Source organism: Bacteroides sp. (assembly GCA_036351255.1).
Classification (GTDB): Bacteria; Bacteroidota; Bacteroidia; order Bacteroidales; family UBA7960; genus UBA7960.
Genome location: JAZBOS010000073.1, coordinates 1 through 42,755, shown reverse-complemented (window position 1 = coordinate 42,755; position 42,755 = coordinate 1). Strand labels below are relative to the sequence as shown.

28 protein-coding genes and 1 tRNA gene are annotated in these 42,755 nt (G+C 49.6%); 9 read left to right on the top strand and 20 right to left on the bottom strand.

Features of this window, described 5'->3' with window-relative positions; translation table 11 throughout:
- Positions 1 to 29 precede the first annotated feature (29 nt).
- From V2I46_06775 to V2I46_06765, 3 genes are read right to left on the bottom strand one after another with little or no spacing between them, the layout of a single operon-like run.
- Positions 30 to 1,286 (bottom strand): arginine deiminase family protein, encoded by a 1,257-nt coding sequence (locus V2I46_06775; GenBank protein ID MEE4177198.1) that lies wholly within the window; start codon positions 1,284 to 1,286, stop codon positions 30 to 32.
- A gap of 57 nt (positions 1,287 to 1,343) precedes the next feature.
- Complete coding sequence (locus V2I46_06770; protein ID MEE4177197.1) at positions 1,344 to 7,745, bottom strand: PKD domain-containing protein; 6,402 nt, start codon at positions 7,743 to 7,745, stop codon at positions 1,344 to 1,346.
- 28 nt (positions 7,746 to 7,773) lie between these two features.
- Positions 7,774 to 13,293, bottom strand: a complete 5,520-nt coding sequence (locus tag V2I46_06765) for a T9SS type A sorting domain-containing protein (protein ID MEE4177196.1) — start codon at positions 13,291 to 13,293, stop codon at positions 7,774 to 7,776.
- 399 nt (positions 13,294 to 13,692) lie between these two features.
- Between V2I46_06765 and V2I46_06760 the strand changes: the two genes are divergently transcribed.
- The 7 genes from V2I46_06760 to V2I46_06730 all read left to right on the top strand — a co-directional run bounded on the left by V2I46_06760 (position 13,693) and on the right by V2I46_06730 (position 22,849).
- Complete coding sequence (locus tag V2I46_06760; GenBank protein MEE4177195.1) at positions 13,693 to 15,747, top strand: M3 family metallopeptidase; 2,055 nt, start codon at positions 13,693 to 13,695, stop codon at positions 15,745 to 15,747.
- 59 nt (positions 15,748 to 15,806) lie between these two features.
- Positions 15,807 to 17,087 (top strand): phosphoribosylamine--glycine ligase, encoded by a 1,281-nt coding sequence (purD, locus tag V2I46_06755; protein ID MEE4177194.1) that lies wholly within the window; start codon positions 15,807 to 15,809, stop codon positions 17,085 to 17,087.
- Positions 17,088 to 17,097: 10 nt separating this feature from the next.
- A complete protein-coding gene (locus tag V2I46_06750; GenBank protein MEE4177193.1) occupies positions 17,098 to 18,093 on the top strand; it encodes a DUF6427 family protein in 996 nt (331 codons plus the stop codon).
- A 112-nt stretch (positions 18,094 to 18,205) separates the two neighbouring features.
- A complete protein-coding gene (gene purQ / locus V2I46_06745) occupies positions 18,206 to 18,901 on the top strand; it encodes a phosphoribosylformylglycinamidine synthase subunit PurQ (GenBank protein MEE4177192.1) in 696 nt (231 codons plus the stop codon).
- A 30-nt stretch (positions 18,902 to 18,931) separates the two neighbouring features.
- A complete protein-coding gene (locus V2I46_06740; protein ID MEE4177191.1) occupies positions 18,932 to 20,020 on the top strand; it encodes a glycosyltransferase family 4 protein in 1,089 nt (362 codons plus the stop codon).
- Positions 20,008 to 20,634 carry a ribonuclease HII gene (locus V2I46_06735; GenBank protein ID MEE4177190.1) on the top strand — a complete coding sequence of 209 codons (627 nt, stop codon included), beginning with the start codon at positions 20,008 to 20,010 and terminating at the stop codon, positions 20,632 to 20,634. The genes V2I46_06740 and V2I46_06735 overlap by 13 nt, the downstream gene beginning before the upstream one ends.
- 73 nt (positions 20,635 to 20,707) lie before the next feature.
- Positions 20,708 to 22,849, top strand: a complete 2,142-nt coding sequence (locus V2I46_06730; GenBank protein MEE4177189.1) for a Tex family protein — start codon at positions 20,708 to 20,710, stop codon at positions 22,847 to 22,849.
- Positions 22,850 to 23,202: 353 nt separating this feature from the next.
- On the opposite strand, the gene V2I46_06725 is transcribed toward V2I46_06730, so the two are convergent.
- Together V2I46_06725 and V2I46_06720 are read right to left on the bottom strand one after the other, a co-directional pair.
- A complete protein-coding gene (locus V2I46_06725; GenBank protein ID MEE4177188.1) occupies positions 23,203 to 24,993 on the bottom strand; it encodes a long-chain fatty acid--CoA ligase in 1,791 nt (596 codons plus the stop codon).
- A gap of 194 nt (positions 24,994 to 25,187) precedes the next feature.
- Positions 25,188 to 26,558, bottom strand: a complete 1,371-nt coding sequence (locus tag V2I46_06720) for a dipeptidase (protein ID MEE4177187.1) — start codon at positions 26,556 to 26,558, stop codon at positions 25,188 to 25,190.
- Positions 26,559 to 26,805: 247 nt separating this feature from the next.
- Between V2I46_06720 and V2I46_06715 the strand changes: the two genes are divergently transcribed.
- The gene (locus V2I46_06715; protein ID MEE4177186.1) at positions 26,806 to 28,932 is read left to right on the top strand and encodes a PAS domain S-box protein; all 2,127 of its coding nucleotides are present in this window, start codon (positions 26,806 to 26,808) and stop codon (positions 28,930 to 28,932) included.
- Here V2I46_06715 and V2I46_06710 read toward each other — a convergent pair.
- The 3 genes from V2I46_06710 to era are packed head-to-tail and all read right to left on the bottom strand — an operon-like array spanning position 28,929 to position 31,562.
- A complete protein-coding gene (locus V2I46_06710) occupies positions 28,929 to 29,312 on the bottom strand; it encodes an RNA-binding S4 domain-containing protein (protein ID MEE4177185.1) in 384 nt (127 codons plus the stop codon). The two genes, V2I46_06715 and V2I46_06710, sit on opposite strands and share 4 nt — an antisense overlap.
- A gap of 9 nt (positions 29,313 to 29,321) precedes the next feature.
- Complete coding sequence (gene der / locus V2I46_06705; protein MEE4177184.1) at positions 29,322 to 30,629, bottom strand: ribosome biogenesis GTPase Der; 1,308 nt, start codon at positions 30,627 to 30,629, stop codon at positions 29,322 to 29,324.
- A gap of 54 nt (positions 30,630 to 30,683) precedes the next feature.
- Positions 30,684 to 31,562, bottom strand: a complete 879-nt coding sequence (gene era / locus V2I46_06700) for a GTPase Era (protein ID MEE4177183.1) — start codon at positions 31,560 to 31,562, stop codon at positions 30,684 to 30,686.
- Between the two features lie 180 nt (positions 31,563 to 31,742).
- On the opposite strand from era, the gene V2I46_06695 reads away from it, so the two are divergent.
- Positions 31,743 to 31,814 (top strand) — tRNA-Met (locus V2I46_06695).
- Positions 31,815 to 31,867: 53 nt separating this feature from the next.
- Here V2I46_06695 and V2I46_06690 read toward each other — a convergent pair.
- The 12 genes from V2I46_06690 to V2I46_06635 all read right to left on the bottom strand — a co-directional run.
- Positions 31,868 to 32,764 carry a TraB/GumN family protein gene (locus tag V2I46_06690; GenBank protein MEE4177182.1) on the bottom strand — a complete coding sequence of 299 codons (897 nt, stop codon included), beginning with the start codon at positions 32,762 to 32,764 and terminating at the stop codon, positions 31,868 to 31,870.
- 18 nt (positions 32,765 to 32,782) lie between these two features.
- Positions 32,783 to 32,983 carry a helix-turn-helix transcriptional regulator gene (locus V2I46_06685; protein MEE4177181.1) on the bottom strand — a complete coding sequence of 67 codons (201 nt, stop codon included), beginning with the start codon at positions 32,981 to 32,983 and terminating at the stop codon, positions 32,783 to 32,785.
- A gap of 8 nt (positions 32,984 to 32,991) precedes the next feature.
- The gene (locus V2I46_06680; protein ID MEE4177180.1) at positions 32,992 to 33,504 is read right to left on the bottom strand and encodes a hypothetical protein; all 513 of its coding nucleotides are present in this window, start codon (positions 33,502 to 33,504) and stop codon (positions 32,992 to 32,994) included.
- A 343-nt stretch (positions 33,505 to 33,847) separates the two neighbouring features.
- A complete protein-coding gene (locus V2I46_06675; protein MEE4177179.1) occupies positions 33,848 to 34,996 on the bottom strand; it encodes a hypothetical protein in 1,149 nt (382 codons plus the stop codon).
- 13 nt (positions 34,997 to 35,009) lie between these two features.
- On the bottom strand, positions 35,010 to 35,705 hold the full coding sequence (locus V2I46_06670; protein MEE4177178.1) for an ABC transporter ATP-binding protein: 696 nt from the start codon (positions 35,703 to 35,705) through the stop codon (positions 35,010 to 35,012).
- 21 nt (positions 35,706 to 35,726) lie between these two features.
- Entirely contained in the window at positions 35,727 to 37,151 is a 1,425-nt protein-coding gene (locus tag V2I46_06665) for an FtsX-like permease family protein (protein MEE4177177.1), read from the bottom strand.
- Positions 37,152 to 37,163: 12 nt separating this feature from the next.
- Positions 37,164 to 38,585: an FtsX-like permease family protein gene (locus V2I46_06660; GenBank protein MEE4177176.1), complete on the bottom strand. Its 1,422-nt coding sequence runs from the start codon at positions 38,583 to 38,585 to the stop codon at positions 37,164 to 37,166.
- Positions 38,586 to 38,603: 18 nt separating this feature from the next.
- The gene (locus V2I46_06655) at positions 38,604 to 39,365 is read right to left on the bottom strand and encodes an outer membrane lipoprotein-sorting protein (protein ID MEE4177175.1); all 762 of its coding nucleotides are present in this window, start codon (positions 39,363 to 39,365) and stop codon (positions 38,604 to 38,606) included.
- Between the two features lie 7 nt (positions 39,366 to 39,372).
- Positions 39,373 to 40,005, bottom strand: coding sequence for a helix-turn-helix domain-containing protein (locus tag V2I46_06650; protein MEE4177174.1), 633 nt, complete (start codon positions 40,003 to 40,005; stop codon positions 39,373 to 39,375).
- Positions 40,006 to 40,641: 636 nt separating this feature from the next.
- The gene (locus V2I46_06645) at positions 40,642 to 41,097 is read right to left on the bottom strand and encodes a DUF4168 domain-containing protein (protein ID MEE4177173.1); all 456 of its coding nucleotides are present in this window, start codon (positions 41,095 to 41,097) and stop codon (positions 40,642 to 40,644) included.
- A 117-nt stretch (positions 41,098 to 41,214) separates the two neighbouring features.
- Positions 41,215 to 42,153, bottom strand: a complete 939-nt coding sequence (locus tag V2I46_06640; protein ID MEE4177172.1) for a hypothetical protein — start codon at positions 42,151 to 42,153, stop codon at positions 41,215 to 41,217.
- A 288-nt stretch (positions 42,154 to 42,441) separates the two neighbouring features.
- The coding region (locus tag V2I46_06635; protein ID MEE4177171.1) for a hypothetical protein at positions 42,442 to 42,755 on the bottom strand (314 nt) is incomplete at its 5' end.

Sequence of the window (42,755 nt, the reverse complement as noted above, 5' to 3'; positions counted from 1 at the left end):
ATTCTTCATCTTTAATTTATTCTACGCAATTACCACTCAACAGGTTTCCTGCTTACGGGCATGGTCATACATCGGGCGCCGCCGCCTCCGCGGGGAAGCTCGGAGCCGTCGATGGTCACCACGTATTTCTTATAGTCGTCGACCTTTATCTTACACTTGACCAGGTCGTTGGCTTTCAATATTTCGTAGCCGCTGTTGTTGAGGGCTTCGAGGGTTTTGCTGTTGCGGGCGTAGCCGATAATTTTGCCCGGCCCGACAGCAAAGAAGTTGGCGCCGCTGTGCCACTGTTCGCGTTCCTGTTGCCAGCGATCCTCCGGACCACCGCACAGCACCGGCATGAGGTCCATCCCCAGCTTCTTCAGCGCCTGCAGCAGGTTCTCCTCCTCGCGGATGTATTTTACCTGCCCGCCTTCCACATAGATATGAACGGTCTGGTATTTGTTCATCTTCATGATCACCGGCTCATAGATCATGCACTGGTCGCGGTCGAGCAGGGTAAACACCATGTCGAGGTGAATGAACGACTCGGGGGTGAGCGGGATCTCCTGGACCAGGATATGCTGTTTTTCTTTTTTGTGCTTCAGTTGCTGGATGATGAAATCGATGCCCTGGCTGGAAGTGCGCGAGCCGATGCCACACAGCAGGATGTCGTCGCGTGCGATGAGCACGTCGCCGCCTTCGATGGCAATGCCTTTGATCCCGCTGTTATGCGGGTTGATGGTCTTGGTGCTGAAGGCGGGATGGAAGTCGAAAAGGGCTTCCATGATCAGCGATTCGCGCAGCCGTATGGGCGAGGCCATGCTGCCCACCAGCACATTGTCGTAAACGGAAATGGCGGCATCGCGGGTGAAGAAGAAGTTATGCAGGGGACGGAGTGAAAAACGCTCCTTGCTCAGGAAGTTGGTCAGGCTGTCGTTGATGAGGGGCACGCCCTCGATGAGGGCCGCCGCCAGGGCGGTTTCGTCCATAGCCATCAGATGGTCGCCAATGCAGCCGGCTTCTTCGTTGCGGCAGACCTTCTTCACCAGGCTATCCTTTACCTTCTCGTTGCGCAGGATCTCGCGCAACAGGTCTTTCACTTCAAACACTTGCGAATGAAGCTTCAGCACACTTTTAAACTGGTTGTACTCTTTGGTGGCCACGCCCAGGTTGAGGATGTCGCTGTAAAGCGCCCGTTCCGCGTTTTCCGGGGTCATGTTCTCAACTTCCGGACCGGGGGTGTGGATCACCACGCCTTCCAGTTCACCAATCTCGGAGTTGATCTGGGTGGGTAAATTTACCTGCATGACATTGGTTTTTGTTTAACGCATTGATTTAACGGGTGTAAAATTAGCAATTTAAACCTAGCGGACCAGGGTGACGTCGCCTACCATATTGAGGGGCTTGCCGTTACTGCATACGCCGGAGAATTTCCAGACATAGACGTCGGTGTTGCCGAGCTGGCCCCGGTAATAGCCATCCCATCCTACATAGGGGTCATCGCTGTAAAAGATCAGCTCGCCCCACCGGTTGAATATCTCGAGTTCATAGCGTTTCATCTCTCCCATATTGGGGTCCATTTTGGGATAGAACACTTCGAAGGTGGTATTGTCAAGGTCGTAGGGGTCGCAGGCACCGCCGTGGGGGCCTGATTCCTGCGGGGTGAAGGCGTTGGGGAATACCACGGTACAGGCAGTCTGCACCAGTAAGGCATTGTCCAGCTGCAGGGTGTCGAAGCATTGCGGCTGGGTATCGGTGGCCACCGCCAGCGTGATGGTATAGGTGTTCGGGTACTGGTACCAGTGCACGGGTTCAAATTCCACGCTGGTGTTGCCATCGCCAAAGTCCCAGTGATAGAAGTCGGCTCCCACCGAATGATTCAGGACCTCGAGGGGTTCATAGGGAATCTCGATGAGGGGCTTGACCAGCGAGAAGTCGGCCACGGGATTGGCGTGGACGGTGACATACTGGTAGGTGGTGTCGCTGCCTCCATCGCCATAGGCCACCAGCTGAATCTCGTAAAGGCCGGGATCCATGAACAGGTGGTGGGGCTCTTCATCGATGGAGAAGGAGCCGTCGCCAAAGGTCCACAGATAGCTGTGGGCATGCTGTGAGAGGTTGTAGAACTGCACATCAAAGGGTGCACAGCCCTGGGCTGAAGGCGAGAACTGCGCCAGTGGCACCGGTGAGGTGATGGTGATCTCCTGGCTGTAGCTGCTGGTGCAGCCCTGGTTCTCCACTTCCAGGTCGATGGTGAAGGTCCGGGTGCTCAGGTCGCTGATGTCCCACTCCCCATAAGTATAGTCGAAGGTGTCGGGCGAAGTGGTTTCCTGTCCGTTGCCGTCGCCAAAGCTCCAGTGGTAGTTCCAGTAACCGGGTTTGCTCAGGTTATCCAGCGAGATGGTTCGCGAGGGATAGACCTGGATTTTTGGGGTGGCATCGAATTTGGCTAGCGGGCTTGGAAAAACAGTGATGTCGAGCCAGGTGGTGTCCTTGCAGCCAAAGAGGCTGGTGCCTTCCATCTGCACGGTGAAGACCGCATTGTCGGGACCTTCGTTGGTGAAGGCGTGCCAGGGGTTGGCACCTGCCGTGCCGGTGCTGTCGCCAAAGTCCCAGACATATTCCTGGGTGAGTTCTGATTGGTTGACAAATTGCACTTCAAAGGGTGAACAGCCTTCCACCACACCATCGGAAGTGGTGAAATCAGCCTGAACCTCCGGGTAGACGGTGATGGACTGCATGCTTTGATCCACACAGCCGAATTCGTTTTCCACGTTCAGCCAGAGGGAATAATGGAGGGGCGCACCGGTGGTGTTGTGCCAGGTATGACTGAAGGCTGAATCGCTTCCGTCGTAGGTGGCATTACCCAGATCCCAGTCGTAATTGAGGGCCCCTTCGGCCAGGTTGTAGATCTCCGTGCTGAAGGGTGAACAGCCGCTGCGGCTCAGTAAGTCGAAGTTCGACAGGGGCAATGGCAGCACCGTTATGGTATCGGTGGTAAGGTCGGAACAGCCCCAGTCATTTTCTGAGTAGAGCGTTACCACAAAAGATTCCGGTTCGGTGTAGCTGTGATTCAGGAACAGGTGCGTGGGGTTGAGCTGCTGTGAATTGTTGCCCTCACCAAAGTTCCAGAGGGTATTGGTGGCGCCTACCGACAGGTTTTCAAAGTCAACATTCAGGGGATGGCAACCTTCGATTTCCGAAGCAAAGGCGGCTTCCACCTCCGGGTAAACGACAACGACCTGTTCATACGACCGGGTACAGCCCAGGTCATTGGTGCCCTCCAGATGAATGATGTACTGGGCCGGATCGTTGCCTGCCGGGTTCTGGTACCCGTAAGGGATCTGCAAGTCGTTGTTTGTCATGGCCGGACTGCCATCACCGAAATCCCACACATAGGAAGTCCCTCCCAGGGAAGCGTTATCAATGACAAAGTCGTGGGGGGAACAGCCGACAGGGTCTGAAATGTTGAAGGTGGTCAGGGGAGCCGGCTGGACAGTGATCTCCAGGGTTTGCACATCACTGCAGGCGTTGGCATTCATGGCCATGAGTTCCACGGTATAGGTCACCGGATCGGTATAGCTCTGGTTGAGGAAAGTGTGGCTGTGCTGTCCTTGCCCGGTAGTGCTTTCAAACCCATCGCCATAGTTCCAGAAGTAATTGGCATAAGCTGAAGCCCCTTCGGAAAGGTTGGTGAACTCCACGGTCAGCGGGTGGCAGCCGTCAAGAATGGAGGCCTCAAAAGCTGAGACGATCTGTGGATAGAGTGTCAGTTGATGTGTCAGTGAATCGGCGCATCCGTAATCGTTGCTTACCAGTAATTGAATATCAATGGTTTGCATATCGTTGCCCGGGGCCAGGGTATAGGTATGGCTGATGGTGCCTCCCCCCTCGGTGGAAAATTCTCCGTCGCCAAAAGTCCAGTAATGGCTGGTGGCGCCTTCCGACTGATTGGTGATCTCCAGGTCGAAGGGGGTACAGCCTGCCAGATCCGACAAGAGGAAGCTTGGGTCAGGGACCGGATGGACCGTAATGGTTTCTGTCGAAATGGCATGACATCCGTAAATGGATTCGGCCCGGAGGCTGACCTGGTAGTCAAGGTTCTCGGTATGACTGCTGTTGTTGAAGGTATAGGCGGGGTTGGCGATGGCAGAATAACCTTCTTCGCCAAATTCCCAGCTGAAATAATGCGCTGTGGCACTGGAATTGTTAGTAAAGTTTACGGAAAGGGGATGGCAACCCTCGGTTACGGAGGTGAAGGCAGACTGTACTTCCGGGTAAACGGTAATGGTCCGTTCCAGGGTATCCATACAACCAAATGGGCTTTCCACAACCAGCGTCAATTGATGGGTCACAGGCTGGTCGGTGGTATTGGTGAAAGTGTGGGTGAGGCTGGCGCCACCTTCTGTGGAAGGCGCACTGCCATCGCCAAAATCCCAGGCAAACAGGCTGGCACCTCTGGAGGCGTGGGCAATGTTGACGGTGAAAGGGCTGCAGCCTTTAGCGGTGTCAACAGTGAAGAGGGCCTCCACGGCGGGATACAGCTCAATCTCCATGGTACGGGTGTCGTTGCACATAAAGGACGACTCAGCATACAGGCTTACCGTATAGGTCTCCATGGTGCTGTAGTTCTGGTTCTCAAAAACGTGTCCCGGATTTTCTTGTGAAGAAGATCCTCCGTCACCGAACTCCCAGAGATAGGTATGCGCGTTGGCCGATTGATTGGAGAAGTCTATGGCCAGGGGCTGACATCCAGTGGTATCACTGGCGGTAAACATGGCCGTCACCTCAGGATTCACCGTTATGGGCAATTCCTTGCGGCTTATACAGCCCTGTTCATTGCCTACTTCCAGGATAAGGATATAGTCGATGGGGTCGGGACCAGGGTTCTGAAAAACATGATCCAGCTGGGATGTATTGCCCAAAGGAGTCGTTACACCATTTTCGTTCAGGGTCCAGCTCCAGCTGTTGATGTTCCCGGAAGAAGTGTTTGTGATGTTGGTTTGATGAGGTGCACAGACCACTGCCGGCATAAAGTCGAAACCGGCTTTTACTTCCGGGTGCACGACAATATCCACATAGGTGGTATCGTAACAGAAGTTGTCGTTTGAGGCCACCTGCATCACCGTATAGGTAATGGTCTGATCGGTTTGGTTTTCAAAGGTATGGACGGGGTTTTTCTCTTCAGAGGTACCTCCGTCATCAAAGTCATAGAAATAGTTGTATGCGGCGCCTCCGCTTTCATCGGTGAAGGTGACGGTCAGCGGGGCACAGCCTTCGTTGACGCTGGCCCTGAAGTCCGATTCCAGGAAAGGATAAACCTCTATTTCTACCTGCATGGTGTCAGCGCACCCCTGGGGGTTGGTCACGATCTGAGAGATGATGTAGGTCAGCGGATCCGCGGTGTTGTTGTTAAAGGTGTGCTGCAGGATCGTATCGCTTGAATTGAAGCCTGGGGTGCCATCCCCGTAATTCCAGGTCTCGGTGATATTGAGCCCCAGGGCATTGTTGAAGATCTCGGCCTCATAGGGGCTGCAAGCCGTCACGGGCATCAAGCCAAAGCCTGCTTCCAGGAACGGCCTGACAGTGACTTCGATGGTGTCGCGGCTCAGGCACATAAAATTGCCTGACATGGCCGAGAGGATTACCGTAAAGGTGATGTTCTGATCGGTATGGTTAGTAAAAATATGTTGAGGGTCGGTTTGCGTGGAAAAACTGCCGTCACCAAAATCCCAGAGGTAGAAGGCCACAGGGCCAGTGGTCTGGTTGGTGAACTTCACAGGGTAGGGGGCACATCCGATCAGATCCTGATCTATCACGTTGAACCTTGCTATGGTGGGCGGGATGACTTCAATGATACGCGTGCGGTTGTCGGTACAGCCATTATCGGTGTTGGTGGCCGTTAGGGTAACAGGTACCAGGCGAGTGACATCGGGAATGCTGAAATTGTATTGAAATGGATCAGCAGGGTTGGTCACCGTGGCTTCCGTGCCGATTTGCCATACGAAATCATTTGTATTCTCAGAGAGGTTCAGAAACGTCACCTCATTCATCTGGCAAAAATCCTGTTGGGCATAGAATTTGGCCAGCGGGCGTGGATAGACCTCAAGATATTGCGACTGTATGCTGCGGCAGTTGCCTTCCACCACGGTATAGCTGATGGTATGGAAGCCTTCGCCCAGTTCCAGGGGATTTACACTGGTGATGTTGTGGATATTCATTGTTGGCAAAGAGAAATAGCCGCCATCCGGTGAAGCGCCTGTCAGTTCGTAATAGGTCTCGTTTCCGCAGACCGGGTCAAAAGGCTCAAGAGTGACCACCGGCAGTGGAATGACCTCTACTGTAATGTAACGGGTGACAGGCCTCCCATTGGGGTTGGCGACATCGAGCACCTGCACCTGGTAGGTTGTGGTTACATCAGGGATATGCCAGAATGAAAGATCATCGGAAAGGTGTTGGGGGGGGACGGCGGTATAGTCATACCAGTCGATGATATAGCTCCCGGATCCTCCTGTCGGAAGGACAAACAGGTTCACCGAGTCCTGCTGACAGATTGTGGTTTCGCTTGCAACGGTATGTACTACGCTAAGTTGGCCCCCGCTGACGAACACAGCCATCTGGTCCGTGCTCTGGCAACCGGTATTGGGGTTGGTCACCGTGAGGGTAAACAATTGCGATTGAGTAAGGGCGATGGTGTTGGTATTGGGTTGATCCGGGTTTTGCACATAAGCCGAAGGGCTCCAGCTATACTGATAAAGGCTGGTGTTTGCTCCCACCGCATTTAGCGGGGCGCTGGTGCTTTGCGGGATGGTGATGTCACCTCCTGCATTGACGGGGGGCAGGGGGTCGATGTGTACCTGGGCCTGATCCTCGGCGGGGCAGCCTTCAGGGGTCGTATAGCGGTAAGTAATGTCATAGGAGCCCGGGCTGCTCAGGTCGGTATCGAAGAGGTTTGCGCTTACAAAGGTTCCGAAGTAATCACCCCCGGCTGGTTGCCCGCTGTGCAACGGAATCAGGCCCGATTCATCACAAAAGGTCATATCAGAAACGGTGACGGTGGGTGTTTGATTGACAGTAATCGTCTGGGTGGCCGTGGCAGCACAGGTGGCTCCCGGCCCACCATATACATAAGTCACTTCATAGGACCCTGGTCCTACTTCGCCCGGCTCGAGCCAAAAGGACTGGGCACCATCAATGTAGTAGCTTCCTCCGGAGGGATACCCTCCCGTCAGCAGGATCATGTCATCAGCGGTACAGGCGTGATCAAAGGGTTCAAGGGTAACGTTGGGGGTATAGTTTTGGGCATTCAGGTGGCCCAGGAAAGTAGCTGTGGTAGTTGCCGTGCGGCAAAAGGTTATGGTGTGAGGTCCTGGGCCGTCCAGGCAAATGGTTACCGGATCATTTTCATAAACCGGCCCGAAGTTCATGCAATCGACATAATAATTGACCTGCCCCCAGGAGCCTCCCTGCCGCAGCAGGTTGATGACAACGGCATTGGCACCGGGATGAAGCGTCACCTCATAGCTGAAACACTGGGTGCCGGCGGATACTCCGCAGCACTGTCCCGAAGGGGTAAAGTATTCGGGGTTAGACCAGCTGGCATTCACACTGGCGGAAAGGTCCACCGGGAAAGAGGTACACGACTGGGCATTGGCCTGGCTGGGGGTAATAAGCCACCCGGCCAGGAGAGTCAGTATTAAGGCTGACTTCCTGACCTTCAAGGGGAGGGGGTGGCAAATATTTTTTAATCCTAACAACAATTGCATAAGTATCCTCCGGTTTTCCCATTTAACCCTAGCGGCGATTCGTCACGATCAGTTTCCGGGTAATGACACCCTGTTTCCCGCTAAGCCTGATATAATAAAGCCCTGGCTGCAACCTGCCTGTTTGGATTTTCTCCTCCAGGAGTCCGGTCATCTCCAGTTCCCTTTCCAGGATCCGGCTTCCGGTCTGATTCAATAGCTCAAGGCGCAATGCTTCCATGTTCTCCTGCACAATGCGAACGGTGACTTCTTCCCGGGCGGGGTTGGGATACACCGTTACGTCCGTCCCGGGAATGCCTATCAAGGGCACGCCTGTGCTTTCACCCACATACAGCGTGTCACCATTTTGACAGCCATAATGATCGGTCACCATCACATAATGCCATCCATATTCGTATACGTTGTAGATTTGGTTGGTGTTACCATCCTGCCACAGATAACCTGAAAAACCAGGACCTGCATCCAGGAACACCGTATCGGGTAAGAGGGTATAGATGTCGTCTCCGAGCTCGACAAAGGGCAGGCCAGGAGCTTCCACCACGTTCAGGAAGTTGTTGTTTTCATCGCTAACATCCGGTTCGTCAATGAACACTTCCACATCAAAAGTTCCGGTGCCTTCCAGGTTAGCACCCTGCGAGAAGGCAAAGGTGCGGAACTGCCCGGGGCCAAGGCTTGAATTGAGTGTGAAGTCCTGGAAAGTTGCCGGGTTTTCATTCACGCTGTAGCCGATGCGGAATTTCCTTCCTGACTGGAAGGTGTCGGGGCCGTTGTTGCGCATCACAAATACAACCTGTTCGCTGGTGCTGAGCGTACAATTGCTGAGGGGCGACAGCAGATCGTAGACTTCCAGGTCCCAGGCCACCACCATCACTGAGTCGGTGTTTGCGCAGCCGTTGTTGTCGGTAACAGTAACGTGGTACCATTGTGAATAAGGGGAGGTGATGACATATTCCGTCCCGGTTGAACCATCGTTCCAGTAATAGGATTCGTAGGTCTCGGTGAGTTGAAGGACCTGTCCCACGGGTTCGGCATTAAAGATCGTATCTCCCAGCTCGGGTTGTGGCAAGGGATTGATGTTCACGATGCTTTCAAGGGCATCATTTCCGGCATTTTCATCGGCAGGATGTTCCAGCCAGAGATCAAAGCGGGCTTGAGTAATTTCAGCCAGCGTCAGGGTCCCGGCAAAGGTGAATGAGTGGGTTTCACCGGGTTGAAGCGTCTGGGTCGTTGTAAACTGTTCTGAAGCCATGGGCTCATCATCGACATTGTAATGAATGGTGAGCTCTTCACCCTGCGGCACAACGACATTCCCAGCATTTACAATTTGTACTATTACCGGGGCATCAATAAATTCGTTTGCACAGCCATCCGTTGGGGTTACCAGTGCTTCCATGCCAAGGTCCATTAATTCAGGAGTCACCTGGATGCTTCCGGTGGTTTCGCAACCAAAGTCGTTGAATACTGTTATTTGGTAAGTCCCCCAGCTGGTAATGGAGATGGTTTGGGAAGTAGCTCCCGTACTCCATTCATAGCTGCTGTGACCGGGGCCAGCATCCAGAATGACCGTATCAGGTTGATTGGTTACAACCATTTCAGGGATATCCAGGATAGGATATCCATGGATCACCAGGGATTTCTGAAAATCATCATTGGCTGGATTTGCGTCCCGGGTGGTAATTTCTGCTGCCAGGGAATAGGTGCCCTGATCCTGAATGCTCAGCGTATGTTGCAGGGTGTGATTCAGGGTTTGTCCTGCTGCCCAGTCAGATTCCAGCGTGAGGATCTCTTCGGCTTCCAGGAGTCCATCGACATAAAGGGTTATGCCAAAGGTTTTTCCTGCTTCAAAGGGATCCACTCCGTGATTGTGGAGCGCCAGGGTCACAGGCTCGCTTTCGTCGAGGGCACAGGCATCTCCCGGGGAGACGATCTGGGTAATACCTGCATCAAAGGTAGCTACTACCACTTCAGCTGTGGCGCTGCAATCCTGGCTGTCGAATACGGTAACCCAATAAGTTTGGGTGTTGGGGCTGGTGACCTGGAAGGTTTGGTTGGTCGAGCCATCCTGCCAGATATAGTTGGCATAGCCTGGTCCCGGATCGAGCAGCACCGTGTCGGGCATCAGAGTGTAAATGCTGTCGCCCAGGCTTACGGTGGGATAACCCAGTGAACTGACCAGGGAGTGAATGCTGTCATTGGCGGAGTTGGCATCGTGCAGCTGGTGAGAAACATCTACCTGGTAGTCGCCATCGGCAGAGAGGTTCACGACACTGTTAAAGGTAGCCACGGTAGATTGACCCGGATTCAGGTTTTGGCTTAGCTGCCAGGTTTTGTCTTCCAGCCACTGGTTTTGGAAATAGAGGCGAAGGGGAATCTCCGTCCCGGTTTCAAAGGCATCGGGGCCTTCATTGGTGATCTCTACCTTGACCTGTTCGCCCTCGGGGGCCTGGCACCCATTGAGTGGGGCTACAATGGCTGTCAGTCCCAGGTCATACGTAACGACGCGGATGCTGTCGGTGGCTGTACAAGCGTTGGTATCTCCCACCGTAACCCAGTAAATCTGGGTGTTGGGGCTGGTCACCTGGAAGGTCTGGTTGGTTGAGCCATCCTGCCAGAGGTAGGAAGCATGGCCTGCTCCAGCATCCAGCACCACGCTCAGCGGCTGGGTGGTATAGATGTCTTCTCCAAGGTCGACCACCGGCGTTCCAAATACTTCCACTGTTACTGAAAGGGTATCGTTGAAGATGCCTGGGCTGAAAAAGTCATCATCACCCTCCAGCAAGGTATAGGCAGTCAGGTTGTACATCCCTATTGCCGACATGTCGAAAGCCTGCGAAAAAGTAAATAAAGCATTCTCTCCTGGAGAGAGCGCTTCTTCCACAGTTAATGTCTCCAGAAGGCTAATGTTTTCAGTATGGTAATCGAGCCCCACGGGAATTTGTGTGCCAGCCGGGATGGTGTTGATCCCCAGGTTTTCAACAGCAACGGTAACATTCTGAACATCGCTGAGGCTGCAGCTGGTGAGGGGTTCCATGAATGCGGTTACACCCACATCATGCTGCGCCCCATAAACGCTGACCATGTCAAAAGCCACGCCTTCAAAATCGAGGGCGACTTCCTGGGAAGCGAAGATCAGCCTGAACCTAACAGAGCTCTGGTTGCCAACCTCTTCGGGCAATACAATGCGCGGGTTCAGCCAGCCATTGCTAAGGCCGCTCCAACCCCTTCCGTTGCCAGTCTTGCTGGCCAGGGCCGAAATATTGTTGTGGTTATACCAGTACCAGGCCAGGTCGGGGCTGCGGGGCTCCAGGCGAGACCAGGTTTGACCACCATCAATTGAATAATCGATGGCAGCGCCGTCAAGGCCATTGGGGAGATGGTAATTCAGGAAGAAATCAAGCACGGGGTTGGGCATCCCGCTGAAGTCGAAGCAGGGGCTTTCCACCCAGGATAGTTCGTTGGGTTGGTAATTTCCGAAAGGGTTGGTAACCCACGAGAAGCTGCCTGAGGCTGCCTCATCGATTACTCCTCCCATAGGGGTTCCCAGGATCAGTGAGCTGTTGTCACCATAGGAAGCCCAGTAATGGTCGCTCTCCTGAAAGTCTTCGGAATAGGCAGGAATGAAAACAGGCAAGGAGAATACACTGGTTTGCAGCAGGTCGTTGGTGTCATCCTGATCGCCTGCCAGTTCGGTTTTGAGCAAGATGTTATCATAAATTCCCGGGACAGAAAAGTCAGCGCGGGGGCCAAAGGTGAAGTTATGGCTTTCCCCGACGGGGATGGAAGTCCTGAGGGTATCGCGTTGCCAGCTTTGCCCGTTATCAATGGAATAGGCCACCGGAATCACGGAAGGGGTGGCGCTGGCGCCAAAATTGGTGATGGTAACCGTGACTTCTTCCTGGCTGGTAAGGTTGCACGTATTGAAGGGGGCGATGAGGGCGCTGATGCCCACATCGGTGGTAACATAGGTTCCTGTCACCACCAGGTTGTCAAGGTGCCATCCGCTCTGCAGGTTGGTACCGCCAGTCTCACCCAGGGTGAAACGGAAGCGAACGGAGGGCTGACGGTTTGCCCGGGGAACTACGTAAGAGATCTGGTTCCAGGTCGAGGTATTTTGAACCTGCTGGTTGTCCCAGATTGTAGTCCAGGTGACACCATTATCTGTACTGATATCGATGCTCGCATTGTCAAACAGGTGCACATTCAGCCAACGTTGAAAACTAAGTCTTACATCTGCATAAAAATCCGTGCTGATCTCAGGTGTGGTAGCTACATAAGCCAAGGGGGGGAGCATGGGCTCGTAGTTCCCTGGATAGGTCCCAAGACCAGTTATGTCTGTTCCGATGACTTTGGTGCCGCTGACGGCAAAGTCGGGACCAGCGGGTCCTGAAGTGTTCGACTGGGTTTCCTGTTGGCCTCCCAGTCCCTGAGGCTCTGCACGCTGCCACTCGCCGGTAAGCGACCAGCCTTTGTCCAGTTCGAAATCATCGTAGAAAATGGTTTCGTAAATCTTCCTTGTTCCTGTAGGATCCTGTTCTGCTGAAGGATGGGCTTGCCCGTTTACGGTAATGCCATTGGCGGGCAATTTGACATCTATATAATTCCCGGGCTGGGCATTCGTGCCAACATCGCAGGTCACCCATAAATAGGAATAGCCCGTGGGAAGGGTGTGGTTCAACTGGTTGAAAATAACCTGTCCGTTTGAGAAGCTTTGAGCGGTGCCCAATTGATGGGGGTTGGTGAAGTTCTCATTGGTGGTATACCATAATTTCACTCCCTGCGGGGGAATGTCAGCATCGCTGGTATTCAGGGACACCACCTTAAAACTTTCAAGGGTCAGGGTGCCGGTATTCCCGATGACCCTCAGTTCTGTCTTCAGTACTTCATTGTTTTGCGATCCGGTATGAACCAGGAAGGTGGTGGGCTGATAGCTGTTGACTGCCGAAAGTTCCCGGGGCAAGGTTCCGGTTTCAACAATGGTTACTTCATCCACACATACACTTCCTCCCAAACCCTGGCCGGAGTGTCCTTCAAATGCCAGATAAAGGGTATTGGTGCTTCCGGGGAGAGATAAAACCCTTTCAATCCATTGGTTTACGGGATTCTGGTAACTGGCAATGAGGGTCCAGGGGCCTGTAGGGCTGGTGGCAATGTAAACCCCCAGTTTGGCATTGGAGCCATCACGAGGCACCTGGGCATGCCAGAAGGTCAGTTCAGGGTTAACGGCAAATTCAAGGTCAATGGCAGGGGTGATCAGACGGCTGATATAGGGATTAAAGGAAGGTACCCTGAAAAAGGCGTTCCGTTCTCCAAAGGCTGCCGTGTCGGGCAATCCAACCTGGCCCTCTGGAAAAGGTCCTGCTCCTTCCCCAATTAGCCAGCTTTCGTTACCCACCACCATGGCGTTGACCCAGCCTGTTGGAAGGTTCTCACCGTTGTCCTCAAATCCTTCGTAAAAAAAGGTGGTGTTTTGCGCTGATGCGCCAATATGAAGAATCAGCACAAGAAATAATGCTGAAACGCTTCCGTGAAGAAATCGTAAAATTCGCCCCATGTTGGAATACTTTGCTGACGTTTTTCCTGCTTGTCACGACACAACTTGCCGGAAGACATCAATTTTTTGTAAAATTATTTGTTGTAATCGCCTATTAAGTCAGCGTTTTGTGTATTTTCCCTAAGACAAAAACAGGCAATTCTAACCGGTGGAAAACTACGGGTATTTTATCCGCTGGCATGTGGCAGGAAAATGTCAGGAAAATAATTGCTAAACTTGCACCTTTTCAGCCTGGCTTGTTTTTTGCATGGGGAGTTCAGGAATGTCATTCAGTTTATCTGAGACACAAACTTTTTATGACTTTCCGGGTTTCGTTTTAGTGAAGCAAAAGGTCAGCTCAAGATGGCCCTGGTTATGTGGGTATCAAAATTATATATCGGTTAAATTCTTATTATCGAAATGGCACAAAAAATCAATTCAACTGAAAATAATCCTCTGTTTAAAGAATTTTGTACGTCTTTTGGCACGCCCCCCTTTGGTGAGATTAGAACAGAACATTATGTTCCGGCTTTCAGGGCAGGCATCGAGCTGGGTTTAAAGGAGGTTGAAGGCATTGTAAGCAATGCAGCAGCCCCTGATTTTGATAACACCATTGCAGCCCTTTCGCATAGCGGCAGGATGCTGGACTGGGTGAGCAATGTTTTTTATCCCCTGAATGATGCCGAGACCAGCCCGGAGATGCAGGCCATCGCAAGGGAAGTAGCCCCCCTTCTCGCCGATTACCACAACGACATACTGTTTAACCAGGCACTTTTTGAACGGGTGCAGCTTGTTTATGCAAAGCGGCAGGGATTGGGAATCAATGCGGAAGAAATGACCCTGCTGGAGAAAACCTATAAAATGTTCGTCAGGAACGGTGCCGGGCTGGATGACACCAGGAAGGCCAGGTTGCGGGAGATCTCCAGGCAGCTGAGTGAATTGTCACTGAAATTTGATGACAATGTTTTGGCGGAAACCAATGACTGGTTCCTTCAGCTTGAAGATCCTTCAGACCTTTCAGGATTGCCCGAATCGCAGCTGGAAGCAGCTGCAGAAGAAGCAAAAAAGCGGAATTTATCGGGTTGGGTGATTACCCTGAAAGCCCCAAGCATGTGGCCTTTCCTGCAATATGCCGACCGCCGGGAATTGCGCGAAAAGGTATTCAGGGCAGCCAACCAAAGGGGATACCGTGGAAACCAATACGACAACCGGGAGGTGGTGAGGCAGATCGCCAACCTCAGGCTTGAAAGGGCACGCATCCTGGGATATGAGACCCATGCTCATTTTGTGCTGGAAGAACGCATGGCCGGTACCCCGAAAGCTGTTAACGATTTTCTTAAAGAATTGCTGGAAGCGGCTAAACCTAAAGCCTTGAAAGACCTGGATGAGGTGCAGCAACTGGCCCTTACACTGGGGGCAGATCATCTGATCGAATACTGGGACTGGTATTATTATGCAGAGAAAATGCGTAAGGCAAGGTTTGACTTTGATCAGGAGTTGCTGAGGCCTTATTTTGAACTGGAACAGGTGAAAAAAGGGGTATTTGAATTGGCCGGAAAGCTGTGGGGCCTGCGCTTTGTTCCCAACCAGGATATCCCGGTTTATCACCCTGAGGTAACCGCCTATGAAGTATACGATGAACAGGACACATTCCTGGCTATTTTATTCCTGGATTTCTTCCCACGCGAAGGAAAAAGCGCCGGGGCCTGGATGACTGGCTTCCGTGAACAGGAACGGATTGATGGTGTCGATAATAGACCCCATATTTCCCTTGTTTGCAACTTTACACGCCCATCGGCAACCAAGCCTTCCCTGTTGACCCACGGGGAGTTTAACACCTTCCTGCATGAATTTGGCCATGCCCTTCACGGGATGTTTTCGCAGGTGACTTATGCCGACTTGTCGGGGACCAGCGTTTTCCGCGATTTTGTGGAGCTGCCCTCCCAGATTATGGAAAACTGGGCCGTGGAAAAGGAATATCTCGACCTTTTTGCCAGGCATTATCTTACCGGTGAAAAAATCCCAGCCGAAATGCTGGAGAAGATTGTGGCCACCCAGAACTTTCACGCAGCCTTTGCGGCAATGAGGCAACTGGGCTTTGGCCTTAACGACATGGCCTGGCATAGCATTACAGAACCCGTTGAGGGGCCTGTAAAGGCATTTGAGGCAGCAGCCATGGAACCCGCCAGGCTGTTCCCGCCCGTTAGCGATACGCTGATCAGCGCCTCCTTTGCCCATATTTTTGCCGGAGGATACGCTGCCGGTTATTATGGTTATAAATGGGCTGAGGTCCTGGATGCCGATGCCTTTAAACTGTTTAAGGAGCGGGGGATTTTTGACCGGGAAACGGCAGGATCATTCCGCGAGCACATCCTCTCAAAAGGCGGAAGTGAGCATCCCATGCTGTTGTATAAACGTTTCAGGGGAAGTGAACCCACCATTGAAGCCCTATTGGAAAGGGAAGGACTCAGCTAGTATTTTTGTTGTAATTTTGAAGCCTATTCATTGATGAAATCAAAACCTCTTCACCTATGATGCAGATTCTGATTTTGGGTTCAGGCGGACGGGAGCATGCCCTGGCCTGGAAAATTGCCCAAAGCCCCCGTTGCAGCAGATTGTTTATTGCACCAGGAAATGCCGGAACCTCACTGGTGGGCGAAAACATTGAACTCGCAATCAATGACTTTGAAGCTGTGGGGCAGTTCGTGCAGAAACACGGTATCGATATGGTTGTGGTGGGTCCTGAAGAGCCCCTGGTACGCGGAATCGCCGATTATTTTGCTGATAATCCCGATTTGAACCACGTTCTGATGGTGGGTCCCCGAAAAGCTGGTGCGGCACTTGAGGGAAGCAAAGCCTTTGCAAAAGAATTTATGGTGCGGCACGGAATCCCGACAGCCCGTTACCGTTCTTTTACAAAAGAAACGCTGGATGAAGGGAAAGCTTTCCTTGAAACCTTTGCGGCGCCTTATGTGCTGAAAGCAGATGGCCTGGCTGCCGGGAAAGGAGTGATTATTTGTGAAACCCTTGCAGAGGCCACGCAGACCCTGGAAGAGATGCTGCTGGAAGAACCCTTCGGGGAAGCTTCAGCTACGGTGGTGGTGGAGGAGTTCCTTCAAGGAATCGAATTGTCAGTGTTTGCCCTGACCGATGGACATAACTACCGCTTGCTTCCTTCGGCTAAAGACTACAAGCGGGTGGGTGAAAAGGATTCCGGACCCAATACCGGGGGTATGGGGGCGGTTTCCCCTGTGCCTTTTGCGGGGAAAGACTTTATGGATAAGGTTGAGAAGCGGATCGTAATCCCTACCATTGAAGGGCTGAAAAAGGAGAATATCCCCTATTGCGGATTCCTGTTCTTCGGGCTTATGAATGTGGAAGGCGATCCCTATGTAATTGAATACAATGCCCGCTTGGGTGATCCTGAAACAGAGGCGATCTTGCCTCGCATTCTATCCGATCTGGTGAGCCTGTTTGAAGCTGCGGCGAAAGGGACGCTCCACACCCAAACTGTTGAAATAATGCCCGATTATGCTGCGACCGTGGTGCTGGTTTCGGGTGGTTATCCCGGACCTTATGAAAAAGGCTTCATGGTTACCGGTCTTGAAAATGTCCATGATAGCCTGCTCTTTTATGCAGGCCTGAAAGGGGAGGGGCAGCAACCGCTTACCAGCGGGGGGCGGGTCATTGCCATTACTTCACTCGCAACGGAGCTGCCTGAAGCCTTGAAAATTTCTTACCACAATGCCAGCCTGGTGGATTATATGGGAAAATATTATCGCAGGGATATTGGAAAAGACCTTTTAGCAAAATAAAGATTAAAGTATGGTCATCCGGATTTTTAAGCGGAATGCACCAGCGATCCCCATCATGATTTTGGTTATGGGAATGCTGCTATGGGCTGATGGTTTCATTTTTTATAAAAAAGCTGTACCTGCAATTTTTGATCAGGGGCCCTTTTATAATTTGATAGGGGGGGTTAATCAGATCCATCCATTCTTCAGCAGGATGCTTGCTTTTCTTTTGCTTGTTTTGCAGGTATTTTTGCTGAATAATATGGTTCAGGCAAACAACCTGCTGGGCAAGCCCTCATGGTTGCCAGGCTTTATATACCTGCTTATGATGAGCAGTCATCCTGAATTGCTCCAGTTGCATCCTGTATTGTTTGCCAACTTTTTTTTGATGATCGCACTGGCCCGAACACTGGTAGCCTATTCCGAGGGGGCGGTGATGGTTGAAGTCTTTAATGTCGGTTTTTTGGTTGCATTGGCAGGTCTTTTCTATTATCCGGCACTTTTGTTTTTTACCTGGCTGATTTTAGCCATGCTGGTTTATTTTTTAATGAATATCCGCGGTATTGCAGCGGCATTGATGGGGTTTCTCAGCCCTTTCTTTTTCCTTTTTACTTATTATTACCTGACCGATCAACTCAGGGTTAGGATTGATGAAATGATCAATCATTTCTCCCCCTTTCAGATTTTTGAACATCCCCTCCCGGTCTTTTCCATTGTTCTGGCCATTGCCCTGGCTGCCATTGCCCTGTTTGCCTTCCTGAAAGTTTATCTCACTTATGTCAACGATAAACCAGTCAGACTAAGAAAGCGCTTCAAGGTGCTGGGGTATTTTTTTCTTGTTTCCTTGACGACCTTCCTGGTATTCAATAATAATTTCGAAGTGCATCTGGCCATGGTGATGATCCCGCTCAGTGTGGTTTTCTCACTATTCCTGCTTGAATTAAGAAAGAAATGGCTTGCCGAGCTATGGTTTTATGGATTTCTTTTCCTGATCATTGCCGGGAAAGTCCTTTACTGGGGTTATTGAAGCCTTTAAATGATTGGCTTTTGTATCATTCTCAGGGTTCTGAATCTCTCCCATTTCTCCGCTATCCTGTTTTTAATTTTTGCCTACCTTTGACGGATAAAAACTGGAACATATGAAATTCGGCGTGGTAGTATTTCCCGGGTCAAACTGTGATCATGACATGATCTATGTGCTAAAAAAGCTATTGAAGCAAGAAGTGGTGGACCTTTGGCATAAGGATCATGACCTGCAGGGATGTGACTTCATCATTCTGCCCGGGGGCTTTTCCTATGGTGACTATCTCCGCTCAGGGGCCATTGCCCGGTTTTCGCCCATTATGGAACAGGTGATTGCCTTTGCAAAAAATGGCGGCTATGTTATGGGGATCTGCAACGGTTTCCAGATTCTTTGTGAGGCCCAGCTGTTGCCCGGCGCACTCCTGCACAATACCAGCCACCAGTTTATCTGCCGGAATGCATTTATCCGGACGGAAACAAACCATTCTCTGGTGACTTCCGGGGTGTCAGAGGGCCAGGTCCTTAAAATCCCCATTGCCCATGGGGAAGGCAGATTTTTTGCTTCCGAAGAAACCCTTAAGCAACTTAACAATAACGATCAGGTCCTTTTCCGTTATTGCAATGAAAAGGGTGAAGTAACAGAAGAAGCCAATCCCAATGGCTCCTTGCAAAACATTGCCGGTATTTGCAACGAAACCCGCAATGTATTTGGCATGATGCCCCACCCTGAACGGGCTGCAGATGAAGAGTTGGGTAATATTGATGGGCGCTTGCTCTTCGATTCCATTTTAAATGCCCTCGCAAAAGCCTGATGGTTTCACCAGGCGGTTAATCTTCTGCTTATGGCTGAGAAAAAGATTTTGTTTCTGGTGGCTCATCGTCCCGGGCGCTCACCGGGACAGCGCTTCCGCTTTGAGCAGTATCTTAGTCACCTGGAAGCAAATGGCTTCAGATACCAAATCTCTTATCTGATCAGCGAAAAGGACGACGCTGCTTTTTATGCGCCCGGTAAGTTTCTGGCCAAAACACGGATTGTGCTGAAAAGCATCAGGCAAAGGCTTCGCGATATTAAAACCGCACACGATTTTGATCTTGTTTTTATTTACAGGGAAGCCCATATGCTCTGGTTCACCTGGTTTGAGACGCAGCTAAAAAGATTGGGCGCCAAAATAATCCTTGATTTTGATGACAGCATCTGGTTGAACGACACCTCTGATGGAAACCGGCAACTGGCCTGGCTTAAGCGCCCATCCAAGACCAGCGAAATCCTCCGCTTATGCGATATGGCCCTTGTCGGGAATGCTTTTCTGGCTGACTATGCCTCCCGATTTAATCGTAATGTCCATATTGTGCCGACCACCATCGATACTTCCTACTACCTCCCGGACAAAAAATTAAAGGGTGAGGCTGTTTGTATCGGGTGGACAGGCTCTTCCACTACGCTGAAACATCTGCAGGAGGCCCTGCCAGTGCTGCAGGAGTTGCGCAGGAAATATGGAGAAAAGGTCACCTTCAGGGTGATTTCCAACAAACCCTTTAAAGCTGACCTGCCGGGCCTTGAAAACCTTAGCTGGAATCGGGAAACCGAAGTGAGCGACCTCTATCCTGTCGATATTGGCATTATGCCTCTGCCTGACGACGAGTGGGCACGGGGTAAGTGCGGTTTTAAGGGGCTTCAGTATATGGCCCTCGAGATTCCTGCCGTCATGTCGCCAGTCGGGGTGAATACCGAGATCATCACCGATGGCGTCAATGGCTTTCTTGCCAGCAATAATCAGGAATGGATCGACAAGCTTTCCTTACTCATTGAATCGGCTGAATTACGGCAGAGGCTGGGAAAGGCAGGCAGACAGACCGTGGTCGAACGCTACTCCTTTGATTCGCAGAAAGACCGTTATCTGCAATTATTCAATAGCCTATGCGAACGCTGAACCGAGAACCCCTGCTGGAGAAATTCTCAAGGGAAAAGTTGGAAGCCGGCTGCGATGAAGCGGGGCGCGGCTGTCTTGCCGGACCGGTATTTGCTGCGGCTGTGATCCTGCCCGATAAGCCTTCGGAAGATTTATTGAACTTACTTGATGATTCAAAAAAAACAGGCATTGCCCTGCGCAATAAGCTGCGGCGAATGATTGAACAGGAAGCCCTGGCTTTTGCGGTATCTATGGTGAGTCCAGCAGAGGTTGACCGGATCAATATACTGAATGCAAGTATCCTGGCCATGCACCGGGCCCTGGAAAAACTGAGCCTGAAACCTGGTTTTATTGTTGTGGATGGCAATCGTTTCAAGCCTTTCGGCGATATTCCTCATCAATGTGTAATAAAAGGAGATGGAAAATATCTTTCGGTAGCGGCTGCCTCCATCCTGGCAAAGACCTGGCGCGATGAGCATATGCTTGGACTGCATTCCGAATTCCCGTCTTATCACTGGGATCAAAACAAGGGGTATCCAACAGCTTCCCATCTCAAGGCCTTGCAGACAGAGGGCCCCTGCAAATATCACCGCCTCTCCTACGGGCCTGTCCGGCAGCTGAAACTTGCCTTCTAGAACCAGGAAATTTTTAACTTTGCACCCCCTGCTTTTCCAGGGGAAATGCTTGCTTGAATTCAAATCCATTGCCATGATTCCTGAACATCATATTAGTCAGATTGCCAACGAGTTAAGTCTTTCAACCAGGCAGGTAAGCCGCACGGCCGAATTGCTGAAAGAGGGCGCTACGGTGCCTTTTATCTCGCGCTACCGCAAGGAGCTGACCGGTTCCCTTGACGAGGTCCAGGTAAGCCAGATTCGCGACAGGGTGAATCAGCTCGAGGAACTCGACAAGCGGCGCGAGGCCATATTGTCGTCCATCCGTGAGCAGGAGAAGCTGACCCCTGAGCTGGAGAAAGCCATACTGGCTGCTGCCACGATGACTGAACTTGAGGACCTTTACCTGCCCTATAGGCCCAAACGAAAGACCAGGGCCACCATGGCAATTGCCAAAGGCCTGGAGCCCCTGGCTAAAATGCTTTTCTCTCAGGGGAACTTTGATCCGGAAGAGAAAGCACTCCCGTTTATCGATGATGAGAAAGGGGTGGAGTCGGTGGAGGATGCCCTGGCAGGTGCCCGCGATATCATTGCTGAGTGGGTCAATGAAGATGCTTCAGCCCGTGCCCGCATGCGCCGCCTGTATGAACGCGAAGCTGCCATCAGCAGCAGGGTTGCAAAAGGCAAGGAAGCTGATGGACAGAAATATGAAGCCTGGTTTGAATGGACTGAAAACATCAGGAAGGCACCATCGCACCGCATCCTGGCGATGTTTCGCGGCGAGAATGAGGGTTTCCTGAAACTGGACATTGCGCCCGATAAGGAGATGGCCCTCGAGCTGCTGAACCGGCACTTCGTCAGGGGCCGCACCCCCGCAAGCGAACAGGTGGAAATGGCTGTTGAAGACGCTTACAAACGCCTGCTGGGTCCTTCAATGGAAACCGAGATCCGCAACATGCTCAAGGAAAAGGCCGATCAGGAAGCGATCCGGGTGTTTGCCGACAACCTGCGGCAACTCCTGCTGGCCCCGCCCCTGGGACAAAAGCGCATCCTGGCCATCGATCCCGGGTTTCGCACGGGCTGTAAGTTGGTGTGCCTTGACCGCGAAGGGAAGCTGCTGCATAACGAAACCATATATCCACACCCCCCTCAAAAGGAGTGGAAACAGGCAGCGGCCAAAATCTTTAGCCTTGTCAACGCCTACCAGGTGGAAGCCATTGCAGTGGGAAACGGAACCGCAGGACGCGAAACAGAACAACTGGTCCGTGGCATTCGTTTCGACAGGCCTGTGCTGGCCGTGATGGTCAATGAAAGCGGTGCCTCCGTGTATTCTGCATCATCCGTGGCTCGTGAAGAATTTCCCGATTATGATGTGACCGTAAGGGGTGCGGTAAGCATTGGCCGACGGCTCGCCGATCCCCTGGCAGAGCTGGTGAAGATCGACCCCAAAAGCATCGGCGTAGGGCAGTATCAGCACGATGTGGATCAAAAGCTGCTTAAGAATAGCCTCGATGATGTGGTGGTGAGTGCAGTGAATGGGGTGGGCGTTGAACTCAACACCGCCAGCAAGGAACTGCTTACCTATGTGTCGGGCGTGGGCCCTTCACTGGCAGCTGCCATCGTGAAACACCGCAATGAAAACGGGCCTTTTGATTCAAGACAAGCCCTGAAAAAAGTGGCCCGCTTTGGCGAGAAAGCTTTTGAACAATCGGCTGGTTTTATCAGGGTTAACCAGTCAGTTAACCCTCTGGATCGTACCGCGGTTCATCCTGAAAGCTATCCGGTGGTCAATAAAATGGCCAAAAAACTGGGCGTGGATATCCAGACCCTGATGCAGGATACCTCCCTGCAAAAACAAATACGCCTGGAGGATTTCGTCGATGAAAAAACAGGCCTTCCGACCCTGAAGGACATCATGCAGGAGCTGGCCCGCCCGGGCCGTGATCCCCGCCAGAAATTTGATGTCTTTGAGTTCGACAGCAGTGTCAACAGCATTGGAGACCTGCGCGAAGGAATGATCCTGCCGGGAATCGTGACCAATATTACCGCCTTCGGGGCTTTTGTGGATATTGGCGTTCACCAGGACGGCCTGGTGCATATCAGCCAGCTTGCCAACGCCTTTGTCAGCAACCCGCACGATGTGGTCAAGCTCAACCAGAAAGTCAGGGTCAAGGTCCTCCAGGTCGATGCCGAACGCAAACGCATCACCCTATCGATGAAGGAAGCCACTGATTAACGAATAATTCTGAACCGAACAGACAATCTTCTTTCAGTAAATTGATATTCAAGTCCTTTTGAGGTTTAATAGGCAACTTCTACAGGAGAAAAATAGATCTTTGTTCTTCTTTCTCTCGTACCACCGTCGTAGTTAATACGGAGTTTGTTCGGTTTAAACCGAACAAACTCCGTATTAACTACGTATTAACTATGAGCATGGTAACAGGAAATAAGGGGAAAGGGAATGTCAATGGCTGTAAAAGAGTTCAAAAAAACAAAGGCTTGGGGTAATGTACCGGAAGCCATAACAAAAAAGCCGTTGCCAGGTTATTCCCTGCAACGGCTTCAGTTAATCATTTGGTTAATTGTGCCTTAATGCTTGTCGCCGTTAGCGCCAAAGATCTTGTTGATCAGGCCAGCATAAACTTCGGTGAGATGTCCGCGGCGGACCTTCAGGGTAGCGCTCAGGTGACCGCCTTCCACGGTCCATTCGTGGTCGATCAGCTCAAACTTCACAATTTTTTCCCAGTCGCCAAAGGATTCATTGTAATGTTTCACTTCCTTTTCAAAGCGCTTGCGGATGCGAGGCATGGCGATCATCTCGGCATTGGTGGTATAGGGGATGCCCTTGATCTGGCACCAGGATTTCAGGTGAGCAAAGTCGGGAACGATCAGTGCGCCTGCAAACCTCTGGTTCTCGCCGATCACCATGATCTGATCAATAAAGGATGACTCCTTAAATTTGTTCTCGATCACCTGGGGGGCGATGTATTTGCCAAACGAGGTTTTAAAGATCATTTTCTTGCGGTCGGTGATACGCAATTGGCCTTCGGGTTCAATGCGGCCAATGTCGCCGGTGTGGAACCAACCTTCTTCGTCGATCACTTCAGCGGTCATTTCAGGGTCTTTGTAATATCCCATCATCACGTTGGGTCCTTTCACCAGGATCTCGCCGTCTTCTGCAATTTTTACCGTGACATTCTTTATGGGGGGGCCAACAGTCCCGAATTTCAAACCTCCTGGTTGGAAATTACCAACAGCCACCACGGGAGAAGTCTCAGTCAGTCCATAACCTTCAATAACGCGAACACCCAATGACCAGAAAACGCGGGCCAGGCGCGGCTGCAGGGCTGCGCCTCCCGAAACCACGATGTCCAGGTTGTTTCCAAGGGCGGCTTTCCACTTGCTTAATACAAGTTTGTTGGCAATTTTAAGCTTGATGCCATAAATGGGGTTCTTTTTTGCCTTGTCAAAGTCGAAGGCAAGGGCAACATTGTTAGCCCAGAAGAAAATAGACTTTTTAATGCCGGTCAGGGTTCTTCCTTTTGCTATGATTTTATCATAGACTTTTTCGAGCAGACGCGGAACCGCGGAAAATACATGCGGGTGGATCTCTCTGATGCTGTCACCAATCAGGGCCATATTCCCCAGATAATACATGCTGATTCCTTTGTAAAGGAAGGTGTAGTTCAGTGTGCGCTCGTAGATATGGCAAATGGGCAGGAAGCTCAGGGCGCGGTGTTCGGGGCCGAAAGGGGGAATGTCGCGTACACCGATCACATTGCTGAGGATGTTATCATGCGAAAGCATCACCCCTTTGGGAACACCGGTGGTTCCAGAGGTGTAAATGATGGTTACCATTTCGCTGGGCCTGATGGCGTCTTTGATGGCCTGAAGCGCATCGGACTTCTGGTTGTTTTTTCCCAGTTCTATCAATTCGTTGAGGTGCGGAACATCGGCAATATGCCTGAAGGTGTAAATCCCCTTGATGGCAGGGCTTTTCTCGACGATATGCTTGATTCGATGCAGGAGATCTTCGCCTGCAACGAAAACATAACTCACTTCAGCGTGCTCAAGAATGAACGCATAGTCGCTGTCGCTGATGGTGGGGTAAATGGGAATGTGGATGGCGCCAATTTGCTGTACTCCCATGTCAAGGAAGTTCCACTCGGGCCGGTTCGGGGTGATGGAGGCGATCTTGTCACCTTTCTTAACCCCCAGCTTCATCAAGCCGTAGCTGACGTAATTGCTGTTGTTAATGTATTCTTCAGTGGTGTATGTTTTCCATCCTCCCTTGTCTTCCCGGCCTGCGAGGGCATCGGGTTTTCCCGGGCAAAGTTGTGCAAACCTGGCCGGGATGTCAAATAGTCGGGTTACTTCCATTTTCTTGTTTTAATTAATTCCCTGATTTTCTTGTCTTTTTAGCTGTTGTTTGCTCCTGATCTTATACGTGCGTTTAACAACAGGGTGCGAAAATAATTAAAATTTTGTTATTGAATAGCATACACAAGAAAAAAGCAGGCAGGCAAAGGTTTAAAAACCAATGGCCTGCCTGCTTTAAATAATGGTTAAGCAGATTACTTCTTCATTTCCACGTAATATTTGTAGAAATAGGGGATTGTTTCAATACCCTTGAAAAACTGCTCAAGGGGGTAGTTTTCGTTGGGCGAATGAATAGCATCAGACTCAAGGCCAAATCCCATCAGGATGGATTTCACCCCGAGCACCTTCTCAAAGAGTGAAATGATGGGGATACTTCCGCCACTACGGACCGGGATAGGCTTCTTGCCGTAAGCGGTTTCATAGGCCTTGCTGGCAGCCTGGTATTCAACCGTATCGGTGGGCGAAACATAACCTTCGCCACCATGCAGGTATTCTACCTTCACTTTTACCGTTTTAGGGGCTATGGATTCAAAATGGGCTTTAAACAGGTCGGCAATTTTCTTTGAATCCTGGTGGGGTACCAGTCGCATGCTGATCTTGGCATGCGCCTTAGATGGGAGGATGGTTTTGGCGCCTTTTTCAGTATACCCACCCCAGATGCCATTCACATCCAGGCTTGGCCTGATGCCGGTTCGCTCAGTGGTGGAATAGCCTTTTTCGCCATTCACTTCTGCAACATCGATTTCTTTTTTGTAGTTCTCGAGGTTAAAGGGGGCACGGGCCATCTCCTGGCGTTCTTCAGCCGAGAGTTCTTCCACATCATCATAGAACCCCTTGACGGTAATCTTTCCGTTCTCGTCGGTCAGTGAGGCAATCATCTTGGCAAGCACGTTCACCGGGTTGTCTACGGCACCGCCATAGAGTCCACTATGAAGGTCACGGTTGGGGCCGGTGACTTCCACCTCAACATAGGTCAATCCGCGCAAACCCGTGGTAATACTTGGCGTATCAGGGCCAATCATGCTGGTGTCGCTTACCAGGATAACATCGCTTGCCAGCATTTCCTTGTTTTGTTCGCAGAATTTCCCCAGGCTGGGTGAACCGATCTCTTCTTCACCTTCGATCATGAACTTGACGTTGCAGGGCAGCTGTCCGGTTTTTACCATATATTCGAAAGCCTTAAAATGCATAAAGGCCTGTCCTTTATCGTCATCAGCACCCCGTGCATAAATCTTCCCGTCGCGAATTTCGGGCTCAAAGGCAGGGCTCTTCCAGAGATCAAGCGGCTCGGCAGGCTGCACGTCGTAGTGCCCGTAAACCAGCACTGTGGGGAGTTTTTTATCAAGGAACTTCTCACCATAGACCACAGGATGACCATCGGTTTTGAATACCTCTGCCTTGTCGGCACCATCGGCAACAAGCTTGTCGGCAACCCATTGTGCTGCGCGAAACATGTCATCCTTATGGGATTCCTGTGCGCTCACCGAAGGGATGCGGATCAGTTCGAATAACTCCGACAAGAAGCGGTCCTTGTTCTGTTCAACATAGTTTTTCAGGTCTTTCATAAAACAAGTTTTAGTTATGATTATATGACTAGGATTAATTTCTTTTGAAGGAAAACAAATGTATTAAAAAACCGCAAAAAATCCCATCAAAATCCGCTGCCCCATCCCCCGAAAGTCATGGTTTAAGATTTTTTAATAAGAAAGTCCTTTGGGCAAACCCGGGTCAACGATCTAATCTACAAGCTGTTTTTTAGTATATTTGTTCATTGTAGCCAAATTGCCCCATTATCCTTATGTTTTGATATCCATGAAGTATCCCCGCTTGAAAAACCTTTCGCCAGCCTACAAAATCACAGGACTTTACCTGCTGCTGGGCTTGCTTTGGATCTTGTTTTCCGATATGGTTTTGGCGTGGTTTATAAAGGATTTGGAAATGATGCGCATGATGCAGACTTTCAAAGGCTGGTTTTATGTCATCGTGACGGGTATTATATTTTTTCTGCTGATCAACAGGTCGTTCAAACGCCTTGACCGAGCACGCGAATCCTTGCGTGAAGCTGTGGTTCACTACAGCTATCTTTTTCAAAACAACCCGCATCCCATGTGGACCTTTGACTGCAATGCCAGTCGGATCATCGAAGTCAATGAAGCTGCTGTAAAGACCTATGGCTATTCGGAGCAGGAGTTTCTTCAGCTAAACCTCGAACAGCTGCACGATGCCTCCGACCTGGAGAATTTGGCTGAAATCCTCGCCTGTGACGCCCCGGAGTTTAACCGCAGTAGTGGATTCAGGCACCGTCGCAAGGATGGAAATATGATTGACGTGGAACTCATAACCCACTGTTTGCCGGGCGAAAACAATCATTCTATGCGCTTGGTGTCTGCACTCGACATTACAGGCCGCAAACAGGCTTTCGAAGCCCTGAAAGCCAGCGAACTGGCCCTGAAAGAATCGGAACGGCAGCTTTCTACCCTGATGTCAAACCTCCCCGGGATGGCCTACCGCTGCCTGAACGATCAAAAATGGACCATGTTGTTTGTAAGCAAGGGTTGCATGGAATTGACCGGTTATCCTGCCGGGGTGATCGAGAATAATTCAGTTGTTTCCTTTGGGGAGATCATTCACCCAGCCGACCAGCAGCGGGTTTGGGATGAGGTGCAGGAGAAACTGGATAAAAAGATGCCTTACACATTGACCTACCGCATCATTGCTGCAGATGGGAAGGTTAAATGGGTGTGGGAGCAGGGGGTGGGGGTTTTCGATAAACGGGGCGAACTGTTGTTTTTTGAAGGTTTTATTTCCGATATCACCGAACAACGGATTGCTGAAAGGACTTTAAAGGATAACAATGAATTGCTGCGGTCAATCCTCGATAACCTTCCCTTCCCCATGTTTTATAAATCTCTCCAGGGCTATATCATGGGCTGCAATAAGGCATTTTGCGAATACTTAGGCAAACCCTATGACCAGATATTAGGCCGCAGCGCCTGGGATCTGATCCCTGCCCAAAAAGCCATGATCATTGATGAGGTGGATCAACAGGTTTTATCTACCATGAGCAACTTCCGCAAGGAAGAACAACTGGTCTTTGCCGATGGAAGGGTCATTGATTCCGTTTACCAGAAGTCACTTTTCTTTGATGCCGAGGGTATCCCCAGGGGATTTATCGGTTTGTATTTCGACATTACCGAAAGGGTCCGTGCCGAAAAGATCATCCAAAAGCAGGTGATGGACCTGGAACGGATCAATGCCGAGCTTGAACAGTTTACCTATACTGTATCTCACGATCTCAGGAGCCCCCTGGTGACCATAAAAGGGTCTTTGAAACTGCTTTATGAAGATATCAGGGCCCATGATGAGGCGCAGATTGAGGAAGGCCTGTCAAGAATCGCTTCAGCCACGCAACGTATGCACAACCTCCTGGAAGACCTCCTTCAGCTGTCCCGTATTGGCCGCATAGGCAATCCCTTTTCCCGTTTTTCAATGAATGAACTGTTGGGAGAGGTAAAACATTACCTGCACGGGATCCTGGCAGAAAGCGGCGCCACCATGGAGGTGGAGGCAGATCTTCCTGAAGTTTTTGGGGACAGGACCAGGATCAGTGAAGTATTCCAGAACCTGTTGGAAAATGCCGTTAAGTTCAGGAACCCTGACAGGGATTTGTTGATCCGCATCGGCTGCCGCAGGGACGAAGACCAGCATGTGTTCTTTATTCAGGACAATGGCAGAGGCATTGAACCCGGCCAGCTTAACCAGGTGTTTGGCTTATTTAAAAAACTTGATCCGGATCATGAAGGAACCGGCATTGGCCTTACTGTTGTGAAGCGCATTATTGAGCACCATGGCGGAAGGGTATGGGCTGAATCGGATGGGCCCGGACATGGGGCAACATTTTGCTTTATCCTTTCTAAAAGGCCTGTTGGGGAAAATTAGTCCCAGCCCAGCCAGGTATCCATATCTCTTCGTTCTTTTTTGGTGGGGCGCCCCGAGCCTCGCTGTCGCCTGAAGGGCTGTTGTTTGATCAACTCCAGCTTGGCATACTCTTCGGGCGGAGTGAGGTCCAGCATATATTCATTTACCAGCTTGGCACCCACCCGGTTGTGAAGCAATTCAACGACCTTTATTGTTTTCACAATCGGGCCGGTGTGGATGCTGATCACCATATCGCGACGCACTTCACGTGAGGGTTTTACCGGCAGTTCATCCACCTTTACCCTGCCCGTTTTGCAGGCCTGTGTGGCCAGGCTTCGCGTCTTGAAAACCCGAACCGCCCATAACCACTTGTCAATGCGTGGCGCTTCACCACTTTCCATTTTATTCTTTTATTTTTTGCGGAAGTAAATTTTTATGGGCACCCCTGTGAAATCCCAGTGCTCCCTTATCTTGTTCTCAATGAAACGGTAATAGGATTCCCTGACATATTGCGGCAGGTTGCAAAAAAGGGCGAAAGAAGGATAATGCGTGTGCAGCTGGGTGATGTATTTGATACGTATGTATTTTCCCTTGAGGGAGGGGGGAGGCGTATTCTCAATAATGGGCAGCAGGACCTCGTTCAGTTTGCTGGTAGTGATCTTTCGGGTGCGGTTTCTGTAAACCTCCACGGCCATTTCCATCGCCTTCAGAATACGCTGCTTGGTAATTACCGAAGTAAAGATGATGGGTACATCCTGGAAAGGTGCAATGGCTTCGTGTATATTGGCTTCAAATTCCTTGGAGGTTTTATGGTCCTTTTCCACCAGGTCCCATTTGTTTACCAGGATCACTACACCCTTGTTGTTTCGGGCTGCAAGGCCAAAAATGTTCTGATCCTGCGACTGGAATCCCTCCGTGGCATCGACCAGCAGCAGGCACACATCAGCACTTTCGATGGCCCTTACTGAGCGCATCACGGAGTAAAACTCGATGTTTTCGGTCACCTTGCCCTTTTTACGCAAGCCGGCGGTGTCCACCAGGTAGAAGTCAAAGCCAAAGCTTTTGTAGCGCGTAAAGATGGAGTCGCGCGTGGTGCCTGGAATATCCGTCACAATATTACGTTCTTCGCCGATCAGCGCATTGATCAGTGAAGATTTGCCCACGTTAGGCCGTCCTATGACAGCAAACCTTGGAAGGTCTTCTTCGGGCTCTTCCTCAGGTACTTTTTCAAGGGCAGTTACCACGGCATCAAGGAGTTCGCCGGTGCCGCTTCCACTGATGGACGAGATGTTAAACACCTCACCCATGCCCAACTGGTAAAAGACGGCCGCTTCTGCCTGGTGCTTGCTGCTGTCGACCTTGTTGGCCACCAGCAGTACCTTTTTGTTTGAGCGCCGCAAAATGTCTGCTACTTCCTCATCCATAGGCGTCAGCCCCTCGTGGGTATCCACTAAAAACAAAATTACCGAAGCTTCCTCCACAGCAATGGCCACCTGGCGCCGGATCTGTTCCTCAAAAACATCATCCGAGCCTACCACGTATCCCCCGGTGTCGATCACCGAAAACTCCATCCCGTTCCAGTCGCTCTTGCCGTAATGACGGTCGCGCGTAACCCCTGACGTGGCGTCAACAATGGCGATCCTGGTCTGCGTCAGACGGTTAAAAAGAGTCGATTTACCTACATTTGGGCGGCCAACCAGCGCTACGATGTTTGCCATATTCTTTTTATTGTTTTAATTGGGAGTCAAAAAGTAAGGAAATTATTGAGCAGCCTAAAGGTCGGTATATCCAAAGCGTTTCAGCTGGGTGTCACTTTCCCGCCAGTTCTTGCTTACTTTCACGTGAAGTTCCAGGAAGGCTTTCTTCTCCAGGAACTTTTCAATGTCGATGCGTGCCTCGGTGCCGACTTTTTTCAGCATACTGCCCTTGTGGCCAATGATGATGCCTTTTTGCGACTCACGACTGACGTATATAATGCTGCGGATCCTGATTACATCCGCTTCTTCTTTAAACGAATCAACGGATACCTCTACCGAGTAAGGGATCTCTTTCTGGTAATTCATCAAAATCTTCTCGCGAATGATCTCGGCCACAAAGAAGCGCTCCGAGCGGTCGGTGAGTTCATCCTTGGGAAAATAGGGCGGTGAGAGGGGCAACAACTCAATGATCTTTTGAAGTACCTGGTCAATGTTGAAGTTCTCCAGGGCGGAAATGGGCAGTACCAGCCATTCTGGAAAGCGTTGTTTCCATTCCTCCACTTTGACAACTACCTTGTCCTGATCAGAGAGGTCTATTTTATTGATCAATAAAAGTACCGGCACGCCTGCTTCCCTGATCTGCCCGAGCAGCTCAGGATGGTCAAAATCCTGGCTGATATCGCTCATGACGATGAAAATATCGGCATCCATCATGGTGCTTTTCACGGCCCGCATCATATACTCCTGCATCTTATAGCCAGGTTTCAATACCCCGGGGGTATCCGAGAAAACGATCTGGTAGTCGTCACCATTGGCCAGCCCGAGGATGCGGTGACGCGTGGTCTGAGCCTTGGGCGTGATGATGGAAAGCTTTTCACCCAGCAGGGCATTCATCAGGGTGGACTTCCCCACATTGGGGTTGCCTATGATGTTTACGAATCCGGCTTTATGCATTTTTGTTGGATCATACAGGTTAAAGCTGTTGAAAGGGCTAACAACACCTTCTTTTTTTGCTTTTTCCCCTGTTTTTTAATGAATTGGGTGCAAAGGTAGTGCTTTTTTAGCAAAAAATCTTTTAAAACATTTGGTAAGCCGGCCAAAGATGCTTAATTTTGCACCCTGAATAAAACATACTGCGGGGTGGAGCAGAGGTAGCTCGTCGGGCTCATAACCCGAAGGTCATAGGTTCGAATCCTATCCCCGCTACTAAAAAAAATCCGGTGGATGATTTCACCGGATTTTTTTTAATTATTTGGAGATTATATCTTGTAATTATTTGGATTAAACCCTTCCTCTTTGAGAAGCTCAAGGATATTTTCGGGTCCAAAATAATGCCCGCATCCGACAAGCATAAAATAATGGCCCTTCTCTTTATTGGCCAATTCAATTATTTTTTGAACCCAGGCTTTGTTTCTTGACACAAAAACCCGATCATACATGGCTTTGACTTGCGGGTTTTCGAAATTCAATGGTGTTAAAAATGCTTTTTCAAAAGCATCTCGATCTTGACTGAAATAAGCATCAAACAAAGGCTGCTCTGACTTTGCCCTCATATCAATAGTTTTAAGACCACGTTCAAGGATATTTATCTGTGTTTCTAGAGGAGCTTCAAATTCAAAGAGTTGAAATTGTGTTTCGATTTGATCTAATCCAAGGATAATTTTTTGATCATTGGTTGCAAGATCATGAAAGTATTTATCAATAGCCAACTCTGGATCAAAGCCAATCATTCTTGGTGTCATACCCATTACGGACATATTTAGTAGCCAGCCCTCATATTCGAATTGCCGTTGGAGTGTCCTTTCCTTTCCTTTAAACAGCAAGGCGAGAATTTCCATGCTTCCCGGACTTAAAAAATTGTTTAGGTATTGATCTTCCAACAGCTTGTCATTCTCTGCATAAGTAAACAATTGTTCTTGTATCGACTCAAAATCCTCTTTAATTTCAAAGATTATGAAATCTGCCTCTTTGTATGCTTCAATATATGCATTGTGTAAAGGATAATTCTCTTTTTTTGCAGCATGAATAGAACCGGCAAGCGTGAACTCGGATCCATTTATATTCACCTGCCAGAGAAAACCAGGAGATCTGTCGGATTGAGCTAATAGGATTTGTTGGCAAACCAAGAATGCGATTGATAATACTATTTTTTTCATGTTTATTTTGTTTTTTTATTAGTCATCGTTTTCAAGTTCAAATAGTTCTTCTATTTTAACCCCAAAGCAGCCAGCTATTTTTAATGCCAACACAAGCGAGGGATTAAACTTCCCCTTCTCAATAGAGTGAATAGTCAGACGTGTAACTCCAACTTTTTCAGCCAGATCACTCTGTGTCAGCCCCAGTCTGGCCCTTTCAACTTTAATGCTGTTTTTCAAGGATAGGGTCAGTTTTTATAGGTAATTACAACAAAAATAATCCAGGCAATCAAAAACAGTATGGAAACTCCCATGACAATGAAGCGGCCCATAATGGCTTTGGGTTTCCTGAATATCCATGAAGGATTGGTCCTGAGGGATATGCGAAAGCTTATCAGATAAACTGCAAGAACAGCCTCGATAATATAAAGAATTGCGTAAAAAGAGCCCGTAAGACTCTCCAGCGAAGTCAAAATCACATATAACGTAATCCCGCAAACTAACAATGCAAAGAAAAACTTGAGCAGGGAATCCCTGATTAGTTTTACCCTTTCGTCATCATTGCTTTCGCTGCTATACATGATCATCACCATACCAAAGACAATGACAAAATGATTGATCATGAAAATCCTATCCTCCCAGCCTTCGACATAAGAATAATCCAGAATCTTTAGTATTACAAATAGTATGATGCCCAGACTGGCTAAAACAAGGCCTAGGAACTTAAACCGATGATTGGCCAATGAAGTACTACTTATCATAATGCCTGTTTTATTTACAAAAGTATAGTAAAGTATACAATATGCAAACAATTATTTATATTTTTTTGCATGATTCTAAAAAAAACCTTGGTGTGAAGACATGATTTCTTGATAATGATCTCAACAACCTTTGCAAGATCTTTCAACAAATCCAGGTTTGATTTTTCAATCCCTTTGTCTGCTAAGCTAAAAAGCCTGCCATCCAATGGCAGGCAATTTTTTATTCCCTTTTTATTTTTCTCCTGCTTTGTTTAAGGAAAGACCTTCGCAGCCTTTTTTCAGGCGCCGGGAATAAGCCGCTGACGAACCTGATCTGGTTAGTTCATGAAGCCCCCAAAGAAGCCTAGAAGCTGTATTTCACCCTCAGGAATCCCAGGTTCAGATTGGTCCGGTTACCTGCCAAAAGGGCATTGAAATGTTGATAGATCAATGAAAAATCAAGGTTTTCGGCAAGAGAATAATCCAGTGTGGGGCCGGCATAATACCCCTTCAGGTCAGGGAACCACATGGCCGATACTCCCAGGTAGAGTAAGGGGGTTGCTGACCAGGTGTATTGTCCAAAGGCTGTAAACTTTGAATAAGCGAGGTTTTTTGCTGACAGTTCACCCGTGTAGAAACTGTTAATGCTGCCCATTTCCATTGGATTACTGCTGTACATCAATTGAACCAGTGCCATGGAATTGTCTTTCAGGATTTTTTCCATGGAAGTGGTTAGGAGGATGGTACGCTCCTCTCCGGGGAGCTTGTCAAGGGGCTCAAACCAGGTGGCTTCCCCACGGAAAGACAAACTTTTGATCGCGCCCGACCAGCCAGTTCCGAAAACCAGGTCATCTCCATTGCTTACCCCCGCCAGGAATTGTATGTCATAACCCCACTGATTGACCCTGATCAGCCCTGCAGCCGTAATGCGGTTTGCACTGTCTGCCTTTACCGCCAGTTCGGCGGTTGAGGAGTAGGAGGGAAAGTATTGTATCCTGACGGCATCGCTGCCGGGACGTTCCACATAATCAACATCGAAAAAGGAATAAGCATTGAAGATGTCGTTTGGGTTCCACACAAAAGTTTGCCCCCAGTTAATTCGCTGCCGCCCCAGGGTCACCTGGAATTTATGGTACTGGAAATCCATCCAAAGGCGGTCAACAGTTGTGTTAAAAAGAATGGAGGGTTCTTTCAGCAGATTCCACGAGAGGTCAACGAGCCCGGGGTCTGCCCCGATCCGGTCTGAATAATAATCCCCCATCCTGACCAGGTCACCCGTGAAAAGGCGGTTTCTGAATTCGACGGCAATGGTCATGTTTTCGTTGACATACCCCCTGAAGTTAAGCCGGTTGTGCAACAGGTTTTCATTCAGGAAAGGCCCTGAAAGGGAATCAAACATGGAGCTCTGTAAAGTAGAAAGGTAACCCTGAAAGGATATGGGTGGGTTATCCCGGGAAAACAAAAGCCCGGGGTATAAAGACAAGAAGACCCATAAAAGCAGTATTTTTTTCATTTTCAACGGTTTGCTATTCCGATCGTTTCCTTACCTCATCCGTAATGACCTTTCCGTCCTCCAAAGTGATTACACGACGCGCCATCTTAACCACCCGGGGGTCATGCGTGGAAAAGATGAAGGTGATCTTTGATTCCTGGTTGAGTTTCTCCATGATCTCGAGCAGGGTAGTGGCTGACTTTGAATCGAGGTTGGCTGTGGGTTCGTCGGCCAGGATGAATTTCGGTCTTGAAGCCAGGGCCCTGGCCACTGCAATACGCTGCTGCTGCCCGCCTGACAATTTTGATGGCCGGCTGTTGACGCGCTCGGCCAGCCCTACGGCCTGAAGCAACTCAAGCGTGCGCTCATCACGCTCCTCCTGCGGCCATTTTTGAAGGGTCATGATAAACTCTACGTTTTCTTTGGCCGTCAGCACCGGAATCAGGTTATACGACTGGAATACGAAACCTATATTCCTGAGCCTGAAATCGATAAGCTTTGATGCTTTCAGCCTGGATAAATCTGTCCCGTCAATAAATATCTCACCCGAAGTCGGCATGTCAAGCCCGCCAATCATGTTGAGCAGGGTGGTCTTGCCCGAACCCGAGGGCCCCACAATGGCTGCAAATTCTGCTTCCTCAAAATCAAGGCTTACGTCGTTCACCGCATGAACCTTGACCTGGGATGAATTATAGATCTTGTTGACGTTTTTTAATTTCAGGATCTTCATGTCTTTTTCCCGTTTAATGGTTTATTCTGTTCTTAGTGCTTCTACCGGATTTAACTTCAATGCCTTGCGGGCAGGCCAGATCGAAGAAATCAGGGCCGTGAGGATCACCATGATCACAATAAAGGCAAAGAATTGGGGGGTAATGACCGGATAAACTTTTGCTGCAAATCCAATGGCCTCAAAACCCTCGCCCCAGCCTCCGAAATGAATCCCGGTATTTCCCAGGATGCCAATCATTGCCCAGCCCAGCAGGATGCCTGCCAGGGCTCCTACCGAAGTCAGAAACAGGGTTTCAAGCGAAATCATTTGAAAGACCCGTTTGCGGTTCATCCCGATTGCCATCAGCATCCCCAGCTCTTTGGTCCTTTCAAGGATCGACATCAGCATGGTGTTGATGATTCCAAAGGCCAGGGCCAGCATGATGATGCCGATGAAAATGACATAATAGATCACCATGAAATCGCTCATCAGTGCTGCATCTGGCGCCAGCTCCTTCCAGGTCCTTACGGTGTTTTCGCCCGTAATGGCAGCCAGGGATTCCTTTGCCCGGTTCACATCCTCAATGTCATCCAGCAAAACTGCAATTTCATGGGTAAGGATTTCACCTCCCCCATAAAGCCTGGCCAGGTCTCCGGCATTCACAAATACATTGGTTTGGTCAAAGCCTGTGTTGTTGGTCTTATAGATGCCACAAACCCGAAAAATCCCCTGGATCGGATTACCCTGCAAGTCTGAAAGGGTGATCTGAATTTTGCTCCTGAGCCGGTAGTCAAGCGCCTCCTCCGTGATTAGCAGGCCATAACGGTCCAGCTCCTTCTGATCGAAGGCCTCACGCAGGGCATCCCTGAACTCTTTTTCTGACCGGAATCGCTCCTCCCTGAGGGGCTCCAATCTTTCCAGGATATCATCGGGGAGGTTTGCTTCACGCAAGGTGGCCATTAAGGTGTCGGTAATGATAAACTGCTTGAGTTTAAGCAATTCGGCTGTTTTGTCGCTGATCAGGATTTCACCGGAATTTTGGCCATCCAGATAGTTTCCGCCACCCTCGACAAGGGTCTTGTAGATCTCTGTGATCTCTTTCTCTTTTTCTGGATTTACCCCGTTGATCATGATCCCGGTATTGGCCCAGGGGGTATTGGCCATGGCAATGATCTTCGTTCTTTGGGCCCAGGCCGCAAGGCCTTCAAGGGTATCTAAACTTTGAATGATCTCATCAGCATTGTTAACGGTAAACTGTATCTCTTCGTTTTTTACGTATTCACTGTTGTGTATCTGAAGATGCGATACTTCATTGTAAACAGCTCCCTGAAGGCGCTGCCTGCCCCAGCCTTCAACAATACCAATCAGCAGTACCCCGGCAATGATGCCAAGGGTTACGGCGATGATAACAACCAGGCTTCTTTTTTTGTTGCGCCAAACGTTTTTCCAGGCTATCGATCCTATCATAGCTATGCGTTTTTAGGCTTTTAATGCTTCAACGACTTCCAGTTTGCCGATTTTCCTCAAGGGATAAATCGTGGCCAGTAAAACCATCAGGGCCACGATCACCGCCTGCCAATAGAAATAGGAACCAAACCAGGCGGTAGGCATCAGCGGGTCCCAACCCCAGTCGACCATCATTTGTGCAATGTCTCCAGTCAGCACATAGGGGTTGTAATAAAAGTACAGGATGACCGGTGTGCTGGCCAGCAATCCGGCTGCCAGGCCCAGAATGCCCAGGAGAAACATTTCAATGGTAATGATCCTTTTCAGTTTCTTTTTCTGCATCCCGATGGCTACCATGACCCCGAATTCACGCTTTCTTTCCGAAACCATCATCAATACCGTCCCAAAAATGCCAAAGAATATGATGAAATAAAGAATCATCAGCATGGCCATTCCCGACTGGTTGTCGCCTTCTATTTGCTGGTGCAGAATCGGGTTCAGTTCATACCAGGTCTTTGTCGTTGTGTTTTCATCCGTCAGCAGTTTGTTTATGCTGGTTCTGGCTGTTTCAATGGTGCGGTCCGATTTATCCGGAAGGTTAATAACAAGCGAGGTGATCCTGCCTTCCGCGTCAAAGAGCCTTTGGGCCGCCGGGAGGCTCATGATCACCAGTTTGTTGTCCATGTCGGGCGAGGGAATTTTGATGATTCCCCTTACCGGGAAAATTCCCGTCGCCGAAACACCCCGGTAACCCTGTCCCATCAAAATCACCGAATCCCCAAGCTCCACTTTCAGGAAGCTGGAGAGTTTGTCCGATACCAGGATCCCGTCGTCATCCTGGCTGAGATAACCATTCTCTTCCCTGGTACTTTCCTGAATGACCGGTAAATAGGTTTCCTTGCCATCTGGCGAAAGTTCCAGTTCCATGGCCAGGCGTTCTGATGACGAATACGAACGGCCCTGGCTTTTTTCTATTTGCGCAAGCAGGTCTTCCGGGATTTTCTTTCCCTTCCTTAGGTTGGCTACCGCCTCTTCTGTGATCCGGTACTTCACCAGCTTTTGCTCCGGATCTGAGAATTGTCGCTCCTTTTCGGGATCAATCCCCATCACCACGACCCCCTTGGTCTGCATCCCGCTCGAAGCCAGGGTAAAGGATTCGATATGGGGGGTAACCGAAACAACTTGCTTTATTTCTTCTATGCCAGAAACGACCGAATCGTTGTACTCAAATGAGTGATCGAAGGAGGGACTGTCCTGGTATTTTTCATGCTGAACCTGTAAATACCCGGTGAACGACTCAATAACGTTGTTGATCATATGATCGTACGATCCCAGCTGTATGGACCGCATGATCACGGCAAAGAATACCGCAAAGAAAACCGATGCCGAAGTGATCAGCGTGCGGCGACGGTTCCGCCAGAGGTTCCGCCAGGCTATCTTAAATTCCTCTTTCATGACCTTCAGTTTCAGTGATCAATGCACTCTCTGCATATTCTGCTGGGAGAAAAAACTTTCCTCAAGGGGTATGTTAAAGCTGATCTCCCTGATCTCAATAATGGTCCGGTTTTCGGGCTCTTCCTCCGGGATCAGTTCAATCCGGGAAGTAATCGTCCTGCCATCCATGACCTTAATGTCACTGCCAGTTTCAGTCCGCACCAGGTAACCATCCTCATCGTACAATTCGGCTTTCAGGACCAGGAACTCTTCCTTGTCGATCCACTGGATCTGCTTTCCCCAAACAATGGAAGCATCTTCCCGGGCAGTCATTCTTATTTTATAGCATAAGCGTCCGCCCTGTCGCTCTTCGCCGATGATTTCATGGTCATAGTCCTTGACAATGGACGACTCCCTTAAAATGTCATCATTGGTGTAATCCGATCCCATCCAGCCCTGCGACATCATGGAGGGGGGCAACTTGATCAGCCTGCTGATGGTGGGGTCCCACCGCCACATCTCCGATTCCCGTTTCAGGAAAGTCTGCCCCGCTTCCTTGGCCGGGGCGGTGATCAGTGCCAGCGCATGATCTTTCCCAAGCGTCCAGCTCTTAAATTCAATGGTGCGCTCCCATGCCGGCCGGATAATGGTCATCGCCATTAGGCTGTAACTGCTCTCCTCGCCGTTAAACTTCTCGTCGGCCTTCCTGACAATCTCCGTGGCACTCAGGCCCTGGGCCTGAAGGGCGTTTACACCCGGAGCCATCAACAACACCAACATGAATAAATTTCTGGTTTTCATAATCATCCTATTTATACATTTCAATGATCCTTTCGATCATTTTTTTATCATCCTCACTTTCCGAGTAAATGTTTTTTACCGCATAGCCCACCAGGGTTGAAAAAAACAAATTCAGTTCGCAAACCGGATCGTAATCACTGCCCAAACGTTCCTTTTTCCTGTAAAAGTAATCGGCTATGATCTTTCTCATCTGCAAAGGGGTTGAGTAACTCCCCGGGTCTTTCCCTGCTGCGCCTTTTGCATCCGGTTCGTGAAAGGTCTTTATCAATTGTTCCCTGACGTCTTTTTGTACAAGCAGTTGCATCAACAGCCTCCAGAACGACCTCTCCTTTCTTAAAAGCACGGGGATCTTCCTGACAAAAAAAACAAACTCCTTTTCCGTAAGGTAGCCATCGCGGTTGATATCAAAGAATTTGGTGGCTTCGTTCACCGACTTTAATACAATGGCTTGCAGCAAGGCCTCCTTGCTTTCAAAATAATTGTACATCAGTCCTTTGGATATCCCTGCATGCCTGGCAATATTACTGATCGTGGTGCGATAATACCCTTCGTTGGCAAACTGTTCAAGGGCTGCCCCCATGATCAGGGCCTTTTTCTCTTCCCTGATCTCCTTAAACTGTTGTGAGGTTCTGGGTGACATTTTGGTTGAACGTTTATTCAATGACCTGTTTTAAGAAAAACCGTTTTGAATGAACGGTTGGTCAAATTTAAAACGGGATTTTTTAAAATCCAAATTTTCTGAGGTTTTTTTTCATTATTTTTTAAAATTTTGAAAGAGATGATGGTAAATAATTAATGTTCAATAATTTAATGCTGACTTCAGGATGCCGATAAAATGAAAAGAACGCGTTATTCTAACTCGGTTTTGTTTCCCTTACAAGCCCCCTGGGCATGCAACCCATCATTTTAAAGAACCGCCCCAGGGTTGCATGGCGTAAATTTGTTTCGGGTCTCATGGCATTGGCGTTTTAACCCAGGATCTATCAGATGCCCGGGTCCGACCAAGGTCGGGTTTGAATCGTAGTTTAGTCGTTTTAAACCGTATTAACTACGACCATGGTACGACCGGGATAGGAGGATGGTTTGGGTTTAACGGCTGCCTGGGTGCAGGAAAGGGTTTTGCTACCCGAAGGCTTTTACTGGAGAATGATTGCAGAAAAATTTTCTGGCAAAAGTTGAAAAGAATTTCAATCGAAGGGGTGGGGAAGGGGGCAAAAAAAAAGAGGCTCCTCCCTGGCTTTAGGGAGCGCCTCTTTAAATCTTTTGTGCGGCGGGTTTATTCCGCCAGGGCGTGTATCTTTTCCTGGAGTTTGGTATCGGCCTGGTAATCGGACAGGATGGACTCATAGCGTTCTAAGGTCATCCCCTTGGCTACGACCGCCTTTGTCAGGTCGTCGATCATTCTTTCCTGGATGCCGTTCAGGGCATCGGCTACCACCTTAAAGGCTTTCTTTTCTTCTTCGGTGCCTTCAACCTTATCTTCACCCTTTTCCTGGGCCTGTCCCATCATTTCATTGAAGCGGGGGATGCTCAGGTTGTTTTCCTGGATGATGGCGATCATTTCGCGCTGGGTGTTCTGCTGGATGGTGATGACTTCCACCAGGACCTTACCAAAGTTTATCAGCTCGGTGTCGGTATAATCGTAATCCTGGGCTTTCAGGGGCTGGCTGAGCAACAGGACAAAAAGCAATGCAAGGCTTGAAAACAGGGTTTTCTTCTCGGAAAAACGCATAACAGAATTTTTGAAATGAGGATTTTTTTTAATTGGCGCAAATTTAGCCAATTGACCCCTGAAAAACAAAAAAAGCTGCCGGGAGGGCAGCTTTTTTAACATAGTTTCAGGATAAAATTATTTCGCTATTTCTTCGGGGCATTCGACCTTCACCAGGGCATCGAGGTGAACGGCCACGTAGGTGTATTCGCTCACATCAATGCCTTCTTCAGGAAAGCCGCCTTTGTATGTGGTAAAGCGTCCTGCATTTGGCCTGCGATCAGGAATTTCATTATAACCCTGAATCTTTACAGGTTCGTCGACCTCCTGGAGGGCAAGGTTTTCACCCAAGTTGATGGTCAGCATTCCATCGACAATGCTTACAGAGGCGCCTTCCACCAGGTTCTGTCCGGCATAAAGCGGGTAAGGACCTGCCTCGTTGGTGTCAATATAATACCACCAGGCGGGACCACCACCGGCCATATTACCTGCCCATGCGGTTTCTTCTGCCCAGCATTCTTCTTCTTCAGGGCAATCCACTGCATAAAGGCAGAAAGAGAGGTTGCTCAGCCCTGCGGGATCTCCGCTGGCATTGACAGGGGCTGAAAGGCCGGTGTCGGACAGGGAGCCTTCTGCATAATAATATACATTGGCTTCATTGCTGCCTTTTACGATGACCGCGCCAACGATATAGCACATGCCCTCGACCTGGATGGTTCCATCAACGGTGAAGGACACATAGGTTCCGTCGGTTTCAACGATGAGCCCTTCGGGCCATTCGATAACTTCGTCTTCATCGTTATAAAAGACACCGTCTTCGTAATTGAACTGGCCAATACTGAGGTCAAAGGAGGTTTCGAAAGCCAGGGCAACCTCATCACAGCTGCGGTTGCCACCATTGCTTTCACCGTCAATGATCTGGGGGGTAACGCCAGAACCTGAATCGGGTTCACTGGGGGTTGACATAATAACGATGTCTTCCTGGGTATCGAGAATCACCTGATCTTTTTGACAGCTTGTAAAAGCAAACGCCACCAGGGCGAGCGCGCTAAAAAGAACAAAGAGTTTTCTTTTCATAGATTTGGTTGTTTTTGGGGTTAAAACGTTTTTAAACAAAAAAAAACGTTCGCTCAAAATTTACATGGTGAAATTACTTCAAAAAAACATTAGAAAACTATGGGATTCCCTTAGGGTCGACATAAGCAATTAAACGTATATTATGATAAGTAAAAATACTGGTTATGAGGTGCAGTATTCGAGTAGACAGTATTGATATCCAGTTAATTGCACAAAAAGGTAAAAAAAAAGCCGTCCCGCAAAGGCGGGACGGCTGGAGTGTTTTTCCGAAAAAATTAAGACCTGGTTTTACCAGCGGGCAGATTTTATGTCGCCGCTGGCTGAATCGACGTATTCAACGAAGGCTGAGACGTAGAACCCGTTGGTGAAGTCAACACCTGAGAGTTCCGGGGCAGTGCTCAGGTAAAGGGTATAGGTATTGGAACCTTCAGCTGGTTTCCTGTTGAAGTAGTCATCGGGGAAATTGATGCTTTCGGGGAGATAGGCATCAACAGCTGCATAAAATCCATCTCCCATTGCGAATAACAGGAAGCCCGTGTCGGAAAGGGTGTATCCATCCAGGAGGGTGATTCTCAGGAACCAGCTGGATGGAGCGTTGTTGT

Coding starts and splice junctions, on each gene's coding strand:
- V2I46_06710 (MEE4177185.1), bottom strand. CDS start 29,312: ATGGAAAGTGGTGAAGCGCCACGCATTGACAAGTGGTTATGGGCGGTT.
- V2I46_06725 (MEE4177188.1), bottom strand. CDS start 24,993: ATGGAAGTAACCCGACTATTTGACATCCCGGCCAGGTTTGCACAACTT.
- V2I46_06680 (MEE4177180.1), bottom strand. CDS start 33,504: ATGATAAGTAGTACTTCATTGGCCAATCATCGGTTTAAGTTCCTAGGC.
- V2I46_06660 (MEE4177176.1), bottom strand. CDS start 38,585: ATGAAAGAGGAATTTAAGATAGCCTGGCGGAACCTCTGGCGGAACCGT.
- V2I46_06645 (MEE4177173.1), bottom strand. CDS start 41,097: ATGCGTTTTTCCGAGAAGAAAACCCTGTTTTCAAGCCTTGCATTGCTT.
- V2I46_06655 (MEE4177175.1), bottom strand. CDS start 39,365: ATGAAAACCAGAAATTTATTCATGTTGGTGTTGTTGATGGCTCCGGGT.
- purQ (MEE4177192.1), top strand. CDS start 18,206: ATGAAATTCGGCGTGGTAGTATTTCCCGGGTCAAACTGTGATCATGAC.
- der (MEE4177184.1), bottom strand. CDS start 30,629: ATGGCAAACATCGTAGCGCTGGTTGGCCGCCCAAATGTAGGTAAATCG.
- V2I46_06665 (MEE4177177.1), bottom strand. CDS start 37,151: ATGATAGGATCGATAGCCTGGAAAAACGTTTGGCGCAACAAAAAAAGA.
- V2I46_06750 (MEE4177193.1), top strand. CDS start 17,098: ATGGTCATCCGGATTTTTAAGCGGAATGCACCAGCGATCCCCATCATG.
- V2I46_06770 (MEE4177197.1), bottom strand. CDS start 7,745: ATGCAATTGTTGTTAGGATTAAAAAATATTTGCCACCCCCTCCCCTTG.
- V2I46_06650 (MEE4177174.1), bottom strand. CDS start 40,005: ATGTCACCCAGAACCTCACAACAGTTTAAGGAGATCAGGGAAGAGAAA.
- V2I46_06715 (MEE4177186.1), top strand. CDS start 26,806: ATGAAGTATCCCCGCTTGAAAAACCTTTCGCCAGCCTACAAAATCACA.
- V2I46_06735 (MEE4177190.1), top strand. CDS start 20,008: ATGCGAACGCTGAACCGAGAACCCCTGCTGGAGAAATTCTCAAGGGAA.
- V2I46_06760 (MEE4177195.1), top strand. CDS start 13,693: ATGGCACAAAAAATCAATTCAACTGAAAATAATCCTCTGTTTAAAGAA.
- V2I46_06720 (MEE4177187.1), bottom strand. CDS start 26,558: ATGAAAGACCTGAAAAACTATGTTGAACAGAACAAGGACCGCTTCTTG.
- V2I46_06775 (MEE4177198.1), bottom strand. CDS start 1,286: ATGCAGGTAAATTTACCCACCCAGATCAACTCCGAGATTGGTGAACTG.
- V2I46_06730 (MEE4177189.1), top strand. CDS start 20,708: ATGATTCCTGAACATCATATTAGTCAGATTGCCAACGAGTTAAGTCTT.
- purD (MEE4177194.1), top strand. CDS start 15,807: ATGCAGATTCTGATTTTGGGTTCAGGCGGACGGGAGCATGCCCTGGCC.
- V2I46_06765 (MEE4177196.1), bottom strand. CDS start 13,293: ATGGGGCGAATTTTACGATTTCTTCACGGAAGCGTTTCAGCATTATTT.
- V2I46_06675 (MEE4177179.1), bottom strand. CDS start 34,996: ATGAAAAAAATACTGCTTTTATGGGTCTTCTTGTCTTTATACCCCGGG.
- V2I46_06690 (MEE4177182.1), bottom strand. CDS start 32,764: ATGAAAAAAATAGTATTATCAATCGCATTCTTGGTTTGCCAACAAATC.
- V2I46_06670 (MEE4177178.1), bottom strand. CDS start 35,705: ATGAAGATCCTGAAATTAAAAAACGTCAACAAGATCTATAATTCATCC.
- V2I46_06740 (MEE4177191.1), top strand. CDS start 18,932: ATGGCTGAGAAAAAGATTTTGTTTCTGGTGGCTCATCGTCCCGGGCGC.
- era (MEE4177183.1), bottom strand. CDS start 31,562: ATGCATAAAGCCGGATTCGTAAACATCATAGGCAACCCCAATGTGGGG.
- V2I46_06640 (MEE4177172.1), bottom strand. CDS start 42,153: ATGAAAAGAAAACTCTTTGTTCTTTTTAGCGCGCTCGCCCTGGTGGCG.